Consider the following 56,251-nt stretch of genomic DNA (forward strand, 5'->3'; position numbering starts at 1 on the left):
AAGCGCACCCTGATGCGCCAGCTCGGCAGCAAGGAGCTGACGCTGCATCTGCGCGAGCCGCTCGAGGCGATTCCTGCCGCCCTCGGCCGCCATGCCCTGGCCCTGGCCGAGGAGGGCCATGCTCTGGTCTACAGCTATGACGCCAGCGAGGAGGACGAAGAGTCGAGCGGCATCGCCGAGCTGCTGGCCGATCTCGAGGCCGAGGGGATCGGCTTCAAGGACCTGAACACCCGCCAGAGCTCCCTGGAGGAGATCTTCGTCAGCCTGGTCAAGGAGAAGGCGCAATGAACCTGAACGCCGTCAAGACCCTCTACCAGGCCGAGATGGCTCGCAGCCTGCGCACCGTGCTGCAGAGCGTCGTCTCGCCGGTGATCTCCACCTCGCTCTACTTCGTGGTGTTTGGCGCGGCCATTGGCACCCGCATCAGCGAGGTGAACGGCGTGAGCTACGGTGCCTTTATCGTACCGGGGCTGATCATGCTGCTGCTGCTCACCCAGAGCGTCTCCAACGCCTCCTTCGGTATCTTCTTCCCGCGCTTCTCGGGCACTATCTACGAGGTGCTCTCGGCGCCGATGTCCTACCGGGAGATCGTCATGGGCTATGTGGGGGCGGCGGCCACCAAGTCCATCATTCTCGGGCTGATCGTGCTGGCCACCGCCCGGCTCTTCGTGCCCTACAGCATCGAGCACCCGCTGATGATGGTGCTCTTCCTGGTGCTTACCGCCCTCACCTTCAGCCTGCTGGGTTTCATCATCGGCATCTGGGCCGACGGCTTCGAGAAGCTGCAGCTGGTGCCGCTGCTGGTGATCACTCCCCTCACCTTCCTCGGCGGCACCTTCTACTCCATCGACATGCTGCCCCCCTTCTGGCAGGCGGTGACTCTGGCCAATCCGGTGGTCTACCTGGTCAGCGGTTTCCGCTGGAGCTTCTACGGCATCGGCGACGTCAGCCCGGTGGTGAGCCTCGTCGTGATCACCCTCTTCCTGGCCGCGGCGCTGGCAGTGGTAGAACGCATCTTCCGCACCGGGTACCGGCTCAAGCCGTGAACCCTCGGCACTTCGCCGTCAGCGCGCCGCCTGGGCGCGCACGGCGTCGAGGTCCCAGGCCCTGAGCAGCGCCACGGCCGGATCCGACGTTTCCAGCCCCTGGCCATTGACCTGCATCAGGATGCGACCGTCCATCAGGAAGGAGACCTCGGCGTTGCCGCGCTCCGGCTCCCACTTGACCAGCGCCGACTCCCGCCCGATGCGAATGCGCTCCATGTTGGGCTGGGCGGCCACCATGGCAGGGTTGTTGAACAGGGCCGACATGGCCTGAATCATGGGGTTGTCGATCATCAGCTGGGCCTTGAGCCGGCCGCTCCCCTCCTCCTGACGATACTCACGCTCCAGGGTGGTACCGCCGGCGCCGAACATCGCCGCCGCACCGCCGCCTCCGCCACTTGAGGCCACCTCGCCGGCGCTCCAGCCTTCGGGGGGCTCGGGGAAGGTGTCGGCGATGCGCCCGGACATCAGCTTGCGAATATCGTTGATGGCGAACTCCAGCTCGGTGATCGCCGCGCCGTACTCCTGCTCCTGATAGAGCTCCAGGCCCAGCTCGATCTGCTCGGTGACATCATCCGCCTGAGCGCTCAAGGCCCCCATGGAAAGAAATAGTGCTCCCACCGTGCATACTCCAATGCCGCGCTTCATGACCGCGCCCTCCTCGTGATGGAACCTTCTTGGCTCCGGCTCCTGCAGCATAGCAGCGCCCCGACCCTCGGTGGCGCTGCCTCCCCCTCTGACGTCCTGTTCTGCTCTCGCGATCTGCACGGCTCAGCTCCGCGACTCGGCCGCAGGAGTCGGAGCCTCTTCCTGGCTGCCGGTGGCTTTCTCCTTGAGGGTGCGGAACTTCTTCGACATGCCGTCCAGCTTCGCCTCCCATTCGGGGTCAGGGGTCTGGCCTTCGATGGTCTTGAAGTAGGCCTGCATCATGCAGGTGATGGCGAAGGGCTCGAGCACCGCCACCTTGACGCTCCAGGCGAACAGCAGCGCCACCACCACGCCGGTAGCCGACCAGCCACCGGGGATCAGGTAGGCCACCAGGGCCGCCGGCGCCAGCATCACCAGAAAGATCACGAAGGAGAGCCCGTAGACGATCAGCGCCAGCCAGGCGGCGTTCTTGAACATCGGCTTGAGGTTCTGGCCGTAGAGCACCAGGCCGTCGCGGGAGGCGCCCCAGGGGTTGTCGGCCCGGGTGCGGAAGCTGTAGGCGAGAATCACCTCGTCGATAAAGCCCACGGCAATACGCAGGAACATCTGCACTACGCGCAGGAACTGCTGCGCCCCGGGAAACGGCAGCAGGCGAAAGACGCTGCGCACCAGTCCGGTCAGGGCCTTCAGCACGCCCTTGATCAGCTGGTCCACAGCGAACAGGGCGCTGGCCTGACCGAAGCGCTCCTTGACCGAGGCGGTGGCGTGCTGGATCTGGCTGCGCCCGTGGGGCAGCGACTGCCCCTCGAGCAGCTCCACCAGCACGGCGATGTGTCCCGCCTTGACCATATAGAGCAGATACTCGCGCAGCACGTACATGATCACGCCGACGATGCCGAAGCCGATGGCACCGCCCCAGAAGGTGGTAGCCGCCCGGAAGCCTTCATCGCCGAAGCCGCCGATGCCCCAGCCGACGCCGGCGCCTACGCCGGTCATTAGCACATAGGCCAGCGCGACGCCGAAGTAGACCGCCAGCCGGAAGAGCAGAAAGGGCATTGTCTTGACCATCAGCCCCACCGACTGACCGATACGAAAGTCCCACATGGGTCCCCCTATGGCATGACCAGGTAATCCGATAGGCACAGGCTAGACGCAGATCGGTCCGGCGGCCCCCTTCATCCAAACGGGGCCACGACCACGCGAAACCACTAGATGCAAAGCTGAGTGGTCCACTCCTCCGGCTCGGTGGGGCCACGCCAGCACTGGTGCTTGCGCTCCACCCGCACCAGCTCCCAGAGGCTTTCCTCCCGCGGCTCGAAGGTGAGCCGGTAGCGCCAGGCCCGCAGGGCATCGTCCTTCAGGTTGCTCAGGGTCAACATGACGCGCACCTCCCCCGACTCCAGCATCCGCTGCTCGATCTGCTCCACGGTCACGGGGTTGGGCAGCTCCCGGCTGTAGTGCTCACGCGCCAGGGTCACGGGATCTCGCGCGACGGTCTCGCCGGGAAGATCAAGCTCCAGGTATTCCGTCGCGGTCTCGCCGGCCGGTTCAGCCGAGGCATCCTGCTCGTCGGTCTCCCGCCGCCAGACGCGCACAATGGGGGCGGGATAGGTGGCCGGCCGGCCCGCCCAGGCAAGATGTTCGCCCGCCTCACTCAGGGCGAGCGCATGGGCAGGCCCCTGCCGCGGCATGGGCAGCTCGTCGGCCGCCGCTTCGGCGGCGCTCGCGGTCAGGAGCCCCTCGGGGATCTGCTCGGCACGTTCGACCGCCTCGCCGGTCGCCAGGGAGTAGCGCTGGGCATCCCGGCCGCAGGCCGCCCAGACGCTCTCGCCATCGGCCGTGAAAGCGACCTCCCGGCATCCCAGGCTGCCCGCCAGGGAGTGCAGCAGCTTTCCCGTTGCCGGGTCCCAGAGCTTGAGCGACGCCTTCGGCACCACGCCGGGATTCCAGCTGGTGCTTGCCAGAACGCTGCCATCGGGGCTGAAGGCCAGGCCGGTGACGGGAAGCGTCCACTCCACCTCCGGGGAGCGGTGGCCGTCCAGCTGCCGTATCAGCCTGCCGGAGGCCACCTCCCACACCTTCAGGGTCGACTCCTCGGCGCTGGCCAGTCGCGTACCGTCGGGAGAGAGCGCCAGCTGTGTCGCGCTCTCCTCAAGCTCCAGCTCATGCTGGATGTCGGCGGCCTGCCAGCCCGCCGCCGTGGCGCCCTGGGCCAGGGCCGGCAGGATACCTGCCACCAAGCCCAGGGCGATGGCGTGTCGCCCCGCTCCCTGCCGAGCCCAAGCGTCAAGTCGCTCTCGAAACACCATTTTCTTCAGCTCCCGTGGCGCTCACTGCGCCATCTGCACCAGTTCCACCCGGCGATTACGACTGCGACCCTCTTCGGTCAGGTTGGTGGTGATTGGGGCCATCATGCCGGCCCCTGCCGCCTGCAGCCTGTCGCCTGAAATGCCGTGCTGATTCGTCAGGTGGTCCATTACCGAGGTGGCACGCGCCATCGACAGCTGGACGTTGTAGTCGTAGCTGCCGGTATTGTCGGTGTGGCCGACCACCAGCAGATGCAGGTCGGCGCGCTCCTGCATCAAGTCTGAAATGGTGGCAAGCGCATCGGCAGAGTCGGGCAGGATCTCGGCGCTGTCATGCTCGAACAGAATGTCCTGCACCGCCACTCGGCCATCTTCCATCAGGCCGGACGCCATCTCGTCTGCGGTGAGGGGCCGATGGTCCATGGCGGTCTCCATCTCTTCGGCTGTGACCACCGTCATGGAGACGGCCGCGCCGTCCACCCGGCGGGCGTTGAAGGCGGCGATACCCGCGAGCACCGTGCCGTCGGCCGAACGCACCGCGAGATAGCGGATGTCGCGATTCCCGGACGCAAAGTGACAGCAGCTGCGCGCACCACGTTCAAAGAGGCCGGCATTGTTGAAAAAGAGCCTTCCCGTCCCCCCGGAGAGCTCATCGTTGGAAGCCGCATAGAGCACCTCAAAGCCCCGCTCCTCCAGCGCTTGCCGATAGTTGCGCTTGACCTGGAGCGGGGTGATATTGGGATTATCAAAGGTATAGCTCAGCGACAGCACTTCGCCTTCCAGGCTCTCCATGCTCTCGATCCCGTCACCGTCGTAAGGGCCGGTGGGGATGCTGACCCGATCATATTCGCTTCGGTCGAAGTGGACGATGCTGGAGCCGGCAACGCGGGGAATCTCCGCGTGATCATAGGCGCCGTCGATATCTGCCTGGGCGACAACGAGAAACGATGTCGTCAATAGCGCGGTGGATGCCAGGGTCAAACGCTTTTTACGCATGGCAGGGCCTCTATATCAACGACTCATCGGCGGGCATATCGCCTTCAAGGCTAGTTCACTCTCGTGAGCCCGACCCCGTTCGTTTGCAGGGGGACAGAAAAAGCCTGCCAGACCAAGATGAAAGGTGAAGAGTACGCAGCATGGACTATGGTGAGACTGGCCAATACGACGATGAGGAGGCTTAGATGCCGAGACGCCAACTGCTATGGCTCGCTCTCCTGCTGCTGCCCATCGCCCAGGCAGCGGCCTCCCCTCTTGCGGCCCCTGAAGGCCCCCCTTTGCTCAAGGTGAGCGGTAACATCAGCCACACCAACAAGGCCAACGCGGCCCACCTCGACCGCGCCATGCTGGCGGCGCTGCCCCGCCATGAGCTCGAGACCTCCACTTCGGTGACCGACGGCGTCAACCGCTTCGAGGGCTTTCTGATGCGCGATCTGCTGGAGAAGCTCGGCGCCGAGGGAGAGACCGCCGCCGCGATCGCCCTCAACGACTATCTGATCGAGATTCCCATAGCGGACTTTCACGACTACGACGTGCTGGTGGCCGACACCATGGACGGCGAGGCGCTGACGCCTCGGGACAAGGGCCCGCTGTGGATCGTCTACCCCCGGGACGACCACCGTGAGCTGCAGGACATCCGCTATGACTATCGCTGGGTCTGGCAGCTGTATCGTCTCGAGATTCAGTGATGTCCTCGGGCCGTCCCGCCTATGTGCTCCCGGGAGTGGCGATCCTGGCCTTCGTCGCCTTCCTGAGCTTCGCCCTGTTTCGTCTCTTCCTGATCGAAGAGGACATGCGCGACAACGTCGACGAGAACATGCTGTGGGTGACGACCCAGGCCCAGGTGGCCAGCCATCGCTTCGAGCAGGCCGTCAGCCGCCAGGCGCTCGGCCACCCCCACGACTCGCCCTCGCTGCGGCTCGACGTCCTGTTCAGCCGCCTGATGCTGATGGATGAGGGGCCCCAGCGCCGCTACCTGCGCCGGGTCGACCTCGAGGCGCCCCTGGACGATGTCCTGGCACGCCTCGAGGCCATCGACGCCCTGATGCAGCCGCCGGCAGAAGGTGTTGCCGAGCGCGCCCGGGCCATTCAGCGCGAGCTCGACCCGCTGATGACGGGACTCAACCGTATCGCCACCGGTGTGATGAAGGAGGAGTGGGAGGCCACCGGCGCCCGCCTCGACCGCTATCACGCCAGCCTCCTGCAGGTAATTGCCGCGGCGGTAGGCATCCTGATCTGTGGCCTGCTGCTGACCAGCCTGCTGATCCACGCCCTGCGCCAGCGGCGCACGGCTCAGCGGGATCTGATGGCCCACCGCGACCACCTGGAAGAGGAGGTCGAGCGTCATATCGGTCGCTACCGGCAGACCGCCGAGGCGCTGGCCCGCTCGCTGAAGCGCGAAAAGGGGGTCAGCGAGTTCTACCGCAGCTTCGCCGGCATGGTCTCCCACCAGTTTCGCACGCCCCTGGCGGTGATCGATTCGGGGCTGCAGCGGCTGATTCGCCGTCACGACGACATGCCGCCGGCACAGCGCCTGGAGCGCTATCACCGGCTCCGCGAAGCGGTGGCACAGATGACGCGCCTGGTGGAGAGCTCCCTGACCGCGGCACGCCTCGACGGCGACCAGGTGGAGTCGCGCCCCGCCGCCTGCAGCCTCACCGACCTGGTGGCGCAGGCGTGCCGCCTCCAGCGGGAAGCCCACGGCGAAGCGCGTCTCCAGGTGTCGGAACCGCAGGCGCCGCTGGAGGCCTGGTGCGATCGCAGCCTGGTGGAGCAGATCCTGGCCAACCTGCTCTCCAATGCGCTCAAGTATTCCCCCGCGGCTGAACCGGTCAGGGTGCAGCTGGGCGCCGAGGGTGCCAGGGTCTATTGCCGCATCGAGGACCACGGCATCGGCATCCCCGACGAGGAGCTGCCGCGCCTTTTCGAACGCTTCTTTCGCTCGAGCAACGCCCGGGGGATCTCGGGCCTCGGCCTGGGCCTGAACATCGCACGCCACCTGGCCCGGCTCCAGGGCGGCGACGTCACGGTGTCTTCCGTGGAAGGCGAAGGCACCACCTTCACCCTCTGGCTGCCCGCCGCGACCGGGAGGAATCAGGATGTGGAACCCAGCTGATCACGACACCCAGCTCGGTGTGATCCTCTGCGCCGAGGACCAGGACTCCCTGCGCACCGATATCTGTGACGAGCTCAGGGAGGCCGGCTACGGCGTGCTGGAGGCGACCAACGGCGACGAGACCCTGCGCCAGATTCATGCCGCCACCCCCGACCTGATCCTCTGCGACATCAATATGCCGGGGCCCAACGGCTACGAGGTGCTGGCCGAGATACGCCGCCAGCGCCCCGACCTCGCCGACACCCCCTTCGTCTTTCTTACCGCCCTGAGCGACGCCCGTGAGGTCGTGGAAGGCAAGCGGCTGGGCGCCGACGACTACCTGGTCAAGCCCGTCGACTTCGACCTGCTGCTGGCCACCGTGGAGGCGCGCCTGCGCCAGGTGCGCCGCATGCGCGACAAGGCCGCTCGGGAGGTCAACGAGCTGCGCTGCGCCATGGCCAGGCTGCGCCAGCAAACATCCTCCCGAGCCTTCGACAGCGCGACTCGCGCGCTGGACCTGGTCGCTCCGGGCATGCTGCTGCTGGATGTTCGCGGCCGGGTACTGTTCGCCAACCGCGCCGCCCGGGCGCTGGCCTGCGCCGATAACGGCCTGCAGCTGAGCGATACCCTCGTCTCCACTCACCCCGCCCGGGCGCAGCAGCTGCGTCACACCATTCGCCTGGCGCTGGCCGCCGATTCGGAGCAGGAGGTGCACTGCCTGCGCCTGCCGCGCCAGGGCGAGCGGCGCGACCTGCTGCTCATCGCCTGCTCGCTGGGCGCCGAGTCCGACGACCTCCCGATGCCACAGCCGACCGCCGTGGTGGTACTCGCGGATCCCGAGCAGCGCACGCATATGCCCCAGGAGGTGATCGCTCATCTTTTCGGGCTCACGCCCACCGAAGCCAGAATTGCCCTGGCGCTCGCCGACGGGCTGCGCACCGAGCAGATCGCCACGCGCATGGGCATCACCTCCACTACGGTGGCTTTTCATCTGCGCAACCTCTTCCAGAAGACCAGCACCCACCGCCAGGCCGAGCTGATTGCCGTCATCCTGACCGGCGCCATGACGGCAGCCCTGGAGCAGAAAGCAGTCGGCCACCGGTAGCGACATCCTTCCGCACAGCGGGAAGCGCATGCCGGTGGTATCATCCGGCCCCCGCTGTCCGACGCTGCAGGAGCCCCCATGCCGATTCTCAACGCCATCGTCCACCGCATCGAGAAACCCGATGGCGCCGCGGCCAGACTGCTGGCGGCCGAGCAGCCGCTGCCGCCGAGCGACGCCCTGGATGCGCTGCTGGAAGGGCTCAACAAGGCCTACCACGCCAAGAGCAAGGCGTGGGGGCACTTTCGCGATGCCGACGATGCCGAGGGTGCGGCCCCCTCCTCCCTGGCCGGGGAGCTGGCCGACTATCTCGCCGAGCGGCGGGACTTCGTTGCCCTGACCCGCGCCATCGCCGAACGCCTGGCCCCCCTGGTGGAAGCCCACCTGCCTCTGGGCGGCGACCTGCTCTGCCTGGACACGCGCTTCAGCGACGCCCGTTTCCTGACCCTGGCCCTGCTCCATCACCGGGAGGGCTTTGCCGTGGACGACACGCTCCGCGTGACCCCGGCGCGCCAGCTCAACCTGGCCCAGATGAGCCTGGCGGCGCGCCTCGACCTGGCTCAGTGGCAAGCCGGCGACTCCCGCCAGTATCTCTCCTGGACCCGCGACCGGGGCGGCAAGGCGCTGGCCGAGGGCTTCGCCGACCTGCTGGGCGCCGCGGAAGGGGTGGACGCCTCCGGCGAGACCCGCACCCTGCTCAAGGCCTTCAGCGACTACGTGGAGCGCGAAGACCTGCCCGAAGAGGCGAGCCGCGAGAAAACCGAAGCGCTGATCGAATACGCCAGCGACCAGGCCAGCCGCGGCGAACCCATCACCCTGGAGGAGCTCTCGGAGGTCCTCGACGAGCAGCAACCCAAGGCCTTCTATGACCATATTCGCAACGCCGACTATGGCCTCTCGCCGGCGATCCCGCCGGATCGGAAGACCCTCAACCAGTTCAAGCGCTTCGCCGGGCGCGCCGGCGGCGTCTCGATCAGCTTCGACTCTCACCTGCTCGGCTCGAGCGTGGAGTATGACGAGGAGCACGACCGGCTGATCATCAAGCAGGTACCCAAGCAGCTGAAAGCACAGCTGAAAGGGGAAGGTTAAGGCGGCCCGGGATGAGCCGGGCCATCCTCGGAACATGGCGAAATCGCTGTGTCTGCCCGGCAGCCCCTGATCTAGAGTGGACCCAGACGACGTGAATCACGCCAGCGGACCGCCATGGGGCATCGCCGATGCGCATCATTCCCGGGGTTCATGCCACCCTTCACCACTTCCGGCCGCACCGCCTGCCCTGGCTGCTGGCCGGCAACGGCTATCTGCTCTGCGCGGCTCTGATCGTGATCGCCGTTCACGATACCCTGCCCCCCGGGCTGCTGCTGGCCGGCCTGCTTCTGCTGCTGCTCAACGGCCTGCTGGGCTGGCTGGCGATCACCTACCTCAACCGGCTGCGCCGCCAGCAGCTCGCGCTGCTGCTGGAGGAGCGGGCGACCAACCGGCGCCTCACCGAGGAGATCAAGGAACGCCGGGCCCTAGAGGCCCGCCTGCGCCAGATGGCCTGCACCGACGCCCTGACCGGCATTGCCAACCGCCGGCATTTCTTCGAGCTGGCCGAACAGGAGCTGCGCCGAGCGCGACGCGACGGCACGCCGCTGGCGATCTGCATGGTGGACGTGGACCACTTCAAGCGGCTCAACGACCGCTACGGCCATGCCGTCGGCGATGAGGTGCTCAGGCAGGTAGCCGCCGGCTGCCGCAGCGTGCTGCGGGAGTGCGACGTGCTCGGCCGCTACGGCGGCGAGGAGTTCGTGATCGCACTGCCCCTTACCGATCTCGCTACCGCGGCGTGCGTTGCCGAGCGGCTGCGCCAGCGAATCAGCACCCTGGCGCTTCCCCAGCTGGGTCCGGAAACGCCGCTGAGCGTGACGGTCGGCGTCGGCGAGCTGGCGAAGAGCGAGACGCGCCTCGACGACGCCCTGCTGCGCGCCGACCGCGCCCTCTACGCCGGCAAGGCGGCGGGACGCAACCGCGTAGTGGTCGCCGGCCTGCCACCGGCGGGCCAGCCGCCGCGCCTCGCTGCCACCCTCTGGCGGCCGGAGCTCACTACCCTGCTAGATGGGGTGCCAGCCACTGCCGCAGCTGTGCAGGCTGCAGCAGTCCCGGCTGCCGAGCCACCTCCTGACCGTTTCTGAATACGATCAGGGTAGGAATGCTGCGGATGCCGAAGCGCCCAGCCAGGGGCTGCTCTGCCTCGGTGTCGAGCTTGGCGAAGCGCATGCGCGGCTCCAGCTCACGAGCCGCCTCGGCGAAGATCGGCGCCATCATCTTGCAGGGCCCGCACCAGGCGGCCCAGAAGTCCACCACCACCGGCAGCTCGCTGCGCTCCACCAGGGCACGGAAGTTAGTCTCGGTCAGCTCGACCGGCTCACCAGTGAAGAAGGGGGACTTGCACTTGCCGCACCTGGGGCCATCTGCAAGGCGCGCCTGGCTAACGCGGTTGATAGCGTGGCAGTGCGGGCAGCCCAGGGTCAAGGTGTCGGACATGGGAATCTCCGGATCAAAGGGGGACGAAGGGAATATGGTGCTCGGCACCGGCGCCTTCAAGCGGCATCGCGTCGCGCCCAAGCCGCCCCTCATGCAGCCGGGCCAGTAGCCTGCTATGGTCGCAGCACGCTCCGCGACTTCCCACGAGGCATGGAATGGACTCACGCCCGCACCCCAGGGTGCTGCTGCGCCTGCTCGGCCTGCTGGCCCCCTATCGCTACCGCCTGGCCCTGGCCGGCCTGGCCCTGCTCGCGGCCTCGGGCAGCGTCCTGCTGCTCGGCCAGGGGCTGCGCCTGGTGATCGACCGCGGCTTCATAGCCGCCGACGGCGACGCCCTGGGCCGCACCCTGGGGCTGATGCTTGCCGTGGTGTCGGTGCTCGCTCTGGCCTCGGCGCTGCGCTACTACCTGGTGACCTGGATCGGCGAGCGGCTGGCCGCGGACCTGCGCCGCCGGGTCTTCGACCACCTGCTGACCCTGGAGCCGGGCTTCTTCGAGAGCGCGCGGGCCCCCGGCCAGGCTGCCGGCGAGATCACCTCCCGGCTCACCGCCGATACCAGCGTGCTGCAGAGCCTCTTCGGCTCCTCGGTGTCGCTTGCCCTGCGCAACCTGCTGATGCTGGTCGGCGCGGTGGCGCTGATGGTCGCGACACAGCCCTGGCTCTCGGCCATCGTCCTGCTCGGCATTCCCGCCACCGTGCTGCCGATCCTGTGGTTCGGACGGCGGGTGCGCCGCCTCTCCCGCACCAGCCAGGACCGGGTGGCCGAGCTCGGCCGCTATGCCGACGAGGCGCTCTCCGGCATCCGCACCGTCCAGGCCTTCACCCACGAGGCGCGCGACCGGCGCGACTATGCCATGCGGGTCGAAGAGGCCTTCGCCAGCGCCGTGACTCGCACCCGCCAGCGGGCCTGGCTGACCGGGCTTGCCATGCTGGCAGTCTTCACGGCGGTGGGCATCATGCTCTGGCAGGGCGGCCAGGCGGTGCTGGCCGGCACCATGACCGCCGGCGAGCTCTCGGCCTTCGTCTTCTATGCGGTGCTGGCGGCCGGCGCCGTGGCGACCCTGGCCGAAGTGGCCGGCGACGTGCAGCGGGCCGCCGGCGCGGCAGAGCGCCTGCTGGAGCTGCTGGATACCCGGCCACACATCGCACCCCCGCTCCACCCGGTAGCGTTGCCTGCGCCACTCGCCGGCGAGCTGCGCTTCGAGGGTGTGCATTTCACCTACCCGGGGCGAGAGACCCCGGCGCTGGCCGGCCTCGACCTGACCATCCGACCGGGCGAGCGAGTCGCTCTGGTGGGGCCCTCCGGGGCCGGCAAGAGCACCCTGCTCGCCCTGCTGCTGCGCTTCCACGACCCCGACGCCGGCACCCTGCGCCTGGACGGCATCGACCTGCGCGACCTGGACCCCGGCGCGCTGCGCTCGGCCCTGGGCCTGGTGGCCCAGGAACCGGTGCTCTTCTCAGGCACGGTGGCCGACAATCTGCGCTACGGCGACCCCGATGCCGATGCCGAGGCCCTGCGCCGTGCGGCCCGGGACGCCAACGCCCTGGCCTTTATCGAGGCGCTGCCACAGGGTTTCGACACCCCCCTCGGCCCCGGCGGGGTGCAGCTCTCGGGCGGCCAGCGCCAGCGCCTGGCCATCGCCCGGGCGCTGCTCAAGGATCCGCGGGTGCTGCTGCTCGACGAGGCCACCAGCGCCCTGGACGCCGAGAGCGAGCGGCTGGTGCAGCAGGCCCTGGACCGGCTGATGGCGGGGCGCACGAGCCTGGTGATCGCCCACCGGCTGGCCACGGTGGTGGCGGCGGACCGGCTGCTGGTGCTGGATGAGGGCCGCCTGGTGGCCGCCGGCCGCCACGCCGAGCTGATGGCGTCGAGCCCGCTCTACCGCCACCTGGCCGAGCTGCAGTTCGGACGGTATGCCGGCCCGGCAGTCGCGAGCACCCCCATGTGAACGCCGTGGAGAGTCGGCAAGCCGACTACCCGAGGCCCACCAGCCGGCTCAGCCCCGCGGCGGCCTCTGCCGTGGCCAGCCACGCCACCAGGCCGACATTGAGCAGCACGCAGCCCCAGAGGATGGCGCCGAAGGGCTGCTTGCGGGTCTTGTGACGGAAGGCGCGCCGCGCCAGCAGCGCCCCAGGCCAGCCCCCCGCCAGGGCCACCAGGTGCAGGGTCGACTCGCGGATGCGGCGGCGATCGCGCCGCGCCGCCGCCTTGTCGATGCCATAGAGGAGCAGGGCCGCCAGGCTCGCCGGCAGGTAGAGGCCGATCAGCCAGGTCATATAGCCGGCACCTCGATGATCAGATCCGCTGTGAACAGCGGCGGGTCGAACTCGTCGGGATAGCCGCCAGGGTTGGCGACCACGCGAGTGCCCTCGATCTCCAGATCCACCGGCTCATGCACATGGCCGTGGACCCAGAGGTCCATGCGGCCCATCAGCCGCGGCAGATGGGAGGCGAAGGCCGGCGAAAGGGCATCACCGCGGTAGCGCGGCGGAATACCCTCGGCCAGGGGGGCATGGTGGCTGATCACCACCCGGGGACCGCTGAACGGCTCCGCAAGCTCCGCCGCAAGCCAGGCCAGCGCCTCGGCATGCAGGCGGCGGCTCTCGGCCGGGGTGAAGACCTCCCCTTCCGGCTGCTCGATGATGCGGAAATCCGGCATCAGGGCCAGCGCCCTGGCCTCGGTCAGCGCCGGGTCGTGATCGGGCTGGTCGGCATGGAGGGCGAAATCGGTCCATAAGGTCGTGCCGTGGAAACGTACACCGCCGAGGGTCAGGGTGTGATTGTCCAGCAGGTGGATGCCCAGCCGGGCGGCCTCGCCGGCCAGTTCACGGCGCAGGGCCGGCATGCAGGTGCCGTAGAACTCGTGGTTGCCGGGTACATAGAGGACCGGCGTGCCCGCGAAGCGCTCCGCCGCCCAGCCGAGGCCTCGCGTACCGGCATGGATATCACCGGCCAGGATTACCGCATCGGCGCTGACCTCCGGCAGCTCCCTCGCAGTGTCGAAGTGTTCCAGATGAAGATCCGAAAGTACCCTCAGGCGCATCGTCGGTCCCTTGCAGCGAGCCATTTCGGCCAGTGTGATACACCCGCCGGAGGAACTCTACTGCCCGGTCAGCACCTCGAGGACTCGCCGGGTCCCCTCCCGGTTACGCCGCTGCTGGTCGCGATACGCCTCGGTGTCGATCTCGGGCCAGCGCTCGCCGCGGCGCTTCACCACCGGCAGGCCCGGCTCACCGTGGTGCCAGAGCCGGTGGGGCACCTCCACCTCCCGGACCCCGCCGCCGTCCAGGTCGACATGCCAGACATGGTGGTAGTCCCTGGGGCGGCGGTGGGTCCCCGGCGCGTCGAGGCGCAGCAGCCTGGGGCTGCGGGTCGTCTCGACCAGGGTGCCGCTCCAGGCCTGGCGCGCCTCCCGGGCCGGCGCCAGCCACAGCTGCCAGGCCGCCACCGGCAGGGCCAGGACCACCAGCAGCAGGATGCGGCGAAGCGTGCGTGGGACCTTCTCCATGTGTGCCTCCCTGGTGCCGCGCTACTCGTAGTGCACCGCCAGCCAGACGGTCGCCTCGTCCGGCTCGGTCCAGGCGACCCGGTGCCGTCGGTGGGCGAGGATCAGCAGATGGTCCCCCGGGCCGAGCGTCACCTCCTCGCCCTCCTCGAAGGCGACCACGCCGCGCCCCTGGAGCACCAGCACCCACTCGTGGCGCGGCTGGTCGTACCAGCCGCTCTCCGGCGAGGCATGCCCCCGGGAGACGATGCGCTCCACCGTGACCGAGTTCCCTTTGACGAGCTCCTCGAAGCGCTCCTCGGGGAGAGTGTCGGGAATCCCCTCGAACAGGTTGGCTACCATCGTCAGCTCCTCTTCAGCCCTTGATGACACCTTAGCAGCCACCGCAGGTCCTGCGCCCCGAGCCACGGACGCGATGCGGCGATTTGACCCGCGACAATACGGGAGATGCCGTGGCATGGTAGTTTCAATCTATCAATCGACCGTTTAGTTATATCCCGCCACTCATCGAGGAGAATCGCCATGCACAAGGATTGGAAAAAGACGACCCAGGATCTCTCGGCCCTGATGCAGGAGGTCGGCAAGGGCAACCCCGACGTCGTCAAGGGCTTTACCCAGATGGCCAAGGGCGCCAACAAGGACGCGGCCCTCTCCCACAAGCACAAGGAGCTGATGGCCCTGGCCATCGGGATCAGCGTGCGCTGCGAAGGGTGCATCGCCTTTCACGCCAAGGCGGCAGCCGAGCTGGGGGCGACCCGCGAGGAAGTGATGGAGATGATCGGCGTGTGCATCTACATGGGCGGAGGCCCCTCCTTTACCACCGCCGCCCAGGCGCTGGAAGCCTTCGACGCCTTCGTCGCCGAGCGCGATTGACGCTGTCGGCGCCGGTGCCTGCCGGCGCCAAGCGCTTCCTTTTCGGCGACGTCCGCTGTAGTCAAACCCACACAGCGCCGACCAAAGTGCAAGGCCCCGCGGGGCGGGGCTTGCTTAACATTGTCGACAGCTTACCGTAGAATCGCGGCCAACTGGACGGGGGGTGCCGTACCCCTGACTCCCGCGCCAGAGGAGCCGTATCGGCAGGTTACGTGCCGGGTCGGGTCACTCTGGCTTCACTAGCAATGAGGGCCCCAACGTGCTTGAAGCCTATCGCCAACATGTCGAGGAGCGCGCCGCCGAAGGCGTGCCGCCGAAGCCGCTGAACGCTGAACAGGTCGCCGCACTGGTCGAGCTGCTGAAGAACCCGCCGGCAGGTGAAGAGGAGTTTGTCCTCGACCTGATCACCAACCGCGTTCCGCCGGGTGTTGACGAGGCCGCCTACGTGAAGGCCGGTTTCCTCACCGCCATCGCCAAGGGCGAGGCCGAGTCGCCGCTGATCGACAAGGTCCACGCGGTCAAGCTGCTCGGCACCATGCAGGGCGGCTACAACATCGTCTCCATGGTCGAGCTGCTGGACGACGCCGAGCTGGCCAAGGAAGTGGGCGAGCAGCTCAAGCACACCCTGCTGATGTTCGACGCCTTCCACGACGTGGAAGAGCGTGCCAAGGCCGGCAACGCCGTGGCCAAGGACGTCATCCAGTCCTGGGCCGACGCCGAGTGGTTCCTCTCCAAGCCCGCCCTGGAAGAGAAGATCACCCTCACCGTCTTCAAGGTGCCCGGCGAGACCAACACCGACGACCTCTCCCCCGCTCCCGATGCCTGGTCGCGCCCGGACATCCCGGTGCACGCCAACGCCATGCTCAAGAACGAGCGTGAGGGCATCAAGCCCGAGGTGCCCGGCACCACCGGTCCGCTCAAGCAGATCGAGGAAGTGAAGGCCAAGGGCTTCCCGGTCGCCTACGTGGGCGACGTGGTCGGCACCGGCTCCTCGCGCAAGTCCGCCACCAACTCCGTGCTGTGGTTCTTCGGTGACGACATCCCGAACGTGCCCAACAAGCGCGCCGGCGGCTTCTGCTTCGGCGGCAAGATCGCCCCGATCTTCTTCAACACCATGGAAGATTCCGGCGCCCTGCCCGTGGAGATGGACGTCTCCAAGCTCGAGATGGGCGACGTCATCGACGTCTACCCCTACGAGGGCAAGGTGTGCAAGCACGGCACCGACGAAGTGCTCAGCACCTTCGAGCTCAAGACCCAGGTGATCCTGGATGAAGTCCGCGCCGGCGGCCGTATCCCGCTGATCATCGGCCGCGGCCTGACCACCAAGGCGCGCGAGTCCCTGGGCCTGCCCGCCTCCGACGTCTTCCGCCTGCCCGAGCAGCCGGTCGACACCGGCAAGGGCTACACCCTGGCTCAGAAGATGGTCGGCAAGGCCTGCGGCATGGAGGGCGTGCGCCCGGGCATGTACTGCGAGCCGAAGATGACCACCGTGGGCTCCCAGGACACCACCGGGCCGATGACCCGCGATGAGCTCAAGGACCTCGCCTGCCTCGGCTTCCAGGCCGACCTGGTGATGCAGTCCTTCTGCCACACCGCCGCCTACCCGAAACCGGTGGACGTCAACACCCACCACACCCTGCCCGACTTCATCATGAACCGCGGCGGCGTTTCCCTGCGCCCGGGCGACGGCATCATCCACAGCTGGCTGAACCGCATGCTGCTGCCCGACACCGTGGGCACCGGCGGCGACTCTCATACCCGCTTCCCGCTGGGCATCTCCTTCCCGGCAGGCTCCGGCCTGGTGGCCTTCGCCGCCGCCACCGGCGTCATGCCGCTGGACATGCCGGAGTCCGTGCTGGTGCGCTTCAAGGGCAAGCGTCAGCCTGGCGTCACCCTGCGTGACCTGGTCCACGCCATCCCCTACTACGCCATCCAGAAGGGGCTCTTGACCGTCGAGAAGTCCGGCAAGAAGAACGCCTTCTCCGGTCGCGTGCTGGAGATCGAGGGCCTCGAGGACCTCACCGTCGAGCAGGCCTTCGAGCTCTCCGACGCCTCCGCCGAGCGCTCCGCCGCGGGCTGTACCATCACGCTGTCCGAAGAGAGCGTGAGCGAGTACCTGAAGTCCAACATCACCCTGCTCAAGTGGATGATCGCCAACGGCTACGGTGACGAGCGCACCATCAGCCGCCGCATCCAGGGCATGGAAGAGTGGCTGGCCAACCCGAGCCTGATGCGCGCCGACAAGGACGCCGAGTACGCCGAGGTCATCGAAATCGATCTGGACGAGATCGACCAGCCGATCCTCTGCGCCCCGAACGATCCGGACGACGCCCGCCTGCTCTCCGACGTGGCCGGCGAGAAGATCGACGAGGTCTTCATCGGCTCGTGCATGACCAACATCGGTCACTTCCGCGCCGCGGGCAAGCTGCTCGAGAAGCAGCCGGCCGGCAGCCTGAAGACCCGTCTGTGGTTGGCCCCGCCCACCAAGATGGACCAGCACCAGCTGACCGAGGAAGGCTACTACGGCATCTACGGCCGCGCCGGCGCACGCATGGAGATGCCGGGCTGCTCGCTGTGCATGGGTAACCAGGCTCGCGTTGCCGCCAAGAGCACCGTGGTCTCCACCTCCACCCGGAACTTCCCGAACCGCCTGGGCGACGGTGCCAACGTCTACCTCGCCTCCGCGGAACTGGCGGCCGTGGCCGCCGTGGAAGGCCGCCTGCCGAGCGTCGATGAATACCGCCGCTACATGGGCGAATTCGACGCCATGGCCGGCGAGATCTATCGTTACATGAACTTCCACGAGATCGAGGAGTATCAGAAGATCGCGTCCAACGTGATTCCGGTCGCTCAGGAAGCCTGATCGCCGCTATTCTGATATCCTCAGCTTCGACTCCGATGCTCGCAACATCGAATGGCCGCCTCCGCGGCGGCCTGAGCCGATGACAGAAGCGCCCCTCCGGGGGCGCTTTTTTCGTCTGGTCTCCCACCAAAGCCGTCCTGCGGCGCCCCTGCGGGCTGTGGCATCATCGGGCCTGACGCCTTTCCGCAACCCGAGCCCAAGCAAGGAGCCCGACGTGAGCCATATCATTACTCCCGATATCTGCGACGCCCACCCCGAAGTGCGCGTTCTGGACCCGCTGTTCGTGAACTTCGGCGGCCGCGAGTCCTTCTGCGGGCCGATCCGCACCGTGAAGTGCTTCGAGGACAACTCCCTTGTCAAGGAGGCGGTAGCCGAGCCCGGCGAGGGGGCGGTGCTGGTGGTGGACGCCGGAGGCTCGACGCGCTGCGCCATGCTGGGCGACATGCTGGCCGAGCAGGCCGCCGACAACGGCTGGAGCGGCGTCATCATGTACGGCTGCGTGCGCGACGTGGACGTGCTGGCCGAGACCGAGCTGGGCGTCCAGGCGCTGGGCGCCCACCCCCGCAAGAGCGAGAAGCGCGGCGAAGGCCAGCGGGATATCCCGGTGACCTTCGCCGGCGTGACACTCTCCCCGGGCGAGTGGCTCTACGCCGACAACAACGGCATCGTGGTGGCCAGCGAGCGCCTGCCGCTGGAGGGCTGACTGCCCGCTGAGGCGCCGGGCCCTTGCGGTCCGGCGCCCCCGGGTGTCACCCTTGACCCCATACTCCTGACACTGACGATGCCATGCTGGCTCTCGCACAGCTGAACCGGGACCTGCTGCGCACCCTGCGCGAGCACCTGCGCCCGCTGATCGCCTATCATCTCTTCTTCACCCTGCTGGCCTCGCTGCTGCTGCTGCCGGCGGTGGCCTGGACCCTGACCCACCTGCTGGCCCGCTTCGGCCGCACCGTCATCACCAACGCCGAGCTCATCGATATCCTGATGAGCGCGGGCGGGGCGCTGTGGCTGCTTGCCGCCGTGGGCCTCACCTTCCTGGTGCTCTACCTGCAGCAGGCCGGGATGATCCTGGTGGCGGCCCGCCCCCGGGACAACCATCTGCGCCTGGCCTTCGAGGCGCTCTGGTGGACCCTGCGCCGACTGCCCCAGCTCGCGGCCCTGGTCGTGGTTCAGGTGGGGGCGCACCTGCTGCTGCTGATTCCGGTGGCGCTCGCCATCGCCTGGCTCTACGGCACCTTCCTGGGTGGGCTCGACCCCTACTATGTGCAGCGGGTGCGCCCTCCCGCACTCTGGCAGTTCCTGGCCATCAGCCTGCCACTGGTGCTGGCCTGGGCGGCGATCGCCGCCACTCTCTACTTTCGCTGGATCCTGGCCCTGCCGCTGGTGGCCATGGAGGGCATCTGGCCCCACCAGGCGCTGGCGCGCAGCCACCGACTCACCCACGGTCGCAAGGGCCCCATCGCCCTGGCGGTGGTCGGCCTGCTGCTGCTGATCATCGCCCTGCCCTTCCTGACCACCCTGCTCTTCGACCGCCTCTTCACCCCGCTGCTCTGGTGGCTGCCCGAACGCAATGCCGTCCTGATACCGGCGACCCTGGCCTATCTCACCGCCTATGTGCTGATCACCCTGGCCATCACCTTCGTCGGTATTGCCGCCAACGCCCTGCTCTCGGTCTGCCTCCTCCTGCGCCTGGCCCACCGCGAGCCGCGCCCGGCGCCGCCTCCCAAGGGGGCGCATCCGGGGCGCCTGGCCTGGGCCCTGGAGCTCGGGGTGATCGCCTTCGCCCTCTCCCAGGCGTGGCTGATCGTCAACAGCTTCGAGCTGCGCGACGAGGTCGCCATCATCGCCCACCGCGGCAGCTCCATGGCCGCCCCGGAGAACACCCTGGCCGCCGTGGAGCAGGCCATCCTGGATGGCAGCGACTACGTGGAGCTGGATGTGCGCCTCACCGCCGACGACGAGATCGTGCTGTTCCACGACCGCAGCCTCACCCGGCTGACCGGCGATCCGCGCGACCTCGGCGAGCTGACCCGGGAGGAGCTCGACGGCTTCGACGTGGGGAGCTGGTTCGGCGACGCCTTCCAGGGGGAGCGGATACCGGGCCTCGACGAGGCCCTGGCGGCGGTGCGCGGCAGGAGCGCCCTGATGATCGACCTGAAGCCCGACCCCGGCCGGGAGCTGGCCCTGGCCGAAGGCGTGTTGGCAAGGCTGCACCGGGAAGCGCAGCTGAGGCGAGCCTGCCATGAAGAGGCCCCGGACCCCCAGGCGGCGGCGGCCTGCGGCGACCCCGACGTGATCGGCGAGACCCGACTGGCCACCATGTCACCGGCCCTGGCCCGAGAGATCAAGGCCCGGGAACCCGCGCTCAGAGTCACCCTGCTGGCCCAGCTGATCCTGCCCGGCACCCTGGACCGGCGCGGCTTCGATGCCCTGGGGCTGCGCCACAACCGCATCACCGAGAACGAGATCCGCCTGGCCCGGCGCTATGGCTACGAGGTCCATGCCTGGACCATCAACGACCGGGCGCGGATGTCTCAGCTGATCGACCTCGGCGTCGACGCCATCATCACCGACCGCCCCGCGCTGCTCGCTGAGCTGCTGGACGACCGCCGCGAACTCGGCGACGGCGCCCTGCTGCTGGTGAAGCTCAGGAACTGGCTGCGCTCCTGATGGCCAGAGGGGCTAGTCGCCCATTACCACCCCTTCCCGGCGCGGGTCGGCGCCGCCGAAGAAGCCCGTCTCGGTGCGCTGGATCGCCTGCAGGCCGCTGACCAGCTCGCGCTCGCTGGCGTCGTGGCCACGGGCGTTGAGCGCCTCCAGGGTGTCGGTAGGGAAGCGCCCCTCCTCCAGGAACACCGGCCCGCCCAGGGTGATGGCGTGGGGCAGGTCCAGCGCCTCCTGGGCATCCAGCCCCCAGTCGAGCATCGCCACCAGCGCCTTGGCAGTGTAGTGGATGATCGCCGCCCCGCCGGGCGAGCCCAGGCTCGCCACCAGCTCCCCGCTCTCGCGGTCGAACACCAGGGTCGGGCTCATGCTGGAGCGGGGCCGCTTGTTGGGCTCCACCCGGTTGGCGATGGGCCGGCCATCCTCATCCTCCGGGGCGAAGGAGAAGTCGGTCAGCTCGTTGTTGAGCAGGTAGCCGCCGGCCAGGCCGGTGCCGCCGTCGGCGAGGATCCGCGAGCCGAAGGCAGCCTCGATGGTGGTGGTCATGGCGATGGCGTTGCCATGCTCGTCGACGATGCTGATATGGCTGGTGCCGTACTCCGGCTGCTCGGGCTGGCTGGCCCAGGTCACGGCGAGCTCCCCGGGATTGCCGGGCGCTGCCCCGCCGCTGCCCAGGCTCTCCTCGCCGATCAGCGCGGCGCGCAGCGCCAGGTAGTCGGGCGCAAGCATCACCGACCAGTCTCCGCCCGGAGCCTCCACGAAGTCCGGATCGCCGATGTAGCGGCCGCGGTCGGCGAAGGCCAGCCGCGAGGCCTCGAGGAACTGGTGCAGCCAGGGCTCGCTGGGCACGCCCTCCGCCACGGGCGTCTCCACCTCGAGCAGGTGCTCCAGGATGCCGAGGATCTGCATCACGGTGAGATGCCCCGATGAGGGCGGCGGGAAGCCGCAGACCTCGTATGCCTGCCAGGCGGTGCAGATCGGGTCGCGCCGCTTCGCCGCGTAGCCGGCCAGATCCTCGGCGGTGATGGCGCCAGCGCGGCTGTGGTGGCCCTGCACCCGGGCCACCAGGTCCTCGGCGATGGGCCCCTCGTGGAGAGCCCGGCTTCCCTGCTCGGCGATCTCGCGCAGGATGGCGGCCAGGGCCGGGTTCTTCAGCCGGGTACCGGCCTCGAGGGGCTCGCCGTCCGGGTAGTAGAAGGCGCCGCCCAGGGGGTCGTCGCGCAGCGGCTGCTCGCTTGCGAGGCTGGTGGCCAGGCGCGGGCTCACCGCGAACCCCTCTTCCGCCAGCCGGATCGCCGGGCCGAAGAGCTCCGCCCAGGGCAGCCGGCCGTGCTCGGCGTGGGCCAGCTCCAGCATGCGCACGGTGCCGGGCACCCCCACCGAGAGCCCGCTGGCGGCGGCCTCCATGAAGGGCAGCGGCTCGCCCTCCTCGTCGAGGAAGAGCTCACCGCTCACGGCGGCCGGCGCGGTCTCGCGGCCGTCATAGGCGGCCACCTCGTCACCGTCGTGGTGCATCAAAAAGGCGCCGCCGCCGATCCCGCTGGACTGGGGCTCCACCAGGGTCAGCACCATCTGCACCGCCACGGCGGCATCGATGGCACTCCCCCCCGCTTTCAGGACCTGGTAGCCGGCGTCGGTGGCCAGGGGGTTGGCGGCGGCCACGGCGAAGCGCTCCGTGGCCCAGCCGGGCTTCTCCTGGGTCTCGGAGGCGACCTCGGGGGCGATGGCCGGCAGGTCGTACTGGAAGGCCACCTCGGCTTGGGCGGCGAGCGGCAGGCCGAGCATCAGGGCGGCGGTCACCGGCACCAGCAGGCGGCGGCGGAAGGGAACGGCGGGCAGGGTCATGGACAGGCTCCTTGTCACATCGAATCAGCGGGAGTCTGTCAGCATAGACGAAAGACGCCCGGCCGACTGGAGGTCGACCGGGCGCCATGGCCCTCTGGCGTTGCGAGGGGCTTAGCCCAGGGTTTCACCGGCCAGCATGAACCAGGTCTCGAGCACCGCATCCGGGTTGAGGGAGACAGAGTCGATTCCCTGTTCCATCAGCCACTTGGCGAGGTCCGGGTGATCCGACGGGCCCTGGCCGCAGATGCCCACGTACTTGCCCTGGGCCCTGCAGGCCTGGATGGCCATGGCCAGCAGCTTCTTGACCGCCGGGTTACGCTCGTCGAAGAGATGGGCGACGATGCCCGAGTCGCGATCCAGCCCCAGGGTGAGCTGGGTCAGGTCGTTGGAGCCGATGGAGAAGCCGTCGAAGTGCTCGAGGAACTCGTCGGCCAGCAGGGCGTTGGCCGGCAGCTCGCACATCATGATCACCTTGAGGCCGTGCTCGCCGCGCTTGAGGCCGTTGGCGCCGAGCAGCTCGACCACCTGGCCCGCCTCCTCCGGGGTGCGCACGAAGGGCACCATGATCTCGACGTTGGTCAGGCCCATCTCCTCGCGAACCCGCTTCAGCGCCCGGCACTCCAGCTCGAAGCAGGGGCGGAAGGCGTCGGAGATGTAGCGGGCGGCGCCGCGGAAGCCGAGCATGGGGTTCTCCTCGCCGGGCTCGTAGAGCTTGCCGCCGATGAGGTTCTCGTACTCGTTGGACTTGAAGTCCGACAGGCGCACGATGACCCGCTCCGGATAGAAGGCCGCCGCCAGGGTGCTGATGCCCTCCACCAGCTTGTCGACGTAGAAATCCACCGGGCTCGCGTAGCCGGCGGTGCGCAGGTCGATGGTCTGCTGCAGGTCGGCGGGCAGGCGGTCATAGTCGAGCAGCGCCTTGGGGTGCACGCCGATCATGCGGTTGATGATGAACTCCAGGCGCGCCAGGCCGACGCCGGCGCTGGGCAGGCTGGCGAAGCCGAAGGCGCGGTCGGGATTGCCGACGTTCATCATGATCTTGAAGGGGATCTCGGGCATGGCGTTGACGCTGGTCACGCTGCGATCGAAGGCCAGCAGCCCCTCGTAGACATGGCCGGTATCCCCTTCGGCGCAGGAGACGGTCACGTCGCGGCCGTCGGCCAGCACCTCGGTGGCGTCGCCGCAGCCCACCACCGCCGGAATGCCGAGCTCACGGGCGATGATCGCCGCGTGGCAGGTACGCCCGCCGCGGTTGGTGACGATCGCCGAGGCGCGCTTCATGATCGGCTCCCAGTCGGGGTCGGTCATGTCGGTGACCAGGACATCGCCCTGCTTCACCTTGTCCATGTCCTCCGGCGAGAAGACCACCTTGACGGTGCCCTGGCCGATGCGCTGGCCGATGGCACGACCGGCGATCAGGTTGCGGCCCTTCTCCTTGAGCTGGAAGCGCTCCAGGGTGCCGCCCTCCTGCTGGGAGACCACGGTCTCGGGGCGGGCCTGGACGATGTAGAGCTTGCCGTCGTCGCCATCCAGGGCCCACTCGATGTCCATGGGGCGCCGGTAGTGCTCCTCGATGGTGACCGCCTGGCGGGCCAGGGCCATCACCTGCTCATCGTTGATGCAGAAGCGGCCGCGCTCCTTGAGGGGTACATCCACGGTCTGCACCGACTTGCCGGCGCTGGCCTCCTTGCCGTAGACCATCTTGATCAGCTTGGAGCCCAGATTGCGGCGCAGCACCGCGGGGCGACCGGCGGCCAGGGTCGGCTTGTGGACATAGAACTCGTCGGGGTTCACCGCCCCCTGTACCACGGTCTCGCCCAGGCCCCAGGAGGCGGTGACGAAGACGGCATCGCGGTAGCCGGACTCGGTGTCCAGGGTGAACATCACGCCGGAGGCGCCGGTCTCGGAGCGCACCATCTTCTGCACGCCGGCGGAGAGCGCCACGTTCTCGTGGGCGTAGCCGCGGTGCACCCGGTAGGAGATGGCGCGGTCGTTGAACAGCGAGGCGAACACCTCGTGCACGGCGCGCTTGATGTTGTCGAAGCCCTCGATGTTGAGGAAGGTCTCCTGCTGGCCGGCGAAGGAGGCATCCGGCAGGTCCTCGGCGGTGGCCGAGGAGCGCACCGCCACCTTGAGGTTGGGGTGCTGGGCGAGGAGCTGGTCGTAGGCGGTGCGCAGGTGCTGCTCGAAGGTGGGCGGCAGCGGGGTGTCGATGATCCACTGGCGGATCTCGGCGCCGGTGCGGGCCAGGGCGGTGACATCGTCCACGTCCAGAGTGGCGAGTGCGGCGTTGATGCGCTCGTTGAGCCCTTCGTGGGAGAGGAATTCGCGGTAGGCGTGGGCGGTGGTCGCGAAACCACCGGGCACGGTCACCCCGGCACCCGCCAGGTTGGAGATCATCTCGCCGAGGGAGGCGTTCTTGCCCCCCACGCGCTCCACATCGTCCATGCCCAGCTCATCGAACCACAGAATATAATCGTCCACGGAACCCCCTTGGCTTTCGACGACAGGTGATCATGCCAGCGAGGCATGATGGGATGGTCGGCACTCTACCAAGAGCTGGCCATATTCGCCATTGGTCTAACAGCGAAGGCAATGGAGGATTTTTACAACAATGGGCTCTTTTCGGGCTTTTATGTAGTCGCCTAACAATATGTCCGATAAATGAGGCTTGTTAGCCGTCGTCGCGGCACCGACAATGGCCAGACTTTCACCACGAGACGTTGGCTACCACATGACCCGTACCGCCTTCTTCATCTCCGACGGCACCGGCATCACCGCCGAGAGCCTTGGGCGCAGCCTGCTGGCCCAGTTCGAGAACGTCGAGATCCGCATGGTCACCAAGCCCTATATCGACTCTGTCGAGAAGGCCGAGAACCTGGTGGAGGTGATCAACGGCACCGCGGTGCACGATGGCGAGAAGCCGATCATCATCGACACCATCGTCGATACCCGCATCCGCGACGTGATCCGCCAGGCGGAAGGCTTCAAGGTCGACATCTTCTCCACCTTCCTGGAGCCCCTGGAGCAGGAGCTGAGCACCCGCTCCAGCTACAGCGTCGGCCGCACCCACGCCATCGGCACCGATGAAGTCTACATGGACCGCATCCACTCGGTGCACTTCGCCCTGGACAACGACGACGGCGCCCGTACTCATCAGTACGACAAGGCCGATGTGATCCTGGTCGGGGTATCGCGCTGCGGCAAGACCCCCACCTCGCTCTACCTGGCGCTGCAGTTTGGCATACGCGCCGCCAACTACCCCCTAACCGAGGACGACCTCGACGAGGACGGCACCCTCAAGCTGCCGAAGGCCCTGGCGCCCCACCGCCACAAGCTGTTCGGGCTGACCATCGACCCGCGCCGGCTGGCGGCGATCCGCCACGAGCGCCGGCCCAACAGCCGCTACAGCTCCATGGACCAGTGCATGCAGGAGGTCGAGCAGGCCGAGAGCCTCTATCGTCAGCTCCACGTCCCCTGCATCGATACCACCCGCTTCTCGGTGGAGGAGATCTCCACCCGGATGATCGCCGAGATGGGGCTGACCCGCCGCTTCTCGCCCCGCTAACGCACCACCCCGGCCCTTCTCAGCCGGGCGATATCGTCCGGCGACAGGCCCACCTCGGCCAGGATGGCATCGCTGTCCTGGCCGAGGCGCGGTGGCGCCACCGCGCTGGTGGCGGACTCGCCGTCGAAGCGCAGGGGACTGGCCACCTGGGGCACCTCAAGCTCGCCGCGCCGGAGGGTGCAGCGCATCCCGCGGTGCAGCACCTGGGGATCGTCGAAGACCTCGGTCAGCGTGTTGATGGGCCCGGCGGGGATACCCCTGGCCTCCAGCTCGGCGAGCCACTCATCGCGGCAACGCGTCATCAGGATCGCCTGGATCAGCGGCACCAGCACCTCGCGGTTGCCGACCCTCGCCGCATTGGTGGCATAGGCCGGGTCCTCGGCCCACTCGGGGTGGCCGAGCAGCCGAGCGAAGCGGGCAAACTGGGCGTCGTTGCCCACGGTAAGCACCAGGTGGCCATCGGCGCAGGCGAAGGCCTGGTAGGGGACGATATTGGGGTGGGCGTTGCCGTGGCGCTCGGGATTCTCCCCGCTGACCAGGGCGTTGAGGGCCTGGTTGGCCAGCGTCGCCACCTGGACATCGAGCAGGGCCACATCCACATGGCGACCGACCCCGGTGCGGCTGCGCTCCTGGAGCGCCGCCAGCACCCCCACGCTGGCGTAGAGCCCAGTCATCACGTCGGTGATCGCCACCCCGGTCTTCATCGGCATGCCGTCAGGCTCGCCGCCCAGGCTCATCAGCCCGCCCATGGCCTGGATCATGAAGTCGTAGCCGGCGCGATGGGCGTAGGGGCCATCCTGGCCGAAGCCGGTGATGGAGCAGCCGATCAGGCGCGGATTAAGCGCCTGGAGGCTGGCGTAGTCGAGGCCGTACTTGGCAAGCCCGCCCACCTTGAAGTTCTCCAGCAGGATATCGGCGCCCTCGGCCAGCCGGCGCACCAGCGCCTGCCCCTCCTCGCTGGCGATATCCACGGCCAGCGACTGCTTGCCGCGGTTGGCGCAGAGGTAGTAGGCGGCCACCTGCTCCAGGGAGTCCCCCTCGGCCAGCCAGGGCGGCCCCCAGCCCCGGGTGTCGTCGCCCCGCTCGGGGTGTTCGACCTTGATCACCCGGGCGCCAAGGTCGGCGAGCAGCTGGCCGGCCCAGGGACCGGCCAGCACCCGCGACATGTCGAGCACCGTGATGCCTTCCAGCGGTCCGCTCATCTTGGGCTCCCTGTTACCCGGTAAAGGCCTGGAGGCCGGTCTGGGCGCGACCGAGAATCAGGGCGTGGACGTCATGGGTGCCCTCGTAGGTGTTGACGGCCTCGAGGTTCATCACGTGGCGGATCACGTGGTACTCGTCGCTGATGCCGTTGCCGCCGTGCATGTCCCGGGCCACCCGGGCGATGTCCAGCGCCTTCCCGCAGTTGTTGCGCTTGATCAGCGAGATCGCCTCGGGCACGAGCTGGCCATCGTCGATCATGCGACCCACGCGAAGCGCCGCCTGCAGGCCCAGGGCGATCTCGGTCTGCATGTCGGCCAGCTTCTTCTGGATCAGCTGATTGGCGGCCAGCGGGCGGCCGAACTGCTTGCGCTCCAGGGTGTAGTTGCGTGCCGCATGCCAGCACGCCTCGGCCGCGCCCATAGCGCCCCAAGCGATCCCGAAGCGGGCGCGGTTGAGACAGGAGAACGGGCCCTTGAGGCCGGTGACGTTGGGCAGGCGCGCCTCGTCGGAGACCTCCACGTCCTGCATGGCGATCTGGCCGGTGATGGAGGCGCGCAGGCTGAACTTGCCCTCGATCTTGGGCGCGGAGAGGCCCTTCATGCCCTTCTCGAGGATGAAGCCGTTGATCACCCCTTCGTCATCCTTGGCCCAGACCACGAAGACGTCGGCGATGGGCGAGTTGGTGATCCAGGTCTTGGTGCCGTTAAGGCGCCAGCCGCCGTCGGTGCGGGTGGCACGGGTCGCCATGCCGCCCGGGTCGGAGCCGTGGTCAGGCTCAGTGAGGCCGAAGCAGCCGACCCATTCGCCGGTGGCCAGCCTGGGCAGGTACTTCTCGCGCTGGGCCTCGCTGCCGAAGGCGTGGATGGGGTACATCACCAGGCTCGACTGCACGCTCATGGCGCTGCGATAGCCGGAGTCGACCCGCTCCACCTGCCGGGCGACCAGGCCGTAGCTGACGTAGTTGAGCCCGGCGCAGCCGTAGCCTTCGATGGTGGAGCCCAGCAGGCCGAGCTCGCCCATCTCGTTCATGATCTCGCGGTGGAAGATCTCGTGGCGGTTGGCCTCCAGCACCCGCGGCAGGAGCTTCTCCTGGCAGTAGTCGTGGGCGGTCTGGTGGACCATGCGCTCGTCTTCGCTGAGCTGGTCGACGAGGCGGAAGGGGTCTTCCCAGGTGACGGGGGTGATCTGGCTCATGGCGTAGGTTCCGTGGCGGCTCAAGGATTAATTTCTACATTTTTGATTAATGTAGACCAAGCAGGGCGATCTGCCAAGCATAAACCCAGGCTGCCAGGCATAAAAAAGGTCCCCCGAAGGGGACCAGGTGGAGCACGCCAGCTCACTCGTGGATCGCCGGGTGATTCAGCGATCATGCCTTTGCTATTGCGAAGAGCGGGCCAGAAATCAGAAGACAGCTTTACTTACAAAAGGATAGGAGAACCCGCGGCCTCAGACAGGCATTCCAGCGAAGCCGCGGTGTGCCGCACTGCACCGTCCGGGCGCCCCGCAGGCGCGAAATGCGCCATGGCGAGGCAAGGGCCAGGGTCAGAAGCGCCAGGTGGCCCCCAGCAGCGGGCCGCTCATCGACACATCGAGGCGAGTGTCTACCTCGTCACGCTTCACCACCAGGTGGCGATAGCCGGCGGAAAGATGCAGGGTGTCGCTTACCGCCAGATTGGCAGTGGCCACCAGCTGCCAGGTGCTGTCGGACCCGACCCCGAAGCCGCCGACATCTCCCTTCAGCAGCGTCGACCAGGCCGGGCTCCAGGCCGAACGCAGCCGCACGGCGAGGAGCGGGTCGACCCAGCGCTCGGTGTCGCTGGCCGAAAGCCCCAAGGCCGGCACGCCTACCTCGGCCTCGATCCGCCAGGCCCGCGCCCCCGCCAGCAGATCCAGGCGATGCGCCCCCTCGCTCACCACCTGGTAGCCTGCCAGCGCCGTCACCGAGCCCTGACGCAGCCGGCCCTCGGCCACGATGCCGGGGGCCAGCGTTGCCTCGTGACCCAGCGAGGCCCAGCTGAGGTCTCCCAGCAGCACCCAGCGATCGCGCCGGGCGCTGCCAGTCATGAAGAAGGCACTCTCCAGGTCCTCGAGCACCTCGCCACCCCCCCGAGAGGTGCTGACGGTGGGGGCGCCCGCCAGGGGGCGGACGTCGCCCGACAGGCCGGCCATCCACACATAGGGGGTCAGCTGAAAACGCCAGCCCTCCTCGTCAGCATGGACCAGAGACGTCAGGCCGGGGGGCGTGAGCCCCACCGCGGCAAGCCCGAGGGCCAGGTGCAGTGGAAGCCGCCGGGCCTTCATGAACCCTCTCCCAGGCGCTCCTTGTGGATACGACCACCCTTCATGATCAGCCGCAGGTTGCGCTCCGGGTCGTTAAGGAAATCGAGGTCGCGGCTCGGGTCGCCGTCCACCACCAGCAGGTCCGCCAGGGCGCCAAGCTCGATGCGCCCGAGAGTGCCGGGATAGGGGTTGCGTGGGCCCGATAGCGCGAGCAGCTCGCCGTTGCGCCCGGTGGCCATGGCCAGGGCCGTCAGGGGGTCGTAGAAGCGGGTGAGCTTGGCCAGGTGGCGCAGCTGGTTCGGCGTGTTCTGGGGGCTGAAGAGGATATCGGTGCCCCAGGCCGTCTTGACGTCGAAGCGCTGGGCCATCTCATAGGCGCGCACCGTGCCCTCGGCGACCCGGCGCTGGGACTCGCGGCGCGCGGCGTCGGGATAGACGTTGGCGTCCTCGTCCTGCAGGAAGGGCTGCAGGCTCCACCAGGCGCCCTCCCCGGCCATCATGCGCACGCTCTCCTCGTCGGCCAGCTGGCCATGCTCGATGGAGCGCACCCCCGCCCGCAGGGCGCGCTGGATTCCCCGCGGCGTGTAGACGTGCACCATCACATAGGTGCCCCAGTCTTCGGCGGCCTCCACCGCGGCGCGCAGCTCGCGCTCGGTAAACTGGGTGCTGTCCAGGGGATCGTAGGTGGAGGCTACGCCACCGCCGGCCATCAGCTTGATCTGGGAAGCGCCCAGCATCAGCTGCTCCCGGGTGCGGCGCAGCACCTCGGCCTCGCCGTCGGCGATCGCCGCCACCCCCTGGCGCTCCTGTTCGCTGAGCGGCGTGGCGCTGCCGCGGGGCACCTCGTGGCGCAGGCGGAAATCGCCGTGGCCCGACGTCTGGGAGATCATGGCGCCGGCGGGGAAGATCCTGGGACCGGCCACGATGCCCTCGTCGATGGCGCGCTTGAGCGCGAAGGAGGGCCCGCCCACGTCGCGCACGCTGGTCACCCCGCGCATCAGGGTGCGCTCCGCCTCCCGGGCCGCCACCAGATGCACGTAACCCACGTCGGCGGTCATCGCCGCCACCTGAGTGATGCCCGCCAGGGTGGTGTGCCAGTGGGCGTCGATCAGCCCCGGCATCAGCACCCGCCCGCCGCAGTCGATCACCTCGGCCCCTTCGGGGTCGGCGTCACCGGGCAGCAGCGCCGCGATGCGCCCCGCCTCCACCCGCACCGCCACATCGTCGCGCAGCGGCGCCCCGCTGCCGTCGAACAGACGCAGGCGGGTCAGCAGCAGCGGACCCTCGCGCTCCTTCGGCGCCTCCCCCACCGCGGAGGGGGCGTGCAGGCCGGCAAACAGCGCCATGACGGCGGCGGTTCCGCCCAGGAAGTGGCGGCGGCTGATCTCCGCCATCATGCGCTCGTGGAAGCGCTGCAGCAGCGGCGAGCCGCAGCAGCAGGCCCCGTGGGCGTGAAGCCCTGCGAGGTGGGTGGGTTGAAGCGGCTGAGGCATGGCGGTTTCCTTCGTCATGGCGTGGCGCGGCCGGTTGGCGTCCGCGCGGTCAGCGTTTGACACTAGCGCGCTCTTCTGGCGGCGGCCAGCCCCGTTCGCGGCCGATGCGCTTGATGCCGAAAGCTCGGTCGCGCATTCTGACGCTTTCCCGGATGGAGAGCAGCTCGTGACGCAACCCCGACTCGGCTTCATCGGCATCGGCCTGATGGGCGACCCCATGACCCGCCGGCTGCTGGAAGCCGGCTTCGATGTGACCGTCTGGAACCGAACCCCCGCCAAGGCCGAGGCGCTGGGCCAGGCCGGCGCCCGGGTGGCCGCCAGCGTCGGCGAGCTGGTGGCGAGCGTGGAGGTGGTGATGCTTTGCCTGGCCAATACCGCCGTGGTGGAGCAGGTGGTGTTCGGCGAGGGCGGCGTGGCGGAGCACGGACGCCCGGGCCAGACCCTGATCGACCTCTCCAGCAGCGACCCGGCGGCCACCCGCGACTTCGCCGCACGGCTCGAGGCGCAGTGCGGGATGGGCTGGATCGACTGCCCGGTCTCCGGCGGGGTGGCCGGCGCCGAGGCCGGCAGCCTGGTGATGATGGCCGGCGGCGAGGCGGACGCCATCGATGCCATCCGCCCGGCCCTCGCCCCCATGGCGGCTCGGGTCACCCACATGGGCCCGGTGGGCGCCGGCCAGGTCACCAAGGTGTGCAACCAGATGGTGGTGGGCTGCCAGGCCGCGGTGCTCGCCGAGATGGTGGCGCTGGCCGAGGCCAGCGGCGTGGCGGCCAGCCGGCTCGTCGAGGCGCTCTCCGGGGGCTTCGCGGACTCCAGGCCCTTCCAGATCCTCACCCCGCGCATGGCGGCGAGCGCCTTCGCCGACCCGCCCTGGCACCTGCGCACCTTGCTCAAGGACCTCGACCTGGCGGTGGCCCAGAGCCAGCGCAGCGGCAGCGCCACCCCCATGAGCGCCCTCGCCGCCCAGCTGATGCGCGCCCATGCCACCCGCGGCCACGCCGAGCACGACCCGGCGATCCTGGTGGAGGCGTACCGGCCACTGCAGGAGCATTGAAGAGGCGTGATTTGTCGCCATCGCCGCCCTTCCGTACACTTGTTCGAATATCCCCATTCGTGACGATCTGTCGAGGCACACACTCCATGGCGTTTGATTCCACTTCCACTTACGTGGCCACCGAGGCCCTCAAGCAGGCGGTCAACGCTGCCGTGACCCTTCAGCGACCGCTGCTGATCAAGGGCGAGCCGGGTACCGGCAAGACCCTGCTGGCCGAGGAGCTGGCAGCCTCTCTGGGCACGCGGCTGATCACCTGGCATATCAAGTCCTCCACCAAAGCCGCCCAGGGGCTCTACGAGTACGACGCGGTGAGCCGCCTGCGCGACTCCCAGCTGGGCGTCGAGGGCGTGGAGAACGTCGCCAACTACATCAAGCCCGGCAAGCTGTGGGAGGCCTTCACCGCCGACGAGCGCGTGGTGCTGCTGATCGACGAGATCGACAAGGCAGACATCGAGTTTCCCAACGACCTGCTCCACGAGCTGGATCGCATGGCGTTCCACGTCTACGAGACCGGCGAGACCGTGACCGCGCGCCACCGCCCGATCATCGTCATCACCTCCAACAACGAGAAGGAGCTGCCCGACGCCTTCCTGCGCCGCTGCTTCTTCCACTACATCGAGTTCCCCGACCGGGCGACCATGCAGGCCATCGTCGACGTGCACTTCCCCGACATCGCCCCGAAGCTGGTGGGCGAGGCGCTGGAGGTGTTCTTCGAGCTCAGGGAGGCGCCGGGCCTCAAGAAGAAGCCCTCCACCTCGGAGCTGGTGGACTGGCTGAAGCTTCTGATGGCAGACGAACTGGCCCGAGAGGCGCTCTACCAGCGCGACCCGGTGAAGGCGATACCGCCGCTGGCCGGGGCACTCGTCAAGAACGAGCAGGACACCCAGCTGCTGGAGCGGCTGGCCTTCATGCTGCGTCGCCAGGGCAACCAGAGGCGCTAATCCATGTTTATCGGCCTGTTCGAGACCCTGAAGCGTGCCGGGGTGCCGGTGTCGCTGCGCGAGCTGCTCGATCTCCACGCCGCGGTGGAGCGCGGCGTGGTATTCGCCGACATGGAGGCCTTCTACCAGCTGGCGCGAACCGTGATGGTCAAGGACGAGCGCCACTTCGACCGCTTCGATCGCGCCTTCGCCGCCTGGTTCGAGGGGCTCGAGAACCTCGACGCCGCCATCGAGGCGCTGATCCCGGACGACTGGCTGCGCCGGGAGTTCGAGAAACAGCTCTCCGCGGAGGAGAAAGCACAGATCGAGTCCCTGGGCGGCCTCGAGAAGCTGATCGAGACCTTCAAGAAGCGCCTCGAGGAGCAGAAGGAGCGCCACGCCGGCGGCAACAAGTGGATCGGCACCGGCGGCACCAGCCCCTTTGGCGCCTACGGCTACAACCCCGAAGGCATCCGCATCGGCCAGGAGGGCTCCCGCCACCGCCGGGCGGTGAAGGTGTGGGACGAGCGGCGCTTCCGCGACTACGACGACTCCCTGGAGCTTGGCACGCGTAACATCAAGATGGCGCTGCGCAGGCTCAGGAAGTTCGCCCGTCAGGGGGCGGCGGAGGAGTTCGACATCGACGCCACCATCCGCGAGACCGCGCGGGACGCCGGCCTGCTCAACGTGCAGATGCGCCCGGAGCGCCACAACGCGGTAAAGGTGCTGCTGCTGCTCGACGTGGGCGGCTCCATGGACGACCACATCCGCACCTGCGAGGAGCTCTTCTCCGCGGCGCGTTCGGAGTTCAAGCACCTGGAGGCCTACTACTTCCACAACTGCCTCTACGAGGGGGTGTGGCGCAGCAACGCACAGAGCCAGTCGCGGCGCCACACCGAGCGCATCCCGACCATGGACGTGCTGCACACCTACGGCGAGGACTACCAGGTGGTGATCGTCGGCGATGCCGCCATGTCGCCCTACGAGATCACCCACCCCGGCGGCAGCGTCGAGCACTTCAACGACGAGGCCGGCGCGGTGTGGCTCAGGCGCCTGGTCGACACCTTCCCCCGCCTGGCCTGGCTCAACCCCATGCCGCGGCGCGCCTGGGAGTATACCCACTCCACCCAGCTGATCCGCCAGCTGATCGACGACCGCATGTACCCCATGACCCTCGAGGGGCTGGAGAGCGCCATGCGGGACTTGGCGAAGTAGCCGGACCGGCGGCTGCCGCCGAGGGGCGCTGGGCGGCAGCCGGACGGGTGCCCGGCGCCTTCAAGCGTCGTCGGTGCTCCTGCCAAGCCGGGCCTCGTCGTCGATGCCGGCCATGCGCACCAGGGCCAGCGCCTCGTCCAGGCTCGCGACCTCCTCGACCCTCATCAGCTCGCTGTCCAGGCTCACCGCCTTGCCGGTCTTCTCGGAGAGCAGCCGCTCCAGGGAGGCGACGTCCATGCTGGCATCCAGCATCATGGCATCCACGCCGGCCGAGGTGTGCCCGCTGGGCAGGTAGATGGTGCCGTTGGAGAAATCGACCGCGTAGGCGACCACGCCGGGGACGATGAAGAAGAGCAGGCCGACGCCGTTGGCGATCGCCACCACCGGGTCGATGCGCCCGCTCTGCTGGCCCTTGCGCTCGGGATGGAAGACGGTACCGCAGCCCACCAGGGCGGTAAGACTGAAGACCAAGGTGAGACCGGCGAAAAAACGACGTAGCCGTGAGGGCATAGACAATGCTCCTGAAACAAGGCTCCTTGAACCGTAGAGAACCGCCGCCTTGAAAGGCGACGGCCCGGCAAATTGTCGCGAGTCTAGCACACCCTCAGGGAGTGTCAGGCAGGCATTTCAGCCTGCCGCTCCTCTTGCAGGCGGCGCATATGGCCATCACGCTCGGCCACGACATGCCAGGACAGGGCCTGTTCAAGACAATGCGGCGTATGGCCTCCACGCCGACAGGCCTCATCGAAGTAGCGCCGCAGCTCCCTACGGTACAGCGGATCGGCACACGCCTCGATGACGCGCACGGCCCTCTCACGGGGTGCCAGGCCACGCAGATCGGCCAGACCATGCTCGGTTACCAGGATATCAACGTCGTGCTCGGTATGGTCCACATGGCTGACGAAGGGCACCACGCTGGAGAGATCTCCCCCTTTGGCCACCGACTTGGTCACGAAGATCGAGAGCTGAGCGTTGCGGGCGAAGTCACCGGACCCCCCGATCCCGTTCATCATCTTCGTCCCACCCACGTGGGTAGAATTGACGTTGCCGTAGATGTCCACCTCGAGCGCGGTATTGATGGCGATGATACCCAGGCGGCGCACGATGCCGGGGTGGTTGGACAGCTCCTGAGGGCGCAGGACCAGACGGTCACGGTAGGCATCGAGGCGAGGCCAGACCCGCTTTCCACAGGCCTCAGAGAGGGTTATGGAACAGCCCGAGGCAAAGTCCAGCTTGCCGGCGTCGAGCAGATCAAAGGTGGAGTCCTGAAGGACCTCGGAATACATGGTGAGGTGCTCGAAGGGCCCTTCCGCGAGGCCGCTCATCACCGCATTGGCCATGGTACCGATGCCGGCCTGCAGTGGCAGCAGCGAAGGAGCCAGACGACCAGTACTCACCTCGTCGCTGAAGAAACGGATCAGGTGGTCAGCAATCCGCTGGGTATCGGCATCCGGCGGCAGTACCGTAGAGGGGCTCTCCCTGCCCCGGGTGAGCACGATGGCGACGATCTTCGCTGGATCGATGGGTATCCAGGGAGTGCCAATGCGCGAATCCGGTGCCACCACCGGAATAGGCGGACGAGTGGGGCGCATCTGCGGGATATAGATATCGTGCAGCCCCTCCAGCTCGGTGGGTGAGTCGAGGTTGAGTTCGATGATCACCTTGTCAGCGAGGATGGCATAGCTGGCCGAGTTGCCCACCGAGGTGGTAGGCACGATCCCCCCCTCTTCGGTGATGGCACAGGCCTCCACCACGGCCACGTCGATCTCGGCCAGCTGGCGATTACGCAGCAATTCCACAGTCTCGGAGAGATGCTGGTCGATGAACATCACCTCGCCGGCATTGATGGCCCGCCGCAGGGTGGCATCCACCTGGAAGGGCATACGCCGTGACAGCACCTTGGCATCGGTCAGCAGACGGTCCAGATCGTTGCCCAGAGAGGCACCCGTCATCAGAGTGATCGAGAGTGGATCTCGGACGGCCCGCTTGGCCAGGGCCTTCGGTACCTCCTTGGCTTCACCGGCACGAGTAAACCCGCTCATGCCGACCGTCATGCCATCCTGAATCAGCGATGCCGCTTCCTCAGCGGTGCACAGCTTCTCTTTCCAGCCGCTCCAGCGGCAGCGCGCTTCGACGCACGCCATGTCGAGTTTGTCCAAGATTCGCTCCTTATATTGCACCGAGCCGCGACACGCGCTTCGCGAAAGCCTAGCATGATAATTTCATGCTTATTATTAGCAAGCTAGAAATAAGCGCGATTGACTTGCCTTCCATCAAGCAAGATGACATTTGGACATCCTGGCTCCGAGCTTTTGCCGCCCTTCCCGCTTGGCCGTACAATGCGCCTATCATGCCGCCCTTGTGGCGGCCCCAGCTTGACCATCGAGGACACCCCGGACCCATGCGCGCCACCCAGATGCTGATCGCCACCCTCAAGGAAACCCCCGCCGACGCCGAGGTCATCAGCCACCAGCTGATGCTGCGTTCGGGCATGATCCGTCGCCTTACCTCCGGCCTCTATACCTGGCTGCCGGTGGGCCTGCGCACCCTGCGCAAGGTCGAACGGATCGTGCGCGAGGAGATGGACCGTGCCGGCGCCCAGGAGGTGCTGATGCCGGCGGTACAGCCGGCCGAGCTGTGGCAGGAGTCCGGCCGCTGGGAGCAGTACGGCCCGGAGCTGCTGCGCCTCAAGGATCGCCACCAGCGCGACTACTGCGTCGGCCCGACCCATGAAGAGGTGATCACCGACCTGGTGCGCCGCGAGATCGCCAGCTACAAGCAGCTGCCGGTCAACTTCTACCAGATCCAGACCAAGTTCCGCGACGAGATCCGCCCGCGCTTCGGGGTGATGCGCTCCCGCGAATTCATCATGAAGGACGCCTACTCCTTCCACGTCGACGAGGCCTCCCTGAAGGAGACCTACCAGGCGATGTACGATGCCTACACCCGCATTTTCACCCGCCTGGGCCTGGACTTCCGCCCGGTGCTGGCGGACACCGGCGCCATCGGCGGCGACAACTCCCACGAGTTCCACGTGCTGGCCGACTCCGGCGAGGATGCCATCGTCTTCTCCAGCGACTCCGACTACGCCGCCAACATCGAGAAGGCCGAGGCGCTGCCGGCACCGTTGGGCACCACCCCCGAGCGCGCCGCCCCCGCCGAGGAGCTGCGCCTGGTCGACACCCCCGATGCCAGGACCATCGCCGCCCTGGTGGAGCAGCACGGCCTGCCCATCGAGAAGACCATCAAGACCCTGATGGTCCACGCCGCCGAGGGCGGCCTGATCGCCCTGCTGGTACGCGGCGACCACGAGCTCAACGCCATCAAGGCCGAGAACCTCCCGGAGGTGGCGGAGCCGCTGACCATGGCAAGCGAAGAGGAGATCCGCGCCGCGGTGGGCGCCGGTCCCGGCTCGCTCGGCCCGGTAGGCCTGGAGCTGCCGATCGTCGTGGATCGCAGCGTGGCGCTGATGAGCGACTTCGGCGCCGGCGCCAACGTCGACGGCAAGCACTACTTCGGCATCAACTGGGAGCGCGACGTCGCCCTGCCCAGGGTCGCCGACCTGCGCAACGTGGTGGAGGGCGACCCCTCCCCGGACGGCCACGGCACCCTCTCCATCAAGCGCGGAATCGAGGTGGGCCACGTCTTCCAGCTGGGGCGCAAGTACAGCGAGGCGATGGACGCCACCGTGCTCGGCGACGAAGGTCGCGCCCTGCATCCCTGGATGGGCTGCTATGGTATCGGTGTGACCCGCGTGGTCGCGGCTGCCATCGAGCAGAACCACGATGCCAGCGGCATCATCTGGCCCGACGCCATCGCCCCCTTCCAGATCGCCCTGGTGCCGATGAACGCCCATAAGTCCCAGCGGGTGCGCGAGGAGTCAGAGAAGCTCTACGCCGAGCTGACCGCCGCCGGCTTCGAGGTGCTGCTGGATGACCGCGACCTGCGCCCTGGCGCCAAGTTCGCCGACCATGAGCTGATGGGCCTGCCCCACCGCCTGGTGATTGGCGACCGCGGCCTGGACAAGGGTGAGCTGGAGTACAAGGGACGCCGTGACAGTGACGCCACCATGGTACCGGCAGGTGAGATCCTCGACTTCCTGCGCGGCAGGGTCCAGCGCTGAGCGCAGCGCCGTGAGCCGGGCCCTGCCCCTGCTCGCGGCGCTCTGGCTGCTGCCCCCCGCCGCAAACGCCGAGGAAGCGGGCTTCATCGGCTCGCTGGAGGCCCAGCAGCGCCCGCTGCTGGTGCAGCCGCTTCCCCCCCCACCGGCGTCGCTGCGCACCACCCTGGACGAGTCGCTGAGCACTCCCCGCCACCCCGCCGAGATCTGGGCCGCTCGCCAGTGGCAGAGCGCCATGGAGCCCTCCCTGGCACGCTTCGTCAAGGATGAGGCCCTGCGCGGAGAACTCCTGCAGCGGATCTACCTGGAGGCCCGCCTGGCCAACCTGCCACCGGAAATGGTCCTGGCGGTGATCCAGGTGGAGAGCGCCTTCCGGGCCGATGCGGTCTCCTCCGCCGGCGCCGTGGGGCTGATGCAGATCATGCCCTTCTGGATCCGCGAACTGGGCCTGCCCGCCGATGACCTCATGGACCCCTGGCGCAACCTGCGCTATGGCACCACGATACTGGCCCACTACCTGGCCGTGGAGCGCGGCGACTTCACCCGGGCGCTGGCCCGCTACAACGGCAGCCTGGGCCAGACCTGGTACCCGGAGCGGGTGATGCGCGCCTGGCAGCGACACTGGCGTCCTCCCACCGGCGGGGACAGGGTCACCGTGCAGCGCTGACCCGCGGCAAGGAACCGGGGCAGGCATCATCATGGAGCCGCTGACAGCGGATGGGGATGCCCCGTGGCCCGGGGGCGGGAGAGCGGCTAGCCCCGCTCCCCCTGGTCGACGGGCCTCGCCAGCCCGGCCCCAGCCAGGTCGGCCAGCAGCTCCCGGAGATCCTCGAGCACCCTGGGCAGAGGTTGCCCGAAGTGCTCCGCCAGCAGCTCGGCCAGCTCCAGCGGGGCCAGGGGCTCATGCGCCAGCAGCTGCCAGACCAGCCGCCCGGTGGGGTTGAGCCGGTGGATCGCACCGCCGGCCACCTCCACCAGAAAGAGCTCCTCGCCCAGCGGATAGTCCAGCACCCCCTCCGCGGGCACCCAGGGGCCCTCCACCGAGGGCAGCGCCCGGGCCGGGGAGGGCCGGCTCGCCGGCGCCTCGGGGCGTGTCAGCGCCGGCGGGTCGGCCAGGGCCTCTCCCAGTGCCCGGGCGGCGGCCAGGGGCTCCGCATAGCGCAGCAGCAGGCAGGGCACCCGCTCCATCAGCGGCAGGAAGCGCTCCAGCAGCGCCTCGCTGGGCGTCGCGTGGGCGAAGTTCTGGCAGAGCAGGCGCAGCAGGCCCTCCCCCGGCGCCAGCCGGCTTAGCCGCGGTACCCTGGCCCCCTCCTCCCGGGCCAGCAGCACCACCGCCCCGAGCGGCCGGGACTCCCCGTGGGGAGCCAGGCCCCCCTCGGGGGGCGCCAGGTAGAGATAGCGCTCATCGGCAGGGCCGGCATGGTCGCTGACGAACTCGACCAGCTCTGCGTCGAGGCTCTCCGGCAGCGGCAGGCGCAGGCGCGGCGCGATACCCAGCGCCATGCCCTCTCCCTCCGCGGTAAGGGCCAGTACGTCGTCGCCGAATACCCGATAGCCGGCAGCGGCGAAGGCGGCCGCGAGGGTGCTCTTGCCGGCCCGATGGGAGGCCGGGAAGAGCAGCAGCTGCCCGTCGACCTCCACCGAACCGCCGTGCAGCCCGATCGCCTCGGGGTGCCGGGCGAAGAACTCGCCGACCAGGTCGGCGATCAGGCTGCAGGCGGCCTCGGCGGGCGTGGAGAGAAACAGGCCGTCGGGCAGCTCCGGCGAGTGCTGGCGATAGCCGTCGCCCTCGCGGCAGAGCCGCACCGGCGGCGCGGGGCCCTCTGCCGCGACGAGCTCTCCGGGCCACCCCGGCATCGCCGCACGCAGCGCCCCGAGCACCTCGGGGCAGCCGCCGAGGCGAAGCACCCGGCCGAGGCCGGGAAGGCGCAGGTCCCGGAAGGCGACGGGGCTCACCAGCGGCTGGGCGCCACGGAAATGACCAGGCGAACGCCCGGGCGGTCATCCTGGCGGCGGTAGTGGACATCGCGGCGGTCGCGGCGATACCCCCCGCTGGGGCGGGAGTAGCTCGGCCGGCTGTAGCTGGGGCGGGAATAGCTGGGTCGAGAGTAGCTGGGTCGAGAGTAGCTGGGCCGCGAGTAGCTCGGGCGAGAGCGACGCGAAAAAGCGTGTGCGTGTGCGTGTGCCTGGGCCTGGCCCAGGCTGAAGAGGGTCGGGGCCACATAGGCGCCGGCGATCCCCATTCCCAGGGTGGCCAGCAGGCGGCGACGGCTCCGGCGCTTCTGTTCCTCGGGGCTCTCGAGATCAGGGTGGCTCATGGTACGTCTCCGGGGTTATCGAACAGCGTTTAGTCTAGCGCTGCTCTCCCCGGGATCACCAGCCGACAGGGCCAAACCGCCGATATCCGACGGCGGGTTTCGCGATGCCTGCACATTCCCCCGTCGCTGTCGACAAATGCCGACAGCCGAACGCCCGCCTGCGAAGAAATCGAGTAGGAGGGGGAGTCGCCTCCCCCGTCCTCTCACACCACCGGGCATACGGTTCCGTACCACGGCGGTTCACGAAGAACGACTAAGCCCTCTTGACCGTATCGAGTACCGAGATCAGGCCCTGCTGCTCGAACCATTTCCGTGGCAAGGCCTGATTCATGTGCGAGGCACCGGCATTCCACCAGGGACCTCGCCCATTCCCCGCTGATTTCCAGGCACGCTTGTCGCCCAGGCCCAGCGCCAGTAGCTTGCGCCGCCGGGTCCATGGGCGCTTCCACTGCCGCCAGATCACGCAGCGCAGTCGACGGCGTATCCATTGATCCAGCACTTCCAGGGGGTGCCTTACATCGACAAGGCGGAAGTAATTGGCCCAGCCCCGCAGGACGGGGGCCAGCTCCTCAATGACTCGCCGTATGTTGCGCCCCCTGCCGCGCTTGAGGATCTCGCGGACACGCTGCATCAGGCGCTGCAGGCTGGCCTTGGCCAGCGTCAGCTTCGGCAACTTGTGCCGGGTCAGCGTGTAACCCAGGTACCCCCGGTTCCAGGGTCGGTCCACCGCACTCTTGTCGCCATTGACCGTCAGCCTGAGCGAGCTCTCGAGAAAATCACTCAGACTGGCCATGACGCGCTCGCCCGCTCGCCGACTCCTGACATACACCTGCATGTCATCGGCGTAGCGGCAGAAGCGGTGACCGCGGCGTTCCAGTTCCTTATCCACATCATCCAGCAGGATATTGGCCAGCAGCGGGCTGAGTGGCCCGCCCTGAGGCGTGCCCTGCCGGCGTGGCGCGGCCAGGCCGTCCTGGAACATCCCGGCTTCCAGATAGCGTCGGATCAGGCGCAATGCTCGCTTGTCGCGGATGCGGCGCGCGACCCGCGCCATCAGCAGGTCGTGGTTTACCCGGTCGAAGAAGGCTTCCAGGTCGAGGTCGACCACCCAGCGGTGGCCGGCAGTGACATGGGACTTCATCGCCGAGACGGCCTGCTGGGCACTGCGCCCTGGCCGATAGCCGTAACTCGATGCGGAGAATTCCGGATCGAAGATCGGCGTCAGCACCTGAAGCAGAGCCTGCTGAATCAGCCGGTCGGTAACCGTGGGGATGCCGAGCTGTCGCGTTCCGCCCTTGGGCTTGGGGATCTCGACGGCTCGGATCGGGCTGGGGTGGTACTCACCGGCCAGTAGCCGTTCGCACAGCGTTGGCCAGCATTCCTTCAGGTGATCGGCCAACTGGTGGACCGTCATGCCATCGGCACCCGGCGCCCCCTTGTTGGCGACCACCCGACGGTAGGCTCGCTCCATGTTGACCTTCTCTACCACGGCCTCCATAAGCGGGGCGGACTCCACTTTCGTCCACGATGACGACGCCGGGACCGTCTCGACGCCCACCGGCCGGGACCCGGGGTACTGCCCCTGCCCCTCTGGGTGGGTGGCGGTATCAGCGCCACTTTCTGTCTTCATGATCGATCCTCGAGACGTCATCGCCTACTCGCGGTTCTTCATGTTCGGCCCTTGGTGCCGCGGTGAACCGGCACTTACTATGGCCTCGGCTGACGTCTGGTGGCCCATCCCGTCGCCTCTCGACGCCGGTAGCACGTGGCAGACCACCAGACCTCCCAGGGTAAGACGCGCGACCTTCCCGCTTATGCCTGTCGGATCTACGCCATGGCGTTCCGTGCAAGTACCGGGCTTTGATGATTTCGGCCATCTCACCCCGCCATAACGCCTCGTATCCGCTTCCTGTTCGTCAGGCCAGCGTTTTGCCTCGGGCTTCCTTCAGATTCCCCCTCGCGGGAGACACCCTTGCCGTCGGCTAGCACTTCCCCTTGCCGGGCGTGCAGGGGACTTTCACCCCCAAGTCATTCCAAGGCACCAACCTCGGAAACAGCGCCAGTCAGGCGCTGCGCGCCATGCCTGGCGCACCGAAAAAAAGCCGACCCAAGCGGGTCGGCTACTGGGGGGATGACTCCCCCCTCCCCTGACGACTTTTTGCGATGAATGGCTCAGTGCTTCTTCTTGCGGTGGTCGCGAATGATGAAGCCGATCCATCCACCCATGAAGGCGATCATCATCGCGACGGTGACCAGGCCAAATACTACGGCGTCATCCCAATACATGGTGGTGTCCTCCCGTCTCGATCTGTTGGATGGACTTTAGCCCGGGAAGGGGGGGAGAAACCTGACCTGCATCAATTTCGCTCCCGCCCCCGGTTCCGGGCGCGGCGAATCTTGATGCAGGTCAGTTTTCAGAGGACCTTCTTGTCCTCTACCTGGGTGTGATCGGTATCCGGCGGCAGCGGGTGCCCCTTGGCCAGCTCGGCGCGGGTGGCGTCGCGCACCTCGAGGACCTCGAGCCGGTAGCGCAGGGTGCGGCCCGCCAGGGGGTGGTTGGTATCGATCAGTACGCTGTCGTCGCGCACCTCCAGCACGGTGACGACCTGAGGGCCGTCATCGCCGGGGGTCTGGAAGCGCATGCCCGGCGCCAGGTCCGGCACCGGGAAGGCAGCGCGGCCCACTTCCCGAACCAGCGCCTCATTGCGCAGCCCATAGGCCTCCGCCGGCATCAGGGTCACGGTAAGCTCGGCGCCCGGGGCCTGACCGCCCAGGGCGCGCTCCAGCCCCGGAACGATATTGTGGTGGCCGTGGAGGTACTCCAGCGGCTGCTGGCGGGCACGGGAGTCGTCCAGCACTTCGCCATCGGCATCGCTGAGCACGTAGTGAAGGGTCACGACCCGCTGGGGGGCGATCGTCATGGCATTCTCCTGCGGGTGAATGAAGGGGGGAGAGAAGAAAGAACCGCCGTCAGCTTCGCTTCAGTTGAGCGATCGGCATCTCCAGGCGCTGCTGGCGATGCAGCAGGTTGAGCAGCACGATAGCGCGCTCCTCCCCCTTGTGGCTGGCGAAAACGGCCTGGAGCTCCTTGAAGGGGCCCTCGGTGATGGTGACCGCCTCGCCGGCGCGGAAGTAGAGGTTGCGGTCGGTGGTGCTGCGTTCGCTGCCGTGCTCGCGCAGGGTGGCCACCAGGCCATCCTCCACCGCCACCGGCATGTCGCCGAAGCCCACCAGCTTGAGCACGCCGCGGGTCGAGCGGATCGGGCGCCAGTTGCTGACCAGCCGGTCGAGGCGAATGAAGAGGTAGTAGGGGAAGAGCGGCTCGCAGACCCACTCGAGCTTGCCGCGGCGCTTCTTCTGCACCTCGAGCACCGGGTGGAACACCTCGTAGCCCTGGTTGGCCAGGTGCTCGGCGGCGCGGAAGGACTCGCCGCCCTTGCACTGGATCACGTACCAGCGGGGGACGGCATCATCGCCGGACTCGAGGGTCGCATCGTTGTCGTTCATGAGACTCCTGTCGGAAAAGGCCGGGAGGCTGGTATCGGTGCGGGCCCTCTGCAACAATCGGCCCGAGAGACAGATTCTACCATCGATGGTGACCGCCTGTGATGGCTCGCCGCCACCCCGGGCGGCTCGCAAGGAGTGCCCTTCCCGATGCCAAGCCCCCTGCCCAGCCCGACGCCGCACCGCAGCTGGCGCGACGCCCTGGCGATCTACCTGCGCGCGCCGGTGATCACCATGCTCTTCCTCGGCTTCTCCGCCGGCCTCCCCTTCCTGCTGGTGTTCTCGACGCTCTCCGCCTGGCTGCGCAGCGACGGCGTGGAGGTGGCGGCCATCGGCTTCTTCTCCTGGGTCGGCATCCTCTACTCGATCAAGTTCTTCTGGGCCCCCGTGGTGGATCGCCTGGCCCTGCCGCTGCTGACCCGCACCTTCGGCCAGCGCCGCGGCTGGATGCTGCTCGCCCAGGCCATGATCGCCGCCGGCCTGGTGGGGCTGGCCAGCCTTGACCCGCAGAACAACCTGGCCCTGGTGGCGGGCTTCGCGCTGCTGGTGGCCTTCGGCTCGGCCACCCAGGACATCGCCATCGACGCCTTTCGCATCGAATCGGCGCCGGACGATATCCAGGCGGCCATGGCCTCCACCTACATCATCGGCTACCGCGGCGGGCTGCTGGCCGCCGGCGCCGGCGCCATGTACGTGGCCTCCTGGCTCTCCTGGGAGGCGGCCTACCTGACCATGGCGGCCCTGGTGGGCATCGGGGTGGTCACCGTGCTGCTGCGCCCGGAGCCCGAGCGCCTCTCGCTCACCACCCAGCTGATCCACGAACCGCGGGTGCGCGCCTTCCTGCGCGCCAGCCGCGGCAAGCCGCGCCAGCTGCGCCGCCTGGGGGCCTGGGTCATCGGCGCCATCGTCTGCCCCTTCACCGACTTCTTCAGCCGCCACCGCCTCAAGGCGCTGTGGCTGCTGGTCTTTATCGCGGTGTTCCGGATCAGCGACCTGGCCATGGCCTCCATGGCCAATCCGCTCTATATCGACATGGGCTTCTCGCTTGCCACCATCGCCAACGTGACCAATGTCTTCGGCATCGCCATGAGCGTGACCGGGGGAATCCTGGGGGGGCTTTTGGTGGCGCGCTACGGCATCGGGCCGATCCTGGTACTGGGGGCGGCCGCCGCCACCCTGACCAACCTGCTCTTCGCGGCCCTGGCCCTGGCCGGCCAGAGCCTGCCCATGCTGGTGATGGCGATCGTCGGCGACAACCTGGCCAACGGCCTGGCCAGCGCGGTCTTTATCGCCTTCCTCTCCAGCCTCACCTCGCGGGCCTATACGGCCACCCAATACGCGCTCTTCTCATCGCTGATGACCCTGCCGGGCAAGTTCCTCAGCGGCTTCGGGGGGGTGGTGGTGGCCGCCGAGGGCTACGCCACCTTCTTCGTGATCGCCACGGCCCTGGGCCTGCCGGCCATCGCGCTGGCGATCTGGATCAGCCGCGACCGCGACCTGGTGCCGGCCCCGCTGCCCCGCGGGGCCTGATCGCCACCGTCACTCAGCGAGCGGCGCGCTCCGGGTTCGCCTCGAGCCATGCCTGGAGCCAGGCCAGGGCTCCCGGCGTCGTGCGCCACTGATCGCGCATCAGGGTGCGGTACTGCCACGCCTCGGCCCGGGAGCCCGGCTCAACGTCGCCCTCCCCGGCACCGCTGGGAAACCCGGGCCGGGGGGTCTCGGCGCACAGCAGCGCCAGGGCATGGCCGTTGTGCTGCCGTGCCTCGGCCAGCGCCTCGACGCCCTCCTCCTGGCGCCCCAGGCGGTAGAGCGCCAGCGCCCGGCCCAGCAGCAGCCCGAGGGCCCCTTCCCCCAGCGGCTCGCCCGCCGGCGGATGGCTGACCGCCAGCGCCTCGGCGTCGCGCCCGTCGCGGAGCAGCTGGTCGAGCACCAGCTCCCGCAGGCCTAGGCTGTCGTGGTCGTCGAGCGCCAGCAGGCGCTCGGCCAGCTGCCGGGAGCGCTGACGCGCGCCGCGCTCCATGCCCACCACCAGGGCCAGGCCCGTGCGCAGCAGCAAGGCATTGTCGGCATCTTCCCAGACCAGGGCACCGGGCCCCTCCGCGGCCACCTGCTCCAGCCAGCGCTCCAGCCGTTCGGCCAGGGGCACGAAGAGGCTGGGGGCCATCCAGGGGAGGCTGCCGAAACGGGTCGTCAGGGCCAGGACCAGCCCCTCCACCACCGCCGGGGCGTCGAGCCACTCGGGGTGGGCGCAGAGTTCGGGCAGCCACTCGCCGGCGACCGGCCAGGGGTCGCCCTCGAGCCCCAGGGAGGCATCACCGGCCGCCTCCACCGGGAAGTGGTCACGCCAGGCCGCCAGCAGCGAGGCCTCCCGCTCGCTCTGCCGGTACTCGAGGCGCCCCTCGGCGCCCCCGGAGACCCGCAGCTTCGGGGCGGTGGGCAGCACCTCCAGCAGGGCCTGCAGCGACGCCAGGGGGCCGGCCAGGTCCTCCTCGGCGTTGAGCAGCTGCTCGGCCAGGGTGGCGCCGGGATTGTCGGCCAGGTCGGCCAGGAACTGCAGCTGGTCGGGGTCAAGCTCGCCCTGGCGGGCCAGCCGCCGGAACCAGAAGCGCGCCCGCTCGGCGGCCTCCTGCTCGTGCCCCTCGTGGAGCAGCAGCATCGCCTCGATATAGGCCAGGGTGGGGGAGTCGGGCAGCGCCTGCTGGGCGCGCACGAAGGCGGCACGGGCGCTGTCCAGGTCGTCGGCGTCCAGATGCATCAGGCAGAGCCGCTCCAGGGCCACGCCGCGCAGGAAGAGCGGCCCCTGGTCGAGCACGGCGTCGAGCAGGGCCTCGCGCTTGCGGGTGAAGCCGCGCTCCTGGTAGAGGTCGAGGAGGATCTCGAAGGCGGGCTCGGCCTGCTCCGGCAGCCGGGACCAGTCGCCGCGCTCGAAGAGCGACTCGAGGATCTGCTGGGCGCGGCCGCGCTGGCCGGTCTCGGCGGCGATCAGCCCCGCCTCCAGCAGCGCCTGGGCCGGGGCACGCCCGCTGGCCAGGGCCGCCTTGAGAGTGTCGCCCTTCCACTCGCGCAGGGAGAGCATCCACATCAGGTGGCCAGGCACCGGACCGGGCAGGCGCACCGCGCCGCAGCACTGCTTGGTCTTGCGACCGGAGTCGCACCAGCAGGGCTCATTGCGCCCCGGACGGGCCAGGGGCTCAGCGGCAAAGTCGAGCCGCTCCAGGGGGGTCTGGGACCAGAGCTCAGGCGCCAGGGCCTGGGCCATGGGCAGTTTGCCCCCCACCAGCGACGGCCCCTCCTCCCGGGCCCAGGCCACCAGCGTCGGATAGCGCTCGTCGCGCCGAATCACCTTGAGGGCTCCCGAGGCATACCCCAGCAGCTGTTCGACCCATACCGCCAGCATCGCTCTCTCCACCGTCCGAAAAACGGCCCAGTCTACCAGCCCGCCCGGGCGCTGGGCAGCCGCCTACGCCTAGCCTTTCGCCCAGGCCAGCAGGGGGTGGGTGCGTCGCTGCATGTCGAGCCGGGCGCCCAAACGCACCAGGTTCCAGTAGTGGCCGTTGAGGGTCCGCGACAGCAGCAGGGTATCCGCCGGCGGCTGCAGGCGGTCCATGGCGGCCCACACCTTGGGCGTCAGGTCACGCAGGCGGCGGTGGACCCGCACGTCGCCGAAGTCCTGCTCGCCGGGCGCGAAGAGCGGCGCCACCGCCTCGGCGGACTCCCGGTAGAGCGCCAGCGGTGCCCCCTGCCCCTGGCGCCCGCCCAGCTGCAGCAGCGCCTCATCCATGGCCATGGGATCCTGGGCCAGGGTAGCGTCGAGCAGGCGCATCATGGCGCGCAGTCGCGGCTCCGGCACCGGGATCACCGCCCCCAGGTCGTAGATCACCAGCCGCCCCTGGTCGTCGGCGGCGAAGTTGCCCGCATGGGGGTCGGCATGGAGCTCGCCGTGGGTAAAGAGCTCCTCGGTGATCCAGTCGGCCAGGACGGTGGCCACGCCCTGGCGCAAGGCATCGTCCGCGCCTTCCAGCTCCCGCAGCGGGGTGCCCGGCACATAGCGCATGGCCAGCACCCGCTCGCCGGAGAGCGCAGGCAGCGGCTCCGGGATCACCAGGCGCTCGAGGTGGGCATACCGGGCCCGGTAGCGGGCCAGCGCCTCGGCCTCGGCGCGGTAGTCAAGCTCGCCGCGCAGGCTCGAGGCCAGCTCCTCGAAGAGCGCGTCCAGGCGCGCCTGGGGGACCTTGAACCAGCGCCCCAGACGCATCAGCCGCCGCACCTGGGCGAGATCGCTCTCCAGCACCTCGGCAAGCCCCGGATACTGCACCTTGAGCACCAGGCTCTCGCCGTCGAGGGTCACGGCGCGATGCACCTGTCCCATGGAAGCGCTGGCGAAGGGGCGCTCCTCGATCTCCCGGAAGGTCGCCTCCAGGTCGCCGTAGTGGGCCTCCAGGGTGCGGCGGATCGACGCCCAGGGCATCGGCTCGGCCTGGCGCTGCAGGCGCGCCAGCTCCTCGGCCAGGTCCGGGGGCAGCAGGTCATCCCACTGGGACATGATCTGAGCCAGCTTCATGGCCGGCCCCTTGAGCTCCGAGAGCCCCTCGAAGAGCGCCTCCCCCAGCCCCCGCCAGTCGGCCTGGCCGCCCAGCCGGGTGCGCAGCAGCGCTCCGCCGGTCCTGGCGCCCAGCCCCAGCAGCCGCCTCGTCCTGCCGCGTTCTCGCATGTCAGACTCCCGATGGGTGATGGTCAGCGGTCAATAGTGATACAGGAATTGTACATCATAAGAGCGAAATGACACCTGGCCAATCGGGATCGACACTGGAAGAATCTCTATATCGATGCCGACGAGTCCGCCATGCGCCTGATCATCGCCGAGAAACCCAGTATGGCCCGGGCCATTGCCGCCGCCCTGCCCGGCGCTCCCCGCAAGCAGGAGGGCGCCATCGCGGCGGGGGATACCCTGGTCACCTGGTGCCTGGGCCACCTGCTGGAGCAGGCCCCGCCCGACGCCTACGACCCGGCCCTCAAGCAGTGGCGCCTGGACACCCTGCCGATCCTCCCCGACCGCTGGAAGCTGACCCCTCGCCCCAAGGCGCGCGGCCAGCTGGCGGTGATCCGCCGGCTGCTCAAGCAGGCCCGGGAGGTGGTCCACGCCGGGGACCCGGACCGGGAGGGGCAGCTGCTGGTCCAGGAGGTGATCGAGCACCTGGGCTGGAAGGGGCCCGTCCTGCGGCTGCTGGTCAGCGACCTCAACCGCCCGGCGGTGCAGCGCGCCCTGGCGCGGCTGGAGGATAACGCCCACTACCGCCCCCTCTACCGGGCCGCCGAGTGCCGCGCCCGGGCCGACTGGCTCTACGGCATCAACCTGACCCGGGCCTGGACCCTCACCGGGCGCCAGGCGGGCCACGACGGCGTGCTCTCGGTGGGCCGGGTGCAGACCCCGGTGCTGGGCCTGGTGGTGCGCCGCGACGCCGAGATTCGCGACTTCACGCCGCGGCCCTTCTTCGTGCTCTGGGCGGACCTCGCCGTGGCCCGGGGCCGCCTGCGCGCCTGGTGGGCTCCCGGCGAGGGCCACCCCCAGGACGACCAGGGCCGACTGCTCGAACGCGAGCCTGCCGCGGCCCTCGCCGAGCGCCTGCCCGGCGCCGAGGGGCGACTCACCGCCCTCGCAACCCAGGAGAAGCGCCAGCCCGCCCCCCTGCCCTATTCGCTCTCGGCGCTGCAGGTGGACGCCGCGCGGCGCTACGGGCTCTCCGCCAAGGCGGTGCTGGATACCTGCCAGGCCCTCTACGAGCGCCACCAGCTGATCACCTACCCCCGTTCCGACTGCCGCTACCTGCCCCAGGAGCACTTCGCCGCCGCCCGGGCCACCCTGGAGGGCGCCTGCCGGGCGGACGACACCCTGAGCCGCTGGCTGGCCGGGGCCGACTTCTCGCGGCGCTCTCGCGCCTGGAACGACAAGCAGGTGGGCGCCCACCATGCCCTCGCCCCCACCGGCCGCCCCATGGAGCCGGCGCGCCTCTCGGCCACCGAGGCCAATGTCTACCGGCTGATCGCCCGCAACGTCCTGGCCCAGTTCTATCCTGCGCTTTCCACCCGGGAGGTGAAGGCGGAGTTCACGATTCTGGACGAGCGCTTCCGCGCCCGAGGGCAGGAGATCCTCGAGGCGGGCTGGAAGCCGCTCTTCACCACCCGGGACGAGGCACCGCCGCTGCCGCCGCTGACCGAGGGCGAGGCGTGCCGGGTCGACGAGACCGGCGTGGAGGACCGCGAGACCCGCCCCCCGGAGCCCTTTACCGACGCCAGCCTGATCAAGGCGATGATGAATATCGCCCGCTACGTGGAGGACCCGGCGGTGCGGCGCACCCTGCGCGAGCACGACGGCCTGGGTACCGAGGCCACCCGGGCCGGCATCATCGAGACCCTGGTGGAGCGTGGCTACCTGGTTCGCCGCGCCAAGGCGCTGCGCGCCACCCGCCTGGGCAGCGCCCTGATCGCCTCGCTGCCCGAGGCCGCCGGACGGCCGGAGCGCACCGCCCTCTGGGAGCAGCGCCTCTCGGCCATCGCCGAGGCGACGGCCGAACCGGCCCCCTTTCTTGCCGAGCTGGTGGAGGACCTGCGCCGGCTGCTGGCCCACGCCGACGCCGCCGGGCTGCGCCGGTCCCTGGCCGAGGCCAGGGGCGAAGAAGCGGCCGCGGCCTCGACGGCTCGCAGCGCCAGCCGTTCGGGGCGCACTCGCTCCGGCAGCGCCCGCAGCGGGCGAACCGCAGGCCAGAACCCCAGGGGCAAGCGTCGCCCCGCTCGCCGCCGGAGCCCCTCATGACCCCTCTGCCCCACCACTGGATCATCGGGCCTGGCGCCCTGGGCCGCCTGATCGGCCTGCGCCTGGCCACGTCGGGCAGCCGCGTCACTCTGGCCGGCCGCCGCCCCCTGCCCGAGCGGCAGACGCTGATCACCCCCGAAGGGACGCGTCTCGACGCCACCCTCTTCACGACCACTCTGGCCAACCTGGCAGGCACCCCCGACGTCGTGCACCTGACCACCAAGGCCTACGGCGCCGAGGGCGCCCATGCCGCCCTGGCTCCCCGTCTCCCGGCGGGCACCCCCCTGGTGCTGTGGCAGAACGGCTTCGGCTGCCAGCCCCGACTCACGGCGCGCCACGACGGACCCGTGCTGTGCGCCACCACCACCGAGGGGGCCTTCGTGGAGGGCGACGACCGAGTGGTCCACGCCGGCCACGGCGAGACCCTGATCGGGGATCTCTCCCCCTCGTCGAACGCTGCCCATGGTGAGCTGGCCCGCACGCTGGCGTCCGCGCTGACCCAGGCCGGCCTGCCGGCGCGGACGGTGGACGATATCCGCCGGCGACTCTGGCAGAAGCTCGCCGTCAACGCCGCCATCAACCCCCTGGTCGCCCGCTTTCGCATCCTCAACGGGGAGCTGCGTGCCCCCCGCTACCGCCCCCTGGTGGAGTCGCTGATCGCGGAGGTGGCCGCCATCCTCGCCGCCGAGGGCATAGACCCGCCCGAGGGCCAGGGAGCGCCGGGCTGGCAGGCCCTGGTGTGGCGGGTCATCGAGGGCACCGCCGGTAACCGCGCCTCCATGCTGCAGGACGTGCTGGCCGCTCGCCCCACCGAGCACGAGGCAATCCTCGGCCCCCTGCTGGACGCCGCCGACGCCCACGGGCTCCAGGCCCCGGGACTGGCCGAGCTGGCCGCCTGGCTGCGCCAACGGGAGCTGGCGGGCATCGGAAACTGTTGCTAGGCTACAGGCTTATCCATCACTCGCCCTGCGGCCCCGCCATCGCCGGCCCGGCCGCAGCGCAAGGAAAGGAATCATGAAAACGGGTTCCGCCTTCGCTCTCCTGCTGGCCCTGGCCGTGATGGCCGCAGCCCCCCCGGCCAGCGCCGACGACACGCCCTCCTTTGCCGGCCAGGACGCCGAGCTGATGCGCCTCGACAACGGCGTGGTGATCGAGGGGCGCGATATCGATACGCCGGATGGCTACACCTCCGGCTTTCGTCTGATCGCGGGCTACTCCCCCTTCCAGCTGCCGAGGCTCGACCTCGCCGCGGAGTTCAGCTATCGCCAGAGCGATGAGGTGCCGACCCGCCTGGGCGAGCAGCAGCTCCTGATCAACTCGGTAAGCGTGGGCGGCAGCCTGATGGCCGGGGTGCGCATCGGCCGGCTGGGCCTCTACGCCAAGTCGGGCGTGGCGGGCTGGGAGGGCGACGCCGTGATGCCCCGCGATGCCCTCAATACCGCCGGCACCACCCGCGTCACCGGCCTCGGCGCCCGCCTCCAGTTCGAGCGGGTGGTAAGCCGGCTGGAGCTGGAGGAGTTCGACGCCCCGGACATGGCCCACCTCAACCTGCTGACCGCCTCGCTGCATATTCCCTTCTAAAGCCGTAAGCTGGAAGCTGGAAGCTGGAAGCTGGAAGCTGGAAGCTGGAAGCTGGAAGCTGGAAGGCAGCGTGAAACCTCAGCCGCTCGGGTCAAGGTTTTTTCTTCCAGCTTCAAGCTTATGACTTCAAGCTCTAGTGCCTACCCCGTATTGCGCAGCCCCGCGGCGATGCCCGCCATGGTCACCATCAGCGCCCGAGAGAGATCGGCGCTGATCGCCCCGTCGGCGTCCCGGTTACGCTGCAGCAGCTCCGCCTGGAGGCCGTGGAGCGGGTCGATATAGGGGTTGCGCACCGCGATGGCCTGGCGAATCAGCGGCGTCTTCTCCAGCAGCTCCTCCTGCTCCAGGATCTCCAGCAGCACCTCGTGGAGCTTGCCGAAGCGCTCGCGCAGCCGCTCCCCCAGGGCCTTGAGCGCCGGCTCGTCCACCAGGCGGTGCTCATAGTAGGCGGCGATGCCCACGTCGGCCTTGGCCAGCAGCATCTCCAGCATGTCCAGATAGGTGCCGAAGAAGGGCCAGCGGTCACGCATCTCCTGCAGGACCTCGCGGCCGCCCTCCTGCTCCAGGCGCCGAGCGAAGGCCTCGCCGCTGCCCAGCCAGGCCGGCAGCATCAGGCGGATCTGGGTCCAGGCGAAGATCCAGGGAATGGCGCGCAGGGTCTCGACGCCGCCGTCCTGGCGCCGCTTGGTGGGCCTCGAGCCCAGAGGCAGCCGCCCGAGGGAGCCTTCCGGCGTCACCGCTCGGAAGTAGGGCACGAAGTCGGGATCCTCGCGCACCACGCCCACGTAGGCGCGGTGGGCCACCTCGGCCAGGCGGTCCATCTCCTCGCGCCAGTGGGGCTCCGGGTCCGGCGGCGGCAAGAGGGTCGCCTCCAGCACCGCACAGGCGTAGATCTCCATGGAGCGCAGGGCGATCTCCGGCTGGCCGAACTTGAAGCGGATCATCTCGCCCTGCTCGGTGACCCGCAGGCTGCCGTTCACCGAGCCCGGGGGCTGGGAGAGAATCGCCGCGTGGGCGGGGCCGCCGCCGCGACCCACGGTGCCGCCGCGGCCGTGGAAGAGGGTCAGGTCGACTCCCTGGCGCCGGCACACCTGCACCAGGGTCTCCTGGGCGCGATACTGAGCCCAGGCGGCGGCCAGCTGGCCGGCATCCTTGGCGGAGTCCGAGTAGCCGATCATCACCTCCTGGCGGTCGCCGGTCAGCGTCCGGTACCCGGGCAGGGAGAGCAGGCGGTCGATGACGTCACCGGCATGGTTGAGGTCATCCAGGGTCTCGAACAGCGGCGCGATGGGCAGCTTGACGTCGCCCCCCACCTCCTTCATCAGCAGCGCCACGGTCAGCACGTCGGAGGGCTGGCCCGCCATGGAGATGATATAGGTGCCGAGCGCCTCGGCCTGTTCGCTGGCGATCACGCGGAAGGTGTCGATCACCTCCCGGGACTCCGTGGAGCACTCCCAGCGCCGCGGAATCAGCGGCCGCCGGGAGGCGAGCTCCTCGAGCAGGAAGGCCTGGCGCTGCTCCTCGCTCCAGTCGCGATAGTGGCCGAGCCCCAGGCCGTCGGTGAGCTCCTCCATCACCTGGGCGTGGCGGCTCGCCTCCTGGCGGATATCGAGCTTGGTCAGGGTCACGCCGAACACCGCCACCCGGCGCAGGGTATCGAGCAGGGCGCCGTTGGCGATGGTGTCGAGGCCCACGTCGCACAGCGAGCGGTAGCAGGTGAGCAGCGGCGCGAAGAGCTGGTCGCGGCTCTCGATGATGGGGCCGCCGTCGAAGGGCTTGCCCTCCAGGCACGCCTTGGCCCAGTCCCGAGTCGCCTCGACCCGGGCCAGCAGGCGGCGCAGCAGCTCCCGATAGGGCTCGGCGACCTCCCCGACCTCGGCCTTCAGGGCGCTGTTGGCCTTCCACATGGAGAGCTCGGCCTTGAGCTGCTCGAGGTCGCGCAGGTAGAGATCCGCGGCCATCCAGCGCCCCAGCAGCAGCACCTCCCGGGTGACCCGGGAGGTGACGTTGGGGTTGCCGTCCCGGTCGCCGCCCATCCAGGAGGCGAAGCGGATCGGCGCGGCGTCCAGGGGCAGGCGCTCGCCGGCGCTCTCCAGCAGCAGGTTGTCCAGGTCGCGGTGGAAGTCGGGCACCGCCTGCCACAGGGAGTTCTCGATCACCGCGAAGCCCCACTTGGCCTCGTCCACCGGGGTCGGGCGCTCGTGGCGGATCTCGTCGGTGTGCCAGGCCTGGCTGATCAGCTCCTCCAGGCGCCCCTTGGCCCGGGCGCCCCGCTCCGGGTAGTCCGGGGAGGACTCGATGGCGCTCAGGCAGTCGTCGATGGCGTCGTACTTCTGAATCAGGGTACGGCGGATGACCTCGGTGGGGTGGGCGGTCAGTACCAGCTCCACGCGCATGCCGGCCAGGGTCTCCACCAGCTTGCGCGGCGTGTTGCCGGCCTGGCGGGCACGGGCCAGCAGCTCGCTGAGCACCGGCTGGCTGCCGGGCCGGTAGTCCTCCACCCGGCGAAAGCGGGCCCGATAGTGCTGCTCGGCAATATTGGCCAGGTTGAGAAACTGATTGAAGGCCCGGGTCACCGGCAGCAGGTCCTGATCGGGCAGCCGACGCAGGTAGTCGATCAGCTCCCGTTGGCTGCTGCCGTCGCCCTGACGCCCGCGCTTGGCAAAGCCGCGGATGGTCTCGATCTTGTCGACGAAGCCACCCCCCAGGTCGTCGGCGATGGTGCGCCCCAGGCTGTCGCCCAGGATGCGAACGTTGTCGCGCAGGGATTCGTGCAGATCATGGCTCATGGCCGAGAGTCTCCCGGAGTCTTGCCCGCCGCGGCGGGGCATGCAGATGATGGGAATTCCAGACGTTTGGCGGCCTGCCAGTGGCGCTCCATGGCGGCGAGATCGGCCTCGCCCGGGGCCAGCCCGTCGGCCGCCAGCGCCGCCTCCAGGTGGCGGAAGCGGCGCTCGAACTTGGCGTTGGTGGCGCGCAGGCACCGCTCGGGGTCGGCCTTGAGAGTGCGCGCCAGGTTGGTCACCGCAAAGAGCAGGTCGCCCACCTCCTCGACGGCGTGGTCATGGTCGCCGGCGGCCAGCGCCTCCTCGACCTCGTCGAGCTCCTCGCGGATCTTGGCGACCACCCCGCGGGCATCGGGCCAGTCGAAGCCGACCCGGGCGGCGCGCTTGGAGAGCTTGGCGGCCCGGCTGAGGGCCGGCAGGGTGCGGGGCACGTCATCGAGCACCGAGGACAACGCCTCGCCGGACGCCCGGGCGGCGCGCTCCTCGGCCTTGAGACTCTCCCACCGCGAGTGCACCTGGCGGCTCTCGATCTCCTCGGCGCTTACCCCGGGCGGGCGCCGGGAGGCCAGGGTGCCGTCCGGGAACACATGGGGGTGGCGGCGCAGCATCTTGTCGGTCAGCACCTGCACCACGTCGTGGAAGTCGAAGCGCCCCTCCTCCTCGCCAAACCGGGCGTAGTAGACCACCTGGAAGAGCAGGTCGCCGAGCTCGCCGGGCAGCTCCTCCCAGGCGCGGCGCTCGATGGCGTCGGCCACCTCGTAGGCCTCCTCCAGGGTATGGGGCACGATGGAGTCCCACCCCTGCTTGAGGTCCCAGGGGCAGCCCTGCTCGGGGTCGCGCAGCACCGCCATCAGGGTCAGCAGGTCGTCGAGGTCATGGCGATGGCTCATGTGCCCTTCCCCTTGCGCTTGCCCGCCTTGGCGCCGCTGCG

The 56,251-nt window shown here is 68.9% G+C and carries 50 protein-coding genes (2 of these 50 cut by a window edge); 22 read left to right on the forward strand and 28 right to left on the reverse strand.

The window, feature by feature from the left end; translation table 11 throughout:
* Both NHL60_RS11515 and NHL60_RS11520 read left to right on the forward strand, forming a co-directional pair.
* Positions 1-288, forward strand: partial view of an ABC transporter ATP-binding protein gene (locus tag NHL60_RS11515; RefSeq protein WP_253443397.1) — the 3' end only. 657 nt of this gene lie to the left of the window's left edge; the window shows 288 of its 945 coding nt (coding positions 658-945); its start codon lies off the left edge, out of view; it ends in the stop codon at positions 286-288.
* Positions 285-1,046, forward strand: a complete 762-nt coding sequence (locus NHL60_RS11520) for an ABC transporter permease (protein ID WP_253443398.1) — start codon at positions 285-287, stop codon at positions 1,044-1,046. Before NHL60_RS11515 ends, NHL60_RS11520 begins: the two co-directional genes overlap by 4 nt.
* Positions 1,047-1,064: 18 nt before the next feature.
* Here the strand turns inward: NHL60_RS11520 and NHL60_RS11525 are convergent, their stop codons facing one another.
* The 4 genes from NHL60_RS11525 to NHL60_RS11540 form a co-directional block, all read right to left on the reverse strand.
* Positions 1,065-1,691 carry a hypothetical protein gene (locus tag NHL60_RS11525; RefSeq protein WP_253443400.1) on the reverse strand — a complete coding sequence of 209 codons (627 nt, stop codon included), beginning with the start codon at positions 1,689-1,691 and terminating at the stop codon, positions 1,065-1,067.
* Positions 1,692-1,814: 123 nt separating this feature from the next.
* Positions 1,815-2,795 carry a hypothetical protein gene (locus tag NHL60_RS11530; RefSeq protein ID WP_253443402.1) on the reverse strand — a complete coding sequence of 327 codons (981 nt, stop codon included), beginning with the start codon at positions 2,793-2,795 and terminating at the stop codon, positions 1,815-1,817.
* A 104-nt stretch (positions 2,796-2,899) separates the two neighbouring features.
* Entirely contained in the window at positions 2,900-4,000 is a 1,101-nt protein-coding gene (locus tag NHL60_RS11535) for a WD40 repeat domain-containing protein (protein ID WP_253443412.1), read from the reverse strand.
* 21 nt (positions 4,001-4,021) lie between these two features.
* Positions 4,022-4,993, reverse strand: coding sequence for an OmpA family protein (locus tag NHL60_RS11540; protein ID WP_253443414.1), 972 nt, complete (start codon positions 4,991-4,993; stop codon positions 4,022-4,024).
* A gap of 185 nt (positions 4,994-5,178) precedes the next feature.
* On the opposite strand from NHL60_RS11540, the gene NHL60_RS11545 reads away from it, so the two are divergent.
* The 5 genes from NHL60_RS11545 to NHL60_RS11565 all read left to right on the forward strand — a co-directional run bounded on the left by NHL60_RS11545 (position 5,179) and on the right by NHL60_RS11565 (position 10,364).
* Positions 5,179-5,682, forward strand: coding sequence for a molybdopterin-dependent oxidoreductase (locus NHL60_RS11545; RefSeq protein WP_253443416.1), 504 nt, complete (start codon positions 5,179-5,181; stop codon positions 5,680-5,682).
* Positions 5,682-7,109, forward strand: a complete 1,428-nt coding sequence (locus tag NHL60_RS11550) for a sensor histidine kinase KdpD (RefSeq protein ID WP_253443418.1) — start codon at positions 5,682-5,684, stop codon at positions 7,107-7,109. Before NHL60_RS11545 ends, NHL60_RS11550 begins: the two co-directional genes overlap by 1 nt.
* Positions 7,093-8,193 carry a response regulator gene (locus NHL60_RS11555; RefSeq protein ID WP_253443420.1) on the forward strand — a complete coding sequence of 367 codons (1,101 nt, stop codon included), beginning with the start codon at positions 7,093-7,095 and terminating at the stop codon, positions 8,191-8,193. Before NHL60_RS11550 ends, NHL60_RS11555 begins: the two co-directional genes overlap by 17 nt.
* Positions 8,194-8,271: 78 nt before the next feature.
* Positions 8,272-9,279, forward strand: coding sequence for a nucleoid-associated protein YejK (gene yejK, locus NHL60_RS11560; RefSeq protein WP_253443422.1), 1,008 nt, complete (start codon positions 8,272-8,274; stop codon positions 9,277-9,279).
* Between the two features lie 128 nt (positions 9,280-9,407).
* On the forward strand, positions 9,408-10,364 hold the full coding sequence (locus NHL60_RS11565; RefSeq protein WP_253443424.1) for a GGDEF domain-containing protein: 957 nt from the start codon (positions 9,408-9,410) through the stop codon (positions 10,362-10,364).
* On the opposite strand, the gene trxC is transcribed toward NHL60_RS11565, so the two are convergent.
* A complete protein-coding gene (gene trxC / locus NHL60_RS11570; RefSeq protein WP_253443426.1) occupies positions 10,276-10,716 on the reverse strand; it encodes a thioredoxin TrxC in 441 nt (146 codons plus the stop codon). The genes NHL60_RS11565 and trxC overlap by 89 nt on opposite strands.
* Positions 10,717-10,871: 155 nt before the next feature.
* Here trxC and NHL60_RS11575 point away from each other — a divergent pair, with 155 nt between their 5' ends.
* Complete coding sequence (locus NHL60_RS11575) at positions 10,872-12,665, forward strand: ABC transporter transmembrane domain-containing protein (protein WP_253443428.1); 1,794 nt, start codon at positions 10,872-10,874, stop codon at positions 12,663-12,665.
* A 25-nt stretch (positions 12,666-12,690) separates the two neighbouring features.
* On the opposite strand, the gene NHL60_RS11580 is transcribed toward NHL60_RS11575, so the two are convergent.
* From NHL60_RS11580 to NHL60_RS11595, 4 genes are read right to left on the reverse strand one after another with little or no spacing between them, the layout of a single operon-like run.
* Positions 12,691-12,993, reverse strand: coding sequence for a DUF1294 domain-containing protein (locus tag NHL60_RS11580; RefSeq protein ID WP_253443430.1), 303 nt, complete (start codon positions 12,991-12,993; stop codon positions 12,691-12,693).
* Entirely contained in the window at positions 12,990-13,760 is a 771-nt protein-coding gene (locus tag NHL60_RS11585) for a metallophosphoesterase (RefSeq protein ID WP_253443432.1), read from the reverse strand. Before NHL60_RS11585 ends, NHL60_RS11580 begins: the two co-directional genes overlap by 4 nt.
* Positions 13,761-13,817: 57 nt before the next feature.
* Complete coding sequence (locus NHL60_RS11590; RefSeq protein WP_253443434.1) at positions 13,818-14,225, reverse strand: hypothetical protein; 408 nt, start codon at positions 14,223-14,225, stop codon at positions 13,818-13,820.
* Positions 14,226-14,246: 21 nt separating this feature from the next.
* Positions 14,247-14,564, reverse strand: coding sequence for a cupin domain-containing protein (locus NHL60_RS11595; RefSeq protein WP_253443436.1), 318 nt, complete (start codon positions 14,562-14,564; stop codon positions 14,247-14,249).
* A gap of 180 nt (positions 14,565-14,744) precedes the next feature.
* Here NHL60_RS11595 and NHL60_RS11600 point away from each other — a divergent pair, with 180 nt between their 5' ends.
* The 4 genes from NHL60_RS11600 to NHL60_RS11615 all read left to right on the forward strand — a co-directional run bounded on the left by NHL60_RS11600 (position 14,745) and on the right by NHL60_RS11615 (position 20,628).
* The gene (locus tag NHL60_RS11600; RefSeq protein WP_253443438.1) at positions 14,745-15,095 is read left to right on the forward strand and encodes a carboxymuconolactone decarboxylase family protein; all 351 of its coding nucleotides are present in this window, start codon (positions 14,745-14,747) and stop codon (positions 15,093-15,095) included.
* Between the two features lie 259 nt (positions 15,096-15,354).
* Positions 15,355-17,958 carry a bifunctional aconitate hydratase 2/2-methylisocitrate dehydratase gene (gene acnB, locus NHL60_RS11605; RefSeq protein ID WP_253443440.1) on the forward strand — a complete coding sequence of 868 codons (2,604 nt, stop codon included), beginning with the start codon at positions 15,355-15,357 and terminating at the stop codon, positions 17,956-17,958.
* A 214-nt stretch (positions 17,959-18,172) separates the two neighbouring features.
* Complete coding sequence (gene rraA / locus NHL60_RS11610) at positions 18,173-18,661, forward strand: ribonuclease E activity regulator RraA (protein WP_253443442.1); 489 nt, start codon at positions 18,173-18,175, stop codon at positions 18,659-18,661.
* 83 nt (positions 18,662-18,744) lie between these two features.
* Complete coding sequence (locus tag NHL60_RS11615) at positions 18,745-20,628, forward strand: glycerophosphodiester phosphodiesterase family protein (RefSeq protein WP_253443444.1); 1,884 nt, start codon at positions 18,745-18,747, stop codon at positions 20,626-20,628.
* A 12-nt stretch (positions 20,629-20,640) separates the two neighbouring features.
* On the opposite strand, the gene ggt is transcribed toward NHL60_RS11615, so the two are convergent.
* The gene (gene ggt, locus NHL60_RS11620; protein WP_253443446.1) at positions 20,641-22,467 is read right to left on the reverse strand and encodes a gamma-glutamyltransferase; all 1,827 of its coding nucleotides are present in this window, start codon (positions 22,465-22,467) and stop codon (positions 20,641-20,643) included.
* A gap of 111 nt (positions 22,468-22,578) precedes the next feature.
* Positions 22,579-24,951 carry a phosphoenolpyruvate synthase gene (ppsA, locus tag NHL60_RS11625; protein WP_253443448.1) on the reverse strand — a complete coding sequence of 791 codons (2,373 nt, stop codon included), beginning with the start codon at positions 24,949-24,951 and terminating at the stop codon, positions 22,579-22,581.
* 250 nt (positions 24,952-25,201) lie between these two features.
* Here ppsA and NHL60_RS11630 point away from each other — a divergent pair, with 250 nt between their 5' ends.
* Positions 25,202-26,035, forward strand: a complete 834-nt coding sequence (locus NHL60_RS11630) for a pyruvate, water dikinase regulatory protein (protein WP_253443450.1) — start codon at positions 25,202-25,204, stop codon at positions 26,033-26,035.
* Here NHL60_RS11630 and NHL60_RS11635 read toward each other — a convergent pair.
* The 4 genes from NHL60_RS11635 to NHL60_RS11650 all read right to left on the reverse strand — a co-directional run bounded on the left by NHL60_RS11635 (position 26,032) and on the right by NHL60_RS11650 (position 31,011).
* Positions 26,032-27,237: a CaiB/BaiF CoA-transferase family protein gene (locus tag NHL60_RS11635; RefSeq protein ID WP_253443452.1), complete on the reverse strand. Its 1,206-nt coding sequence runs from the start codon at positions 27,235-27,237 to the stop codon at positions 26,032-26,034. The genes NHL60_RS11630 and NHL60_RS11635 overlap by 4 nt on opposite strands.
* Before the next feature lie 13 nt (positions 27,238-27,250).
* Entirely contained in the window at positions 27,251-28,432 is a 1,182-nt protein-coding gene (locus tag NHL60_RS11640) for an acyl-CoA dehydrogenase (protein ID WP_253443454.1), read from the reverse strand.
* Between the two features lie 348 nt (positions 28,433-28,780).
* Positions 28,781-29,539, reverse strand: coding sequence for a hypothetical protein (locus NHL60_RS11645; RefSeq protein ID WP_253443455.1), 759 nt, complete (start codon positions 29,537-29,539; stop codon positions 28,781-28,783).
* Positions 29,536-31,011: an amidohydrolase family protein gene (locus NHL60_RS11650; RefSeq protein WP_253443457.1), complete on the reverse strand. Its 1,476-nt coding sequence runs from the start codon at positions 31,009-31,011 to the stop codon at positions 29,536-29,538. The genes NHL60_RS11645 and NHL60_RS11650 overlap by 4 nt, the downstream gene beginning before the upstream one ends.
* Before the next feature lie 166 nt (positions 31,012-31,177).
* Between NHL60_RS11650 and NHL60_RS11655 the strand changes: the two genes are divergently transcribed.
* From NHL60_RS11655 to NHL60_RS11665, 3 genes are all read left to right on the forward strand, one after another.
* Entirely contained in the window at positions 31,178-32,065 is an 888-nt protein-coding gene (locus NHL60_RS11655) for an NAD(P)-dependent oxidoreductase (protein ID WP_253443458.1), read from the forward strand.
* Positions 32,066-32,151: 86 nt separating this feature from the next.
* Positions 32,152-33,006: a MoxR family ATPase gene (locus tag NHL60_RS11660; RefSeq protein ID WP_253443460.1), complete on the forward strand. Its 855-nt coding sequence runs from the start codon at positions 32,152-32,154 to the stop codon at positions 33,004-33,006.
* Between the two features lie 3 nt (positions 33,007-33,009).
* Positions 33,010-34,200, forward strand: coding sequence for a VWA domain-containing protein (locus NHL60_RS11665; protein ID WP_253443462.1), 1,191 nt, complete (start codon positions 33,010-33,012; stop codon positions 34,198-34,200).
* A gap of 60 nt (positions 34,201-34,260) precedes the next feature.
* On the opposite strand, the gene NHL60_RS11670 is transcribed toward NHL60_RS11665, so the two are convergent.
* Together NHL60_RS11670 and NHL60_RS11675 are read right to left on the reverse strand one after the other, a co-directional pair.
* Positions 34,261-34,710 carry a hypothetical protein gene (locus NHL60_RS11670; protein WP_253443464.1) on the reverse strand — a complete coding sequence of 150 codons (450 nt, stop codon included), beginning with the start codon at positions 34,708-34,710 and terminating at the stop codon, positions 34,261-34,263.
* 104 nt (positions 34,711-34,814) lie between these two features.
* Positions 34,815-36,344, reverse strand: coding sequence for an acetyl-CoA hydrolase/transferase family protein (locus NHL60_RS11675; RefSeq protein WP_367399358.1), 1,530 nt, complete (start codon positions 36,342-36,344; stop codon positions 34,815-34,817).
* A gap of 257 nt (positions 36,345-36,601) precedes the next feature.
* Here NHL60_RS11675 and NHL60_RS11680 point away from each other — a divergent pair, with 257 nt between their 5' ends.
* Both NHL60_RS11680 and NHL60_RS11685 read left to right on the forward strand, forming a co-directional pair.
* Positions 36,602-38,323 carry a proline--tRNA ligase gene (locus tag NHL60_RS11680; protein WP_253443466.1) on the forward strand — a complete coding sequence of 574 codons (1,722 nt, stop codon included), beginning with the start codon at positions 36,602-36,604 and terminating at the stop codon, positions 38,321-38,323.
* Between the two features lie 163 nt (positions 38,324-38,486).
* Entirely contained in the window at positions 38,487-38,987 is a 501-nt protein-coding gene (locus tag NHL60_RS11685) for a lytic transglycosylase domain-containing protein (protein WP_253452159.1), read from the forward strand.
* Positions 38,988-39,073: 86 nt separating this feature from the next.
* On the opposite strand, the gene NHL60_RS11690 is transcribed toward NHL60_RS11685, so the two are convergent.
* From NHL60_RS11690 to rfaH, 6 genes are all read right to left on the reverse strand, one after another.
* Positions 39,074-40,276 carry a PqqD family protein gene (locus NHL60_RS11690; RefSeq protein WP_253443467.1) on the reverse strand — a complete coding sequence of 401 codons (1,203 nt, stop codon included), beginning with the start codon at positions 40,274-40,276 and terminating at the stop codon, positions 39,074-39,076.
* On the reverse strand, positions 40,273-40,638 hold the full coding sequence (locus NHL60_RS11695) for a hypothetical protein (RefSeq protein WP_253443468.1): 366 nt from the start codon (positions 40,636-40,638) through the stop codon (positions 40,273-40,275). The genes NHL60_RS11690 and NHL60_RS11695 overlap by 4 nt, the downstream gene beginning before the upstream one ends.
* 253 nt (positions 40,639-40,891) lie before the next feature.
* Positions 40,892-42,268, reverse strand: a complete 1,377-nt coding sequence (gene ltrA / locus NHL60_RS11700) for a group II intron reverse transcriptase/maturase (RefSeq protein ID WP_253443470.1) — start codon at positions 42,266-42,268, stop codon at positions 40,892-40,894.
* A gap of 542 nt (positions 42,269-42,810) precedes the next feature.
* Positions 42,811-42,924, reverse strand: coding sequence for a cytochrome c oxidase subunit CcoM (ccoM, locus tag NHL60_RS19600; protein WP_299310565.1), 114 nt, complete (start codon positions 42,922-42,924; stop codon positions 42,811-42,813).
* A 128-nt stretch (positions 42,925-43,052) separates the two neighbouring features.
* A complete protein-coding gene (locus NHL60_RS11705; RefSeq protein ID WP_253443472.1) occupies positions 43,053-43,559 on the reverse strand; it encodes a peptidylprolyl isomerase in 507 nt (168 codons plus the stop codon).
* A gap of 49 nt (positions 43,560-43,608) precedes the next feature.
* On the reverse strand, positions 43,609-44,145 hold the full coding sequence (rfaH, locus tag NHL60_RS11710; RefSeq protein WP_253443474.1) for a transcription/translation regulatory transformer protein RfaH: 537 nt from the start codon (positions 44,143-44,145) through the stop codon (positions 43,609-43,611).
* 159 nt (positions 44,146-44,304) lie between these two features.
* Here rfaH and NHL60_RS11715 point away from each other — a divergent pair, with 159 nt between their 5' ends.
* Positions 44,305-45,672, forward strand: a complete 1,368-nt coding sequence (locus NHL60_RS11715; RefSeq protein WP_253452162.1) for an MFS transporter — start codon at positions 44,305-44,307, stop codon at positions 45,670-45,672.
* 13 nt (positions 45,673-45,685) lie between these two features.
* On the opposite strand, the gene NHL60_RS11720 is transcribed toward NHL60_RS11715, so the two are convergent.
* Both NHL60_RS11720 and NHL60_RS11725 read right to left on the reverse strand, forming a co-directional pair.
* Positions 45,686-47,539, reverse strand: coding sequence for an SEC-C metal-binding domain-containing protein (locus NHL60_RS11720; RefSeq protein ID WP_253443476.1), 1,854 nt, complete (start codon positions 47,537-47,539; stop codon positions 45,686-45,688).
* A 69-nt stretch (positions 47,540-47,608) separates the two neighbouring features.
* A complete protein-coding gene (locus NHL60_RS11725; RefSeq protein ID WP_253443478.1) occupies positions 47,609-48,853 on the reverse strand; it encodes an AarF/ABC1/UbiB kinase family protein in 1,245 nt (414 codons plus the stop codon).
* 132 nt (positions 48,854-48,985) lie between these two features.
* On the opposite strand from NHL60_RS11725, the gene NHL60_RS11730 reads away from it, so the two are divergent.
* The 3 genes from NHL60_RS11730 to NHL60_RS11740 all read left to right on the forward strand — a co-directional run bounded on the left by NHL60_RS11730 (position 48,986) and on the right by NHL60_RS11740 (position 52,534).
* Positions 48,986-50,953 carry a DNA topoisomerase III gene (locus NHL60_RS11730; protein WP_253443480.1) on the forward strand — a complete coding sequence of 656 codons (1,968 nt, stop codon included), beginning with the start codon at positions 48,986-48,988 and terminating at the stop codon, positions 50,951-50,953.
* On the forward strand, positions 50,950-51,894 hold the full coding sequence (locus tag NHL60_RS11735; protein WP_253443482.1) for a ketopantoate reductase family protein: 945 nt from the start codon (positions 50,950-50,952) through the stop codon (positions 51,892-51,894). Before NHL60_RS11730 ends, NHL60_RS11735 begins: the two co-directional genes overlap by 4 nt.
* A 73-nt stretch (positions 51,895-51,967) precedes the next feature.
* Complete coding sequence (locus tag NHL60_RS11740) at positions 51,968-52,534, forward strand: hypothetical protein (RefSeq protein ID WP_253443484.1); 567 nt, start codon at positions 51,968-51,970, stop codon at positions 52,532-52,534.
* A 140-nt stretch (positions 52,535-52,674) separates the two neighbouring features.
* Here NHL60_RS11740 and ppc read toward each other — a convergent pair whose 3' ends face one another.
* The 3 genes in view from ppc to relA are tightly spaced (each overlapping or abutting the next) and all read right to left on the reverse strand, a layout consistent with a single transcriptional unit that may run on beyond the window.
* Positions 52,675-55,323 (reverse strand): phosphoenolpyruvate carboxylase, encoded by a 2,649-nt coding sequence (gene ppc / locus NHL60_RS11745; RefSeq protein WP_253443485.1) that lies wholly within the window; start codon positions 55,321-55,323, stop codon positions 52,675-52,677.
* Complete coding sequence (gene mazG / locus NHL60_RS11750; RefSeq protein ID WP_253443486.1) at positions 55,320-56,210, reverse strand: nucleoside triphosphate pyrophosphohydrolase; 891 nt, start codon at positions 56,208-56,210, stop codon at positions 55,320-55,322. Before mazG ends, ppc begins: the two co-directional genes overlap by 4 nt.
* Positions 56,207-56,251, reverse strand: partial view of a GTP diphosphokinase gene (gene relA, locus NHL60_RS11755; protein ID WP_253443487.1) — the 3' end only. Its footprint extends 2,232 nt past the window's final position; only the last 45 of its 2,277 coding nucleotides appear in the window; its start codon lies beyond the right edge, outside the window — the gene reads right to left on this strand; the stop codon is at positions 56,207-56,209. Before relA ends, mazG begins: the two co-directional genes overlap by 4 nt.

This window comes from Halomonas sp. Y3 (assembly GCF_024137965.1).
GTDB classification, from domain to species: domain Bacteria; phylum Pseudomonadota; class Gammaproteobacteria; order Pseudomonadales; family Halomonadaceae; genus Halomonas; species Halomonas mongoliensis.

Excerpts from the sequence above, each read along its gene's own strand:
- NHL60_RS11595 (WP_253443436.1), bottom strand. The coding sequence starts at position 14,564 with ATGGTAGCCAACCTGTTCGAGGGGATTCCCGACACTCTCCCCGAGGAG.
- ggt (WP_253443446.1), bottom strand. The coding sequence starts at position 22,467 with ATGACCCTGCCCGCCGTTCCCTTCCGCCGCCGCCTGCTGGTGCCGGTG.
- NHL60_RS11730 (WP_253443480.1), top strand. The coding sequence starts at position 48,986 with ATGCGCCTGATCATCGCCGAGAAACCCAGTATGGCCCGGGCCATTGCC.
- NHL60_RS11535 (WP_253443412.1), bottom strand. The coding sequence starts at position 4,000 with ATGGTGTTTCGAGAGCGACTTGACGCTTGGGCTCGGCAGGGAGCGGGG.
- NHL60_RS11665 (WP_253443462.1), top strand. The coding sequence starts at position 33,010 with ATGTTTATCGGCCTGTTCGAGACCCTGAAGCGTGCCGGGGTGCCGGTG.
- ccoM (WP_299310565.1), bottom strand. The coding sequence starts at position 42,924 with ATGTATTGGGATGACGCCGTAGTATTTGGCCTGGTCACCGTCGCGATG.
- NHL60_RS11735 (WP_253443482.1), top strand. The coding sequence starts at position 50,950 with ATGACCCCTCTGCCCCACCACTGGATCATCGGGCCTGGCGCCCTGGGC.
- NHL60_RS11740 (WP_253443484.1), top strand. The coding sequence starts at position 51,968 with ATGAAAACGGGTTCCGCCTTCGCTCTCCTGCTGGCCCTGGCCGTGATG.
- NHL60_RS11640 (WP_253443454.1), bottom strand. The coding sequence starts at position 28,432 with ATGAGCCAGATCACCCCCGTCACCTGGGAAGACCCCTTCCGCCTCGTC.
- NHL60_RS11575 (WP_253443428.1), top strand. The coding sequence starts at position 10,872 with ATGGACTCACGCCCGCACCCCAGGGTGCTGCTGCGCCTGCTCGGCCTG.
- NHL60_RS11635 (WP_253443452.1), bottom strand. The coding sequence starts at position 27,237 with ATGAGCGGACCGCTGGAAGGCATCACGGTGCTCGACATGTCGCGGGTG.
- NHL60_RS11660 (WP_253443460.1), top strand. The coding sequence starts at position 32,152 with ATGGCGTTTGATTCCACTTCCACTTACGTGGCCACCGAGGCCCTCAAG.
- NHL60_RS11555 (WP_253443420.1), top strand. The coding sequence starts at position 7,093 with ATGTGGAACCCAGCTGATCACGACACCCAGCTCGGTGTGATCCTCTGC.
- NHL60_RS11695 (WP_253443468.1), bottom strand. The coding sequence starts at position 40,638 with ATGAGCCACCCTGATCTCGAGAGCCCCGAGGAACAGAAGCGCCGGAGC.
- NHL60_RS11645 (WP_253443455.1), bottom strand. The coding sequence starts at position 29,539 with ATGAAGGCCCGGCGGCTTCCACTGCACCTGGCCCTCGGGCTTGCCGCG.
- NHL60_RS11720 (WP_253443476.1), bottom strand. The coding sequence starts at position 47,539 with ATGCTGGCGGTATGGGTCGAACAGCTGCTGGGGTATGCCTCGGGAGCC.
- NHL60_RS11675 (WP_367399358.1), bottom strand. The coding sequence starts at position 36,344 with ATGGCGTGCGTCGAAGCGCGCTGCCGCTGGAGCGGCTGGAAAGAGAAG.
- rfaH (WP_253443474.1), bottom strand. The coding sequence starts at position 44,145 with ATGAACGACAACGATGCGACCCTCGAGTCCGGCGATGATGCCGTCCCC.
- NHL60_RS11670 (WP_253443464.1), bottom strand. The coding sequence starts at position 34,710 with ATGCCCTCACGGCTACGTCGTTTTTTCGCCGGTCTCACCTTGGTCTTC.
- NHL60_RS11540 (WP_253443414.1), bottom strand. The coding sequence starts at position 4,993 with ATGCGTAAAAAGCGTTTGACCCTGGCATCCACCGCGCTATTGACGACA.
- NHL60_RS11650 (WP_253443457.1), bottom strand. The coding sequence starts at position 31,011 with ATGCCTCAGCCGCTTCAACCCACCCACCTCGCAGGGCTTCACGCCCAC.
- NHL60_RS11580 (WP_253443430.1), bottom strand. The coding sequence starts at position 12,993 with ATGACCTGGCTGATCGGCCTCTACCTGCCGGCGAGCCTGGCGGCCCTG.
- NHL60_RS11565 (WP_253443424.1), top strand. The coding sequence starts at position 9,408 with ATGCGCATCATTCCCGGGGTTCATGCCACCCTTCACCACTTCCGGCCG.
- NHL60_RS11680 (WP_253443466.1), top strand. The coding sequence starts at position 36,602 with ATGCGCGCCACCCAGATGCTGATCGCCACCCTCAAGGAAACCCCCGCC.
- NHL60_RS11530 (WP_253443402.1), bottom strand. The coding sequence starts at position 2,795 with ATGTGGGACTTTCGTATCGGTCAGTCGGTGGGGCTGATGGTCAAGACA.
- NHL60_RS11725 (WP_253443478.1), bottom strand. The coding sequence starts at position 48,853 with ATGCGAGAACGCGGCAGGACGAGGCGGCTGCTGGGGCTGGGCGCCAGG.
- NHL60_RS11615 (WP_253443444.1), top strand. The coding sequence starts at position 18,745 with ATGCTGGCTCTCGCACAGCTGAACCGGGACCTGCTGCGCACCCTGCGC.
- NHL60_RS11630 (WP_253443450.1), top strand. The coding sequence starts at position 25,202 with ATGACCCGTACCGCCTTCTTCATCTCCGACGGCACCGGCATCACCGCC.
- ltrA (WP_253443470.1), bottom strand. The coding sequence starts at position 42,268 with ATGAAGACAGAAAGTGGCGCTGATACCGCCACCCACCCAGAGGGGCAG.
- NHL60_RS11520 (WP_253443398.1), top strand. The coding sequence starts at position 285 with ATGAACCTGAACGCCGTCAAGACCCTCTACCAGGCCGAGATGGCTCGC.
- ppc (WP_253443485.1), bottom strand. The coding sequence starts at position 55,323 with ATGAGCCATGATCTGCACGAATCCCTGCGCGACAACGTTCGCATCCTG.
- NHL60_RS11545 (WP_253443416.1), top strand. The coding sequence starts at position 5,179 with ATGCCGAGACGCCAACTGCTATGGCTCGCTCTCCTGCTGCTGCCCATC.
- NHL60_RS11590 (WP_253443434.1), bottom strand. The coding sequence starts at position 14,225 with ATGGAGAAGGTCCCACGCACGCTTCGCCGCATCCTGCTGCTGGTGGTC.
- NHL60_RS11705 (WP_253443472.1), bottom strand. The coding sequence starts at position 43,559 with ATGACGATCGCCCCCCAGCGGGTCGTGACCCTTCACTACGTGCTCAGC.
- NHL60_RS11525 (WP_253443400.1), bottom strand. The coding sequence starts at position 1,691 with ATGAAGCGCGGCATTGGAGTATGCACGGTGGGAGCACTATTTCTTTCC.
- NHL60_RS11600 (WP_253443438.1), top strand. The coding sequence starts at position 14,745 with ATGCACAAGGATTGGAAAAAGACGACCCAGGATCTCTCGGCCCTGATG.
- yejK (WP_253443422.1), top strand. The coding sequence starts at position 8,272 with ATGCCGATTCTCAACGCCATCGTCCACCGCATCGAGAAACCCGATGGC.
- NHL60_RS11585 (WP_253443432.1), bottom strand. The coding sequence starts at position 13,760 with ATGCGCCTGAGGGTACTTTCGGATCTTCATCTGGAACACTTCGACACT.
- trxC (WP_253443426.1), bottom strand. The coding sequence starts at position 10,716 with ATGTCCGACACCTTGACCCTGGGCTGCCCGCACTGCCACGCTATCAAC.
- mazG (WP_253443486.1), bottom strand. The coding sequence starts at position 56,210 with ATGAGCCATCGCCATGACCTCGACGACCTGCTGACCCTGATGGCGGTG.
- NHL60_RS11550 (WP_253443418.1), top strand. The coding sequence starts at position 5,682 with ATGTCCTCGGGCCGTCCCGCCTATGTGCTCCCGGGAGTGGCGATCCTG.